Origin of the sequence: Pseudoalteromonas sp. 0303, assembly GCF_013349995.1 — a bacterium.
In the GTDB taxonomy this organism is placed as follows: Bacteria; Pseudomonadota; Gammaproteobacteria; order Enterobacterales; family Alteromonadaceae; genus Pseudoalteromonas.
Window position 1 is genome coordinate 57,672 of sequence record NZ_JABVXF010000010.1, and the last position, 57,671, is coordinate 115,342.

At 41.3% G+C, this 57,671-nt stretch carries 53 protein-coding genes and 1 pseudogene (2 of these 54 cut by a window edge); 22 read left to right on the forward strand and 32 right to left on the reverse strand.

What is annotated here, in order from left to right:
* The 4 genes from HUS62_RS08885 to HUS62_RS08895 form a co-directional block, all read right to left on the reverse strand.
* Positions 1 to 1,374, reverse strand: the 5' portion of a protein-coding gene (locus HUS62_RS08885; protein ID WP_175079214.1) for an HD-GYP domain-containing protein. The gene continues 1,068 nt to the left of window position 1, outside the view; the window shows 1,374 of its 2,442 coding nt (coding positions 1-1,374); the start codon lies at positions 1,372 to 1,374; its stop codon lies off the left edge, out of view.
* 95 nt (positions 1,375 to 1,469) lie between these two features.
* Complete coding sequence (locus HUS62_RS08890) at positions 1,470 to 1,940, reverse strand: GGDEF domain-containing protein (RefSeq protein ID WP_220095003.1); 471 nt, start codon at positions 1,938 to 1,940, stop codon at positions 1,470 to 1,472.
* On the reverse strand, positions 1,865 to 2,629 hold the full coding sequence (locus HUS62_RS22890; protein ID WP_220094998.1) for a hypothetical protein: 765 nt from the start codon (positions 2,627 to 2,629) through the stop codon (positions 1,865 to 1,867). Before HUS62_RS22890 ends, HUS62_RS08890 begins: the two co-directional genes overlap by 76 nt.
* 174 nt (positions 2,630 to 2,803) lie before the next feature.
* Positions 2,804 to 3,454 carry a glutathione S-transferase family protein gene (locus HUS62_RS08895; protein ID WP_175079215.1) on the reverse strand — a complete coding sequence of 217 codons (651 nt, stop codon included), beginning with the start codon at positions 3,452 to 3,454 and terminating at the stop codon, positions 2,804 to 2,806.
* Positions 3,455 to 3,555: 101 nt separating this feature from the next.
* On the opposite strand from HUS62_RS08895, the gene HUS62_RS08900 reads away from it, so the two are divergent.
* On the forward strand, positions 3,556 to 4,395 hold the full coding sequence (locus HUS62_RS08900) for a LysR family transcriptional regulator (protein WP_175079216.1): 840 nt from the start codon (positions 3,556 to 3,558) through the stop codon (positions 4,393 to 4,395).
* A gap of 13 nt (positions 4,396 to 4,408) precedes the next feature.
* Here the strand turns inward: HUS62_RS08900 and HUS62_RS08905 are convergent, their stop codons facing one another.
* Positions 4,409 to 6,409 (reverse strand): winged helix-turn-helix domain-containing protein, encoded by a 2,001-nt coding sequence (locus tag HUS62_RS08905; protein WP_175079217.1) that lies wholly within the window; start codon positions 6,407 to 6,409, stop codon positions 4,409 to 4,411.
* Positions 6,410 to 6,539: 130 nt separating this feature from the next.
* On the opposite strand from HUS62_RS08905, the gene HUS62_RS08910 reads away from it, so the two are divergent.
* The gene (locus HUS62_RS08910; RefSeq protein WP_175079218.1) at positions 6,540 to 8,546 is read left to right on the forward strand and encodes a fused MFS/spermidine synthase; all 2,007 of its coding nucleotides are present in this window, start codon (positions 6,540 to 6,542) and stop codon (positions 8,544 to 8,546) included.
* Positions 8,547 to 8,614: 68 nt separating this feature from the next.
* Here HUS62_RS08910 and aroC read toward each other — a convergent pair whose 3' ends face one another.
* Both aroC and prmB read right to left on the reverse strand, forming a co-directional pair.
* Complete coding sequence (aroC, locus tag HUS62_RS08915; RefSeq protein ID WP_175079219.1) at positions 8,615 to 9,712, reverse strand: chorismate synthase; 1,098 nt, start codon at positions 9,710 to 9,712, stop codon at positions 8,615 to 8,617.
* A gap of 65 nt (positions 9,713 to 9,777) precedes the next feature.
* Positions 9,778 to 10,713 (reverse strand): 50S ribosomal protein L3 N(5)-glutamine methyltransferase, encoded by a 936-nt coding sequence (gene prmB / locus HUS62_RS08920; RefSeq protein ID WP_175079220.1) that lies wholly within the window; start codon positions 10,711 to 10,713, stop codon positions 9,778 to 9,780.
* A gap of 101 nt (positions 10,714 to 10,814) precedes the next feature.
* Between prmB and smrB the strand changes: the two genes are divergently transcribed.
* Both smrB and HUS62_RS08930 read left to right on the forward strand, forming a co-directional pair.
* Positions 10,815 to 11,372: an endonuclease SmrB gene (smrB, locus tag HUS62_RS08925; protein WP_054562116.1), complete on the forward strand. Its 558-nt coding sequence runs from the start codon at positions 10,815 to 10,817 to the stop codon at positions 11,370 to 11,372.
* 24 nt (positions 11,373 to 11,396) lie between these two features.
* Positions 11,397 to 12,317 carry an AEC family transporter gene (locus tag HUS62_RS08930; RefSeq protein ID WP_175079221.1) on the forward strand — a complete coding sequence of 307 codons (921 nt, stop codon included), beginning with the start codon at positions 11,397 to 11,399 and terminating at the stop codon, positions 12,315 to 12,317.
* A 2-nt stretch (positions 12,318 to 12,319) separates the two neighbouring features.
* Here the strand turns inward: HUS62_RS08930 and HUS62_RS08935 are convergent, their stop codons facing one another.
* Genes HUS62_RS08935 through sixA form a run of 4 tightly spaced genes read right to left on the reverse strand, consistent with a single transcriptional unit; the run spans position 12,320 to position 14,387 of the window.
* Positions 12,320 to 13,054, reverse strand: a complete 735-nt coding sequence (locus tag HUS62_RS08935) for an SDR family oxidoreductase (protein ID WP_175079222.1) — start codon at positions 13,052 to 13,054, stop codon at positions 12,320 to 12,322.
* On the reverse strand, positions 13,051 to 13,527 hold the full coding sequence (locus HUS62_RS08940; RefSeq protein ID WP_175079223.1) for an ASCH domain-containing protein: 477 nt from the start codon (positions 13,525 to 13,527) through the stop codon (positions 13,051 to 13,053). Before HUS62_RS08940 ends, HUS62_RS08935 begins: the two co-directional genes overlap by 4 nt.
* Positions 13,511 to 13,861: a RidA family protein gene (locus HUS62_RS08945; protein WP_054562122.1), complete on the reverse strand. Its 351-nt coding sequence runs from the start codon at positions 13,859 to 13,861 to the stop codon at positions 13,511 to 13,513. Before HUS62_RS08945 ends, HUS62_RS08940 begins: the two co-directional genes overlap by 17 nt.
* A gap of 49 nt (positions 13,862 to 13,910) precedes the next feature.
* A complete protein-coding gene (sixA, locus tag HUS62_RS08950) occupies positions 13,911 to 14,387 on the reverse strand; it encodes a phosphohistidine phosphatase SixA (RefSeq protein WP_058586339.1) in 477 nt (158 codons plus the stop codon).
* Between the two features lie 195 nt (positions 14,388 to 14,582).
* Between sixA and HUS62_RS08955 the strand changes: the two genes are divergently transcribed.
* Positions 14,583 to 17,303, forward strand: a complete 2,721-nt coding sequence (locus HUS62_RS08955; RefSeq protein WP_175079224.1) for an insulinase family protein — start codon at positions 14,583 to 14,585, stop codon at positions 17,301 to 17,303.
* Positions 17,304 to 17,479: 176 nt separating this feature from the next.
* The gene (locus tag HUS62_RS08960; RefSeq protein ID WP_404936068.1) at positions 17,480 to 19,594 is read left to right on the forward strand and encodes an EAL domain-containing protein; all 2,115 of its coding nucleotides are present in this window, start codon (positions 17,480 to 17,482) and stop codon (positions 19,592 to 19,594) included.
* Here the strand turns inward: HUS62_RS08960 and HUS62_RS08965 are convergent.
* The gene (locus HUS62_RS08965; RefSeq protein WP_058586342.1) at positions 19,591 to 19,785 is read right to left on the reverse strand and encodes a hypothetical protein; all 195 of its coding nucleotides are present in this window, start codon (positions 19,783 to 19,785) and stop codon (positions 19,591 to 19,593) included. The genes HUS62_RS08960 and HUS62_RS08965 overlap by 4 nt on opposite strands.
* Positions 19,786 to 20,006: 221 nt before the next feature.
* Here HUS62_RS08965 and HUS62_RS08970 point away from each other — a divergent pair, with 221 nt between their 5' ends.
* Entirely contained in the window at positions 20,007 to 20,483 is a 477-nt protein-coding gene (locus tag HUS62_RS08970) for a DUF4234 domain-containing protein (RefSeq protein WP_175079226.1), read from the forward strand.
* Between the two features lie 69 nt (positions 20,484 to 20,552).
* Here the strand turns inward: HUS62_RS08970 and HUS62_RS08975 are convergent, their stop codons facing one another.
* From HUS62_RS08975 to yeiP, 7 genes are all read right to left on the reverse strand, one after another.
* Positions 20,553 to 21,872 (reverse strand): DUF58 domain-containing protein, encoded by a 1,320-nt coding sequence (locus HUS62_RS08975; RefSeq protein ID WP_175079227.1) that lies wholly within the window; start codon positions 21,870 to 21,872, stop codon positions 20,553 to 20,555.
* Entirely contained in the window at positions 21,869 to 22,852 is a 984-nt protein-coding gene (locus HUS62_RS08980) for a MoxR family ATPase (RefSeq protein ID WP_175079228.1), read from the reverse strand. The genes HUS62_RS08975 and HUS62_RS08980 overlap by 4 nt, the downstream gene beginning before the upstream one ends.
* Positions 22,849 to 23,997: a DUF4350 domain-containing protein gene (locus HUS62_RS08985; protein WP_175079229.1), complete on the reverse strand. Its 1,149-nt coding sequence runs from the start codon at positions 23,995 to 23,997 to the stop codon at positions 22,849 to 22,851. Before HUS62_RS08985 ends, HUS62_RS08980 begins: the two co-directional genes overlap by 4 nt.
* The gene (locus tag HUS62_RS08990) at positions 23,987 to 25,447 is read right to left on the reverse strand and encodes a hypothetical protein (RefSeq protein ID WP_175079230.1); all 1,461 of its coding nucleotides are present in this window, start codon (positions 25,445 to 25,447) and stop codon (positions 23,987 to 23,989) included. The genes HUS62_RS08985 and HUS62_RS08990 overlap by 11 nt, the downstream gene beginning before the upstream one ends.
* Complete coding sequence (locus HUS62_RS08995) at positions 25,437 to 26,387, reverse strand: stage II sporulation protein M (RefSeq protein ID WP_175079231.1); 951 nt, start codon at positions 26,385 to 26,387, stop codon at positions 25,437 to 25,439. Before HUS62_RS08995 ends, HUS62_RS08990 begins: the two co-directional genes overlap by 11 nt.
* Complete coding sequence (locus HUS62_RS09000; protein WP_175079232.1) at positions 26,384 to 27,112, reverse strand: RDD family protein; 729 nt, start codon at positions 27,110 to 27,112, stop codon at positions 26,384 to 26,386. Before HUS62_RS09000 ends, HUS62_RS08995 begins: the two co-directional genes overlap by 4 nt.
* A 146-nt stretch (positions 27,113 to 27,258) precedes the next feature.
* On the reverse strand, positions 27,259 to 27,831 hold the full coding sequence (yeiP, locus tag HUS62_RS09005) for an elongation factor P-like protein YeiP (protein ID WP_130052017.1): 573 nt from the start codon (positions 27,829 to 27,831) through the stop codon (positions 27,259 to 27,261).
* A gap of 190 nt (positions 27,832 to 28,021) precedes the next feature.
* Between yeiP and HUS62_RS09010 the strand changes: the two genes are divergently transcribed.
* Positions 28,022 to 28,408 (forward strand): MmcQ/YjbR family DNA-binding protein, encoded by a 387-nt coding sequence (locus HUS62_RS09010; RefSeq protein WP_054553214.1) that lies wholly within the window; start codon positions 28,022 to 28,024, stop codon positions 28,406 to 28,408.
* Positions 28,409 to 28,421: 13 nt separating this feature from the next.
* Here the strand turns inward: HUS62_RS09010 and HUS62_RS09015 are convergent, their stop codons facing one another.
* The 3 genes from HUS62_RS09015 to fadI all read right to left on the reverse strand — a co-directional run bounded on the left by HUS62_RS09015 (position 28,422) and on the right by fadI (position 32,621).
* Positions 28,422 to 28,952, reverse strand: a complete 531-nt coding sequence (locus HUS62_RS09015; RefSeq protein ID WP_175079233.1) for a GNAT family N-acetyltransferase — start codon at positions 28,950 to 28,952, stop codon at positions 28,422 to 28,424.
* Positions 28,953 to 29,085: 133 nt separating this feature from the next.
* A complete protein-coding gene (gene fadJ / locus HUS62_RS09020; RefSeq protein ID WP_175079234.1) occupies positions 29,086 to 31,311 on the reverse strand; it encodes a fatty acid oxidation complex subunit alpha FadJ in 2,226 nt (741 codons plus the stop codon).
* Positions 31,311 to 32,621: an acetyl-CoA C-acyltransferase FadI gene (gene fadI / locus HUS62_RS09025; RefSeq protein WP_054553218.1), complete on the reverse strand. Its 1,311-nt coding sequence runs from the start codon at positions 32,619 to 32,621 to the stop codon at positions 31,311 to 31,313. The genes fadJ and fadI overlap by 1 nt, the downstream gene beginning before the upstream one ends.
* Before the next feature lie 336 nt (positions 32,622 to 32,957).
* On the opposite strand from fadI, the gene HUS62_RS09030 reads away from it, so the two are divergent.
* The 8 genes and pseudogenes from HUS62_RS09030 to HUS62_RS09065 all read left to right on the forward strand — a co-directional run bounded on the left by HUS62_RS09030 (position 32,958) and on the right by HUS62_RS09065 (position 41,203).
* Positions 32,958 to 33,914 (forward strand): MoxR family ATPase, encoded by a 957-nt coding sequence (locus HUS62_RS09030; protein WP_054553219.1) that lies wholly within the window; start codon positions 32,958 to 32,960, stop codon positions 33,912 to 33,914.
* 3 nt (positions 33,915 to 33,917) lie between these two features.
* Positions 33,918 to 34,862, forward strand: coding sequence for a DUF58 domain-containing protein (locus tag HUS62_RS09035; RefSeq protein ID WP_175079235.1), 945 nt, complete (start codon positions 33,918 to 33,920; stop codon positions 34,860 to 34,862).
* Positions 34,863 to 34,864: 2 nt separating this feature from the next.
* The gene (locus HUS62_RS09040; RefSeq protein WP_058586363.1) at positions 34,865 to 35,305 is read left to right on the forward strand and encodes a DUF4381 domain-containing protein; all 441 of its coding nucleotides are present in this window, start codon (positions 34,865 to 34,867) and stop codon (positions 35,303 to 35,305) included.
* Positions 35,298 to 36,284 carry a VWA domain-containing protein gene (locus tag HUS62_RS09045; protein ID WP_175079236.1) on the forward strand — a complete coding sequence of 329 codons (987 nt, stop codon included), beginning with the start codon at positions 35,298 to 35,300 and terminating at the stop codon, positions 36,282 to 36,284. The genes HUS62_RS09040 and HUS62_RS09045 overlap by 8 nt, the downstream gene beginning before the upstream one ends.
* 1 nt (position 36,285) lies before the next feature.
* A complete protein-coding gene (locus tag HUS62_RS09050; RefSeq protein WP_175079237.1) occupies positions 36,286 to 38,163 on the forward strand; it encodes a VWA domain-containing protein in 1,878 nt (625 codons plus the stop codon).
* The gene (locus HUS62_RS09055) at positions 38,157 to 39,830 is read left to right on the forward strand and encodes a BatD family protein (protein WP_175079238.1); all 1,674 of its coding nucleotides are present in this window, start codon (positions 38,157 to 38,159) and stop codon (positions 39,828 to 39,830) included. Before HUS62_RS09050 ends, HUS62_RS09055 begins: the two co-directional genes overlap by 7 nt.
* A 78-nt stretch (positions 39,831 to 39,908) precedes the next feature.
* Positions 39,909 to 40,457 (forward strand): annotated as a pseudogene (locus tag HUS62_RS09060) (sigma-70 family RNA polymerase sigma factor); the annotation flags it as partial.
* Positions 40,457 to 41,203: a DUF3379 family protein gene (locus tag HUS62_RS09065; RefSeq protein WP_175079239.1), complete on the forward strand. Its 747-nt coding sequence runs from the start codon at positions 40,457 to 40,459 to the stop codon at positions 41,201 to 41,203. The pseudogene HUS62_RS09060 and the gene HUS62_RS09065, both read left to right, overlap by 1 nt.
* A gap of 77 nt (positions 41,204 to 41,280) precedes the next feature.
* Here the strand turns inward: HUS62_RS09065 and HUS62_RS09070 are convergent, their stop codons facing one another.
* The 4 genes from HUS62_RS09070 to HUS62_RS09085 all read right to left on the reverse strand — a co-directional run bounded on the left by HUS62_RS09070 (position 41,281) and on the right by HUS62_RS09085 (position 45,225).
* Entirely contained in the window at positions 41,281 to 42,471 is a 1,191-nt protein-coding gene (locus HUS62_RS09070) for an amino acid aminotransferase (RefSeq protein ID WP_175079240.1), read from the reverse strand.
* Between the two features lie 73 nt (positions 42,472 to 42,544).
* A complete protein-coding gene (locus HUS62_RS09075; protein ID WP_055197972.1) occupies positions 42,545 to 43,204 on the reverse strand; it encodes a GAF domain-containing protein in 660 nt (219 codons plus the stop codon).
* A gap of 45 nt (positions 43,205 to 43,249) precedes the next feature.
* Entirely contained in the window at positions 43,250 to 44,920 is a 1,671-nt protein-coding gene (locus HUS62_RS09080; protein WP_175079241.1) for a SpoIIE family protein phosphatase, read from the reverse strand.
* A complete protein-coding gene (locus HUS62_RS09085; RefSeq protein WP_175079242.1) occupies positions 44,920 to 45,225 on the reverse strand; it encodes an STAS domain-containing protein in 306 nt (101 codons plus the stop codon). The genes HUS62_RS09080 and HUS62_RS09085 overlap by 1 nt, the downstream gene beginning before the upstream one ends.
* Before the next feature lie 133 nt (positions 45,226 to 45,358).
* Here HUS62_RS09085 and HUS62_RS09090 point away from each other — a divergent pair, with 133 nt between their 5' ends.
* Positions 45,359 to 45,688 carry a translation initiation factor gene (locus HUS62_RS09090; RefSeq protein ID WP_055020714.1) on the forward strand — a complete coding sequence of 110 codons (330 nt, stop codon included), beginning with the start codon at positions 45,359 to 45,361 and terminating at the stop codon, positions 45,686 to 45,688.
* 29 nt (positions 45,689 to 45,717) lie between these two features.
* Here HUS62_RS09090 and HUS62_RS09095 read toward each other — a convergent pair whose 3' ends face one another.
* Complete coding sequence (locus HUS62_RS09095) at positions 45,718 to 48,717, reverse strand: EAL domain-containing protein (RefSeq protein WP_175079243.1); 3,000 nt, start codon at positions 48,715 to 48,717, stop codon at positions 45,718 to 45,720.
* A gap of 334 nt (positions 48,718 to 49,051) precedes the next feature.
* Between HUS62_RS09095 and HUS62_RS09100 the strand changes: the two genes are divergently transcribed.
* The 3 genes from HUS62_RS09100 to HUS62_RS09110 all read left to right on the forward strand — a co-directional run bounded on the left by HUS62_RS09100 (position 49,052) and on the right by HUS62_RS09110 (position 51,153).
* Positions 49,052 to 50,203 carry a chorismate mutase gene (locus tag HUS62_RS09100; RefSeq protein ID WP_175079244.1) on the forward strand — a complete coding sequence of 384 codons (1,152 nt, stop codon included), beginning with the start codon at positions 49,052 to 49,054 and terminating at the stop codon, positions 50,201 to 50,203.
* Between the two features lie 129 nt (positions 50,204 to 50,332).
* Complete coding sequence (gene dsbB, locus HUS62_RS09105; protein ID WP_175079245.1) at positions 50,333 to 50,851, forward strand: disulfide bond formation protein DsbB; 519 nt, start codon at positions 50,333 to 50,335, stop codon at positions 50,849 to 50,851.
* Positions 50,851 to 51,153, forward strand: a complete 303-nt coding sequence (locus tag HUS62_RS09110; protein WP_055197970.1) for a DUF6170 family protein — start codon at positions 50,851 to 50,853, stop codon at positions 51,151 to 51,153. Before dsbB ends, HUS62_RS09110 begins: the two co-directional genes overlap by 1 nt.
* Before the next feature lie 28 nt (positions 51,154 to 51,181).
* Here HUS62_RS09110 and HUS62_RS09115 read toward each other — a convergent pair whose 3' ends face one another.
* On the reverse strand, positions 51,182 to 51,475 hold the full coding sequence (locus HUS62_RS09115; protein ID WP_175079246.1) for a helix-hairpin-helix domain-containing protein: 294 nt from the start codon (positions 51,473 to 51,475) through the stop codon (positions 51,182 to 51,184).
* Between the two features lie 246 nt (positions 51,476 to 51,721).
* Between HUS62_RS09115 and HUS62_RS09120 the strand changes: the two genes are divergently transcribed.
* The gene (locus HUS62_RS09120; protein ID WP_054553324.1) at positions 51,722 to 52,024 is read left to right on the forward strand and encodes a YebG family protein; all 303 of its coding nucleotides are present in this window, start codon (positions 51,722 to 51,724) and stop codon (positions 52,022 to 52,024) included.
* A 62-nt stretch (positions 52,025 to 52,086) separates the two neighbouring features.
* Here HUS62_RS09120 and putP read toward each other — a convergent pair whose 3' ends face one another.
* Positions 52,087 to 53,598, reverse strand: a complete 1,512-nt coding sequence (putP, locus tag HUS62_RS09125; RefSeq protein WP_054562154.1) for a sodium/proline symporter PutP — start codon at positions 53,596 to 53,598, stop codon at positions 52,087 to 52,089.
* A 372-nt stretch (positions 53,599 to 53,970) separates the two neighbouring features.
* Here putP and HUS62_RS09130 point away from each other — a divergent pair, with 372 nt between their 5' ends.
* Complete coding sequence (locus tag HUS62_RS09130; protein ID WP_175079247.1) at positions 53,971 to 55,194, forward strand: EAL and HDOD domain-containing protein; 1,224 nt, start codon at positions 53,971 to 53,973, stop codon at positions 55,192 to 55,194.
* Positions 55,195 to 55,261: 67 nt separating this feature from the next.
* Here HUS62_RS09130 and HUS62_RS09135 read toward each other — a convergent pair whose 3' ends face one another.
* The 3 genes in view from HUS62_RS09135 to HUS62_RS09145 are tightly spaced (at most 9 nt apart) and all read right to left on the reverse strand, a layout consistent with a single transcriptional unit that may run on beyond the window.
* Positions 55,262 to 55,993, reverse strand: coding sequence for a VacJ family lipoprotein (locus HUS62_RS09135; protein ID WP_175079248.1), 732 nt, complete (start codon positions 55,991 to 55,993; stop codon positions 55,262 to 55,264).
* A 9-nt stretch (positions 55,994 to 56,002) separates the two neighbouring features.
* Positions 56,003 to 57,265 carry a c-type cytochrome biogenesis protein CcmI gene (gene ccmI, locus HUS62_RS09140; RefSeq protein WP_175079249.1) on the reverse strand — a complete coding sequence of 421 codons (1,263 nt, stop codon included), beginning with the start codon at positions 57,263 to 57,265 and terminating at the stop codon, positions 56,003 to 56,005.
* Positions 57,266 to 57,671, reverse strand: the 3' portion of a protein-coding gene (locus HUS62_RS09145; protein WP_054562158.1) for a cytochrome c-type biogenesis protein. Its footprint extends 56 nt past the window's final position; the window shows 406 of its 462 coding nt (coding positions 57-462); its start codon lies off the right edge, out of view — the gene reads right to left on this strand; it ends in the stop codon at positions 57,266 to 57,268. It abuts the gene before it with no gap.

Below are 57,671 nucleotides of genomic sequence, written 5' to 3' on the forward strand. Positions count from 1 at the left end.
AAGCTCTGGCACCCGCTCACAATGCCCTGCCGTGTAGGGGGATTTATCATCAATGGCTTGCGCAATAAGTTCTACAAAGGACTCCATCAGTGCTTTTTGTGAATTTTCATGTTGCTCAATGGAACGACTCATATCGACCATCGAACTGGCTAAATAATGAATTTCTAAAATATGGCTCGAAAGCGTTGAAACCTCGTTGTAGTCACGCTGTTGAATTTTTTTATTCTCACCCACTAATTTAAGTATCGGGTTTACGATTGAAGAGGCAAAAAACCAAGAGACTGGCAGCAGCAAAAGTAAAAATAGGCCCGTGACTAAAATTGAAATACGTATCTTCTCTTTGATCACCGCTAGCACATCATCTTTAGATACCAGTACGGTGAAGTAATCGACTTCATCAGATTGCATATCGCTACTGAGCGGCAGAGGCAACACAAACATGTACTTTTCTATGCCCTTTTCATGGACACTCAGCATTTTACCAAATTGATGCGTTTTATTAGCAAGCCCAGATTTCTGCTCATCCAATTGAACCAACTGAGATAAATCAGCAAAACTATGCTGGTGACCTTGATTTTTACTGCTCGCAATAATTTCGCCATTACCCCGATAAACATACATTTCGCTTTTAACCAAGTGCTGCATTTTAGTCTGTTGTACGGCTAAAAAATGGTCTAAACTTGCACTAGCAATATCAATTGCTAGTACATCACCAGTATCTGCTGACTTTATTGCATAGGTGTAACCTGGCACCTTAAACACGTTAAACAGGTACTGCTCTGTTTTCGTCACCGAAGTACTGGTTGCATCCTGAAACCAAACACGGGTTCGCGGGTCGTAATCCGTCGCTTGCGTCTCTCTTTTACGAACTGTGAGAGACTCATCTAAATACGTGGTTACTTGCTTACGCTCGCTACCCTGCCCTAATATTTGATACACCAACCAATGATCGTCTTCATCAAGTTGGAACGATGGGGGAAGCTTTGCATAGCCTTTTAAATTAATAACCTGTAATAAGTCACCATTAGCATGACCTAAAATGAGTGAATAAAAATCGGGATGGCGCGTTAAAATTTCGAGCAGTACATGCTGTAAAATCTCTTTGTTGTCTTGGCTATTCGAAAAGAGTCGCGTGTCGTGGATCATCACGCTTAAGGTATTGTCGGCACGCTGGTTGATTCGGGTGATATGATCGGCAATTTGCTGGCTAGTTTGTTTAAATTGTTCTGATTTAGTTTGCAGTATCAACTTTTCACTAAAGTAATAATGCAAACTTATCGCCACCACGCCTGTGAGTAAACTTGCAAGGGCAAATACCAGCAAGACACTGGCTCTAATTGAAATTTTATACCCTTTATCATGGCGTGATAGCATTCGCGACTCCTTGCTAGCTAATATAAGAAAATAATATGATTAAAGATTATACCGAAATGAGTACAAGGTACATGTTTTAACTCATAATTAAGTTATTAAAGTTTAATAACTAATTGATTACGTCCTGCATCTTTAGCCTGATAAAGTGCAGCATCAGCTCTTGAGATAACTGATTTTTGCTCCTCTTCTCTCATCACAGTTAAACCAAAACTTGCGCGAATAGGTAAAGATAACTCACCAATTTCGCACATTTCACTATTCAACCGTGAGATCATACTATTAATAATGACCGTTGCATCTGGCACTGAACATAATGGCAACACAATCACAAACTCTTCACCTCCAAAGCGATATACGTCATCAGAAGTACGTAACGACTGCGTTAAAAATGCTGAAAAACGTTGTAATACAACATCACCTACCTCGTGACCATGGGTATCATTCACACGTTTAAAATAATCAATATCAGCCAAAATAACACAGACCTGTTTTAACTCACCTTGTTGCTGCTGAGTGAGCCGTTGGTACTCTTCATAAGCATTATCAAAAGCGCGGCGGTTAGGCAGTTGAGTGAGTCTTTGAGTGCTTGGATTTTCATTTCGTGAGCAAGTTGTGCCAATTGAGTATTGCGTACAAAGAGCTCTCTTCGAATGAGGTGCGTATGTGCCGCCATTATCATACCTGCTAAATTAGCTGCCAAGTGAGCAAGCAGTACCATATAAAATGAGTGGCTGGTAATATCTTTGAAAAAGTAGATAACGAAAATAGCAAAAACACTATAAGTGACACCCAAAGCTACAGAAACTTTAAGTGACAATAAGGTAGAAAAATAAAATGTAATGAGTATTATCACATCAAAAAACATATGCAAAATATAACCACGTTCATATGTGATCACCATAAACTGCATATTCAAAATTAAGAAAACCATAAAAATGGCTATCCCTAACCTTAGCAAAGGGTCCGTTTTAATATAACGAAGACTAAGTGCACTCAGCAGGCAGACAAATACTGTAATAGCTCGACCAATTAACGAGATATCAGGCCAAAAACTCGCTTGGATAATCATCTTGTCGAAAAAGGTCACTAATACCGTAACTATAGCGATAACAAAACATAAAAATTGGGCAATTTTTTTGTCTTGTTCAAATTTTGTCTGCAAAAAAGCTTGTTCAACTTGCACAGAATTGAATTGACAAGCATAGCGCGCTATCGACATATCTTTGTTTAACAATTTTGCTGCAAAAGCGCCCATAAATAAATGCCTACTGCGAAGGTGTGTGGGGGTATTAAATTAAGAGTAACTACTCTAGTATAGTGTGTACGCTCAATAATTAAACTAGTATTTTTGTATAAAAATACGAATAAAATCCCCACAGTAAAGCATGGCCCAAATAAAACTCCATACGAATAAATTCCATTTTTTCAGTTAGTTAATTTCCTCCCCCACTTCATCACAGTCTACAATATCGGTTTCTTTAAAGGCTTCGCTGATCCAGCTTTGCATTACCGGGCAACTAAGTACGTGCTGGCAATAAGCTTGTGCAGCATGCGAGAGCGTAACCTGATACGTTTTAAAGCGCAGCACCACAGGCGCAAACATTGCATCAGCAATAGAAAATTCGCCAAATAACCATGCATTAGGGTAACTTTGCTGCTGAGTAGAAAATATCTCATCGATACGCGCAATGTCTTTTTTTGCTTGACCTGATAACTCAACATGCCTTTTAGCACGAATATTCATTGGCATTTCATTACGAAGTGCAGCAAAACCAGAGTGCATCTCGGCAGCGAGACTGCGCGCTTTTGCTCTTTGGGCTATTTCACTAGGCCAAGCAGCACCATTTAGATAAGCATCATTGATGTATTCACAAATGGCAAGTGAATCCCACACGGTTAACTCACCATCAATAAGGGCCGGCACTTTTGGCACGGGAAACTTAATTTTTAATGCGTCATAAAATTCAGGCGTATCTAAAACCAATTGTTGCTCTTTAAAAGAAACATTGAATTTACTCAGTAAATACCACGCTCGCAATGACCAAGTTGAGTAGTTTTTATTGCCAATAAATAATTGCATTGTACTTCCTTTAGCGTTTAGATTAGGCTCACTATAAAACAGCAATTGGGTAATTACTCGCCAATTGTTTTTATAGTACCTATAAGAAAAGCTGATACATTATGGATATTGATGCCCTTAGAACATTTTGCGCCTTCGTCGATACAGGTAGTTTCACCCGTGCTGCAGCACAAATTTCCAGAACCCAATCTGCGGTAAGTATGCAAATGAAAAAGCTTGAACAAGACATTGCAAGCCCCCTATTTGAAAAGCAAGGTCGTCAACTGGTGCTAACTCATCAAGGCCACCAGCTAGCAAGCTATGCAAAGCAATTGATAGCGCTTCATGATGAAGCGTTTAAGCAATTAAAAGCAGGCACAGGCAACCTGCGCGTACGCATAGGTTGTCCTGACGACTATGCCCACTCTTTACTACCAGAGCTGGTTGGTGCCTTACATCAACAGTTTAATGCCTTAGATATACAGATAAGCTGCGCCCCAAGTTATGAGCTTAGAGCCAAACTAGACCAAGGTATGCTCGATTTAGTTGTTGCCACTCGCTCACCAGACAGCGAAGAAGGTTACTTATTGCAATCAAGCCAAGGCGTATGGGTGAAAAGCCCCGCTTTTGAGATTGAAGATTCAACCCCACTTCCTATTGCCCTGTTTCAACGAGACTGTAAGTTTCACCAAGCCAGTATTGAAGGTCTCTTAAAAACCGAGCGTCGTTTTAATATTATTGCCTGCTGTGGATCAGCAGGTGCATTACATGGCTTAATTGAACAAGGACTGGCAATTGGCAGTATAGCGCGAATAAGCATGCAAAAAGGTTTGGAAGAAATCAGCGATAATTCGTTACCAGTACTGCCTATGATTGATATCGTACTGTTGTACGGTAATCATGCCCACAATCCACTCAATCATGAACAGCTTAAGCAGCTTGTGGAGTTGATTAAGACGTAAAGAACATATCAAGCTACTGAAGTTTTACTAACTTACGAGTTCTATAAGGTTCTGTAAGATATAAAAACTCTTTTAAATCATGAGCACTGTTGATCAACATATGTTGCTTAGGTTGTGTTAACTGCCAACTTTCTGTTTCAGCAGTTGCCAAATCGATACGCTGGAAATTAATTGTATCTGCATGCTCCATTGTTACTGCTAATTGCTGGTTACTAACAGATATACCAATAATGTCATTGCTAGCTGCTTGCCAAACAGTTTCTATATCTCCACGGGTATTAACTCGAAACACTTCATTGCTATTTGAGAAGTAGATCTGATCTTGCTCATCTAAATCCATACCATAACAGCTTAAACGTTTCCGTGAGCCTGTGAATGGTGTCAACGTTAAGCTTGTTAAATCGAATTTTGCTGGATGAAACGTCTGTCCATCCTCTGCTCGATACGAAACTAAAATCGCGTCTTCATTGTGATACATTTCTCTCAAATAAAAAGAGTGATTTCCATGAGGTATTGTTTCATAAGTGCCACTGTTTAAATCAATTTTAAACAGTGTATCTTTACTTGCGGTGTAAACCAGCCGTGCGTCTTGGCTCCAAACAATGCCAAATAACTCATGGTTATCAGGGTTAGCAAAAATGCGCGTTTGCTTGCCACTATCGTATAAAAATAATTGTTTTAATCCAAAACGATGAGACTCAAAAACAAATTTCGTTGAGTCTGGCGAAAACACGGGTAGAAAGTCGATTGATGAGGTATCAACGAGTTTAGTCAATTTGTCAGGGTTGGCCCGTGTTTGGCTGACAATATCTACATCAACATTCACTAGCTCCATCAAAATGGCTTCAGCGTCTGGTGTGTACTGGGCATCACGAATTATTTGATAATTATTAAATGAAATTAACTGCTGCTCACCATCAAGATCTAGATTAACAAGCTGATTTCGTTGGCTAATTAATAGCGCTTGATTGTTCGGGTGCCAACTTAACCCTTGAATACCGTTCTCTATAATGGCAATAGTTTGTATTTCTTTACTGGCAAGCTCGAATACATCAATACGGTATTTGTTTTGCCCCGCTTCAATCCCCATTGCGACTTTACTACCATCTTTCGATAACGCATTAACGAGTAACCAATCTTGCTGTGTAGCTGCTAGTAAATGTGCTTTTTGTTTAGATTCTAAGTTAAGTGAAACGAGTCGAGTATCGTTGTGTAGTTTATCTTTTTCTATGTAATAGAGCTTATCAGCATGCCAATCGATGTGGTGACTGGTTACAACGGTGTCATTAAAAACACTCACCGTCGCTTGTTCTAATGGCTGAAATTTAGATAAATCAATGCTTATCGTGTTTAGATGTTGTTTCTGTTCTGCGCTTTTCACAAACGCAATCGCATTGTCGGAGGTCGACCACCCCAAAGCGTAGTAGCTTGCAGCATCTTCAGTCAGCCTCACCTCTCGCTCAGACGCAAGCTCTTTAATCCAAATCTGTTGACTTCCTTTATTACCTCGAACAAAAGCAAGGTACTTACCACTGTGTGAAAGTGACAAATTAGCTTCATTTAGTTCACTCGAAGTTAGTGGCATTAGCTGGGTAAAGTGAGCAGTATCTTGTTGCTTAGGCACTAGCTGCCACGCAATAGCAATAAAGCTAACTAGTAAAACAAACAGCAACCCAAGATGTTGCGCTTTTAATTTTTTGCTTTGCTCTTGTGTTACTTTCTCAAGGCTATAACCGCGCTTAGGGTGTGTAATTATAAACTGTGGGTTCTTGGCATCTTCTTGGAGTGCTTTTCGTAGCAACGCTATACAACGCTGAACCGAACTGGGGTTATAGGTAGCATTAGGCCACACTTTTGCAAAGATTACTTCTTGGCTTACAACTTCACCTTTATTTAAATAAAGGGTATGTAATACATCCATGACCTTTGGCTCGACTATTTGCTTATAATCTTGCGATGAAATTAAACATCGACTCTCATCAATTACAAACTTGCCGATTCGATAACGCGCCACTTACTTCTCCAATAAATATTTACGAATCAAAGATTAAGGCTTTCTTAAGAGAAACTCAAGGGTTACTCCATTGTCACTTTGCTCTGGCTATTGGATTGTTTTTGCTATCTCAAAATAGGTAATAAAAACAATGTATAAATATTTATCAACGCTCACTATTTTCATCAGTGCTTTTTTAATTTTTCAAATTCAGCCTATGCTTTCAAAGCAACTTCTACCGCAATTTGGTGGTGGTGCCTCTATCTGGTCAGCAAGTTTAGTGTTTTATCAAGTCATGTTACTTATTGGCTATTTCTATGCGCATAGTATGGGTCGCTTTCATATTAAGCTGCAGGTAGTCATCCATATAGTTTTAGTCACCTTTGCCACACTCATTGTTGTGACAGAATTTGCAGCCCCAAATCTCACAAATTGGCCGCCTGCGCTTGCGGTGTTTGTTAATTTATTTATAGAAATTGGTCCAATATTTATTCTACTGAGCGCTACCAGCGTACTTTTACAAAGATGGTATGTGCAAACTGCTTCAGCACAGGTGCCTTACCATTGGTATTCCATCTCAAACTTGGGTTCTTTACTGGCATTAATGAGCTACCCACTCGTTTATGAATTACTATTTTCTTTAGAGCAACAAACTACCTACTGGCTATTTGGACTTATCAGCTACTGCTTGTTATTAGCACTTTTAGTAATCTTTTTACTAAAAAAAGCACCCGATTTATCAAGAGAGTCTATTCAGACTAGGCCTGTCATACTATTAAAAGGTAAAGGTCAATGGCTGTTATTAAGTGCCTTAAGCTCAGTCATGTTGGTATCTACCACGCATATGATCAGCACTAATATTCCCCCCATGCCATTACTTTGGTCGTTACCTCTTGTAATTTACTTGCTCACCTTTAGTTATACGTTTGCCAACAAAGCAAATTATCAGCGTCATGTCTGGGCATATGCGTTTATATTTTCGGCTTTTGCAGGCCTGCTGATGTTTTATTTTGGCAGCTTATTCAATGCCCTAGCCCAGCTTATAATTTACAGCATGATTCTATTAACCGCCGGTATGGTCTGTCATGGTGAGCTGAGAAACAAAGCTCCTGAAAACGAGCAATTTACCGTTTTTTATTTTTATATCGCCCTTGGCGGTGTGTTAGGTTCGCTTTTCAGTACGATCATTGCCCCATTGCTATTTGTCCAGATTGACGAGTATGTACTTACATTAGCGGTTATTTTTAGTTTTGTGTGTTACTACCAAATAAAAGCTAAAACAAAGACAAAACAGCTCAAATTCACTCTCGCAACCAGCTCAGTTACTTGGTTAGCATGCTATTGTTTTTTAGCGGTAAACTTTAACCAATATAACGTTGCGACTAGCCGCAACTTTTATGGCTATTTAGCGGTTAAAGATATAAACACTCAATCAATAAAAGAAAGGCGCTTAATTGACGGCACCACGATTCATGGCTCAGAGCCACTAAATCCAAACCAACAGTTTGAGCAAAGTTATTACCACCAGCATACTGGTGTCGCTAAATCACTTGCCATACTAAAGCAACACAGCGCACTAAACATTGGCGTGATTGGTTTGGGTGCAGGCGTATTAGCTCGGTTTGCAGACCAACAGGATAGTATTCACTTTTTTGAGTTAAACCCTGCTGTATACGAGATGGCAAAGCGTTATTTCTCATATTTAGAAAACAGTGAAGCCAAGCTCACAGTCAGCTTAGGGGATGGTCGTATTGCACTAAAAAATAATGCGAACGAAGTATTTGATGTCTTAATAATTGATGCATTTTCAAGTGATGTAATTCCTGCGCATTTGCTAACCCAAGAAGCAATGTCACTTTATTGGCAGAGGCTCAATGAAAATGGCGTATTGATTGTGCATATATCAAATAATCATATCGACTTACTGCCTGTATTACAGGCACATAGCCAACATTTCAATAAGGCTATGTTAAAGTTTAGCTATCAAGGCGATAGCCCATCAGACATAGGTTCAGACTGGGTGGTGCTAACTGATAATCAGACTTTTTTAAATCGTGTATCTATCAGTGATTTGGCGCCCATTAAACGCTACCCACATAACGAGCTGGCAATGTGGACTGATAGCAAACACAGCCTACTTCCCTTATTAAAATTCTAACAGGCATAAAAAAAGCGCGATGATATTATCGCGCTTATTAACTGCGTTTACTTTATTTAAAGCTGCGCTTAAATCGAACCTTTGATTGGTCCATGTTCGTGGCTTACATGTGGGTTTTGACCACGTTGGCGCAATAAGTGATCCATTAAGGTAATCGCCATCATCGCCTCAGCAATAGGAATTGCACGAATACCTACACATGGGTCATGACGTCCTTTGGTGATCATCTCTACCGCTTCGTTGCTAGTATTAATGCTGTTGCCCGGAATGGTAATGCTTGAGGTTGGCTTAAGTGCGATAGAGGCAATGATATCTTGCCCTGTCGAAATACCCGCAAGTACACCGCCCGCATGATTTGATGTAAACCCGTCAGGAGTTAACTCATCACGGTGCTCAGAGCCTTTTTGCTCAACCACATCAAAGCCGTCACCAATCTCAACGCCTTTTACCGCATTAATGCTCATTAATGAGTGTGCAAGCTCTGCATCTAGGCGATCAAATACTGGCTCACCAAGACCAACAGGCACATTTTTAGCAACCACTTTAACTTTAGCGCCTACCGAATCACCTTGTTTTTTTAGGTCGCGCATGTACTCATCAAGTGCGTCTAGCTTGCTGGTGTCTGGGAAGAAGAATGCATTGTTTTCCACTTCATCCCAATTGTAATCTTCAGCTTTAATTGGCCCGAGTTGGCTCAAACATGCACGCACTTCGATACCATGAAATTGTTTTAGGTATTTTTTTGCGATTGCACCTGCCGCTACACGAATAGCCGTTTCACGGGCTGAAGAGCGACCACCTCCTCGGTAATCACGGATACCGTACTTATGCCAATAGGTATAATCACCATGACCTGGGCGAAATACATCGGCAATTTTGCCGTAATCTTTTGAACGTTGATCGGTGTTTTCAATCAGTAAACCAATACTAGTACCTGTGGTTTTACCTTCGAATACACCAGAAAGAATTTTTACTTCGTCACTTTCGCGGCGCTGTGTTGTATAACGACTTTGCCCCGGCTTACGACGGTCTAAATCAATTTGTAAATCGGCCTCACTAATTTCAAGACCTGCTGGTGTGCCATCAACAACGCCGCCTAATGCAACGCCGTGGCTCTCACCAAAGGTGGACACTTTAAATAGTTGCCCGATGCTATTACCTGCCATTAATTTTCCTCATTCCTAATGACTACTGAGACCGAGCCCTCAGGCTCGGCTTTTAAAATCTGCTGTTAATCTGCGAAATATTTAACAAGCTGTTGTTTGCTGATCACAAACACACCAAGACCACCTTGTTCAAATTCAACCCACTCAAATGGTGCGCCTGGGTACAGCTCTTCCATATGTACCATAGAGTTGCCAACTTCGACAAATAACAAACCGTTATCAGTTAGATGCTCGGCAGCTTCAGCTAAGATGGTACGAGTAACATCAAGACCATCATGACCTGATGCTAAACCAAGCTCTGGCTCGTGATGGAATTCACGGGGTAAATCAGCCATATCTTCAGCATCAACATACGGTGGGTTAGCTACGATCAGGTCATATTTTTGACCCGGAACACCACTAAACACGTCTGACTGAATTGGCAGTACACGGTCATTTAGCATGTAATCGCTAATATTAATATCAGCAACTTCGAGCGCTTCATATGAAATATCAACCGCATCAACCTGTGCATCTTCAAATGCTTGTGCAAGTGCAATAGCGATACATGCAGAGCCGGTACATAAATCAAGAATGCGCGTTACTGAGCTTGGCTCTTCTAACCAAGGTGCAAAGCGATTATTAATTAACTCTGCAAATGGCGAACGTGGAATTAACACGCGCTCATCAACATAAAAAGGCATACCTGCAAACCACGCTGTGTTGGTCAGGTACGGTACTGGCGTACAATCATTAATACGCTCTGCAATTAGTTCAGCTAAGCGATTTTTCTCGGTGCTGGTTAAACGCGCATGCATTAACTCTTTTGGCGCATCGATTGGCAAGCTTAATGCAGGTAATAGTAAGCTAACTGCTTCATCCCACGCATTATCTGTGCCGTGCCCAAAGAAAATACCACTGCTGGCAAATTGACTGGTTGTCCAACGTAACCAATCATGCAACGTTGAAAGTTCTGCAATTGCCTCGTCTAAAATTGCGTCTTCTATCTGGAAATGGTTCATGTATGTTCCTTAACTTTCAAAGTCTGTTCTGACGCGTATTGTACCGTCTTTTCAGTTGGTTTTTACTCGATTTTTAGCGTTTTTTTGTTTAGACTGCCGCCATGAAAAAAGATCCCCACGCCAACAACCACATTAGCACTGACGATATTGACTTATTTCGTCAGAGTATCAGTGGTGCCAAAGCATTTAAACAAGACACTATTCGATTCACCAATAAGCCTAAAGTGTCACAAGCGAAGCAATTTTCCCAGCAAAAAAAGCAACATCAGGCAGAATTTTTCTTTTCTGATGAATATGTACCAGACATCGACACTCATGGCACCGTAAGTTATGTCAAACCAGGTCACGATAGTTTTTTAGCAAAACAACTTCGCCGTGGAGATTACCCACCAGATTTAACCCTTGATTTACATGGCTTAAATAAAGAATTAGCCAAAGATGAGTTGGCGGGTTTAATTCATGAGTGTAAAAAACAGCATTACTATTGCGCTTGTGTTGTGCATGGCATTGGTGAGCGCATACTTAAACACAAGGTACCGCAATATTTAGTTCAACACCCTGATGTGATTGCTATGCACCAAGCGCCTCTTGAATTTGGTGGTAAAGGTGCAGTACTTATTTTAATTAATCTTCCACAAAGTGATGAGTTCAGACGCTAACGTCTTTTTATCATAAGGCCTAAAGTGCATATTTTTTCGATTATCTTTCCACTGATTTTTATCGTATTAAGTGGTTACATCAGCTCGCGAAGCACGTTTTTATCGAAAGAGCATATAGCAGGGTTAAGTAAGTTTACTTTTTATATCAGTGTGCCTGCTTTTCTATTTTTAAATATGGCCCAAGCCGATTTACAAAATAGTGTGTCCATTGCGGGGTTTTTGAGCTTTTACATCCCAGTATTGGCCATTTACGCCCTCGGCTATGTTCTTGACCGCTATCTCATTAGCAAGCAACCTGCGCCGTCGCGTCATGCTGTCTTTGCCCTTGGCAGTAGTTACTCAAATACAGTACTAGTAGGTTTACCTATTATTATTGCTGCACTTGGGCAACAGATGGTCGGCATTGTCTTTATGATCATCACTTTTCATAGCGCACTTTTGTTTACCCTTACCTTTTTGCTCAGTGCTAAGTCGCAGCAAATATTCTCTTGGCGAGCATTTGCTAAAAACATGCTGCTGAATCCAGTCGTGTTAAGCATCAGTAGCGGCTTGGCTGTTAACTTACTTGGCTTTACACTTTTTGATAATTTAGCGAATGGCCTGAGTCTACTTGCCAAACCTGCCATTGCCTGTGCGTTGTTTGTATTAGGGGCGAACCTTGCGTTTTATAAAGTGGCCGACAACTTACAAGCCTCAATCATCGCAACCATCATCAAGCTTGTTTTGTTACCGTGCGGGGTCTACTTTTTTGCAGGCAGCGTATTCAACCTAGAGCAATCATTACTGAACGTGTTAGTACTTTTAAGCGCCTCTCCTTTAGGGGTCAACGCTTATCTAATCGCCAATCAAATTAAGCAACACCAAGCGACATTAGCAAGTAGTGTCGTGCTTTCAACAGTATTAAGTGTAGTGAGCTTTAGCATCTGGTTAAGTATTTTACTTTAGTTTTATAAGCCACCGGATACATCAATAAAACTGCCCGTTGTGAATGAGGCTTGCTCACTTGCCAAAAAGTAAATTGCTGAAGCGACCTCGTCAGCTTCACCACCGCGCCCTAGCGGCAACTTAGATTTTAACCTATCAACTCGGTTTGCTTCACCGCCATCGCGGTGCATATCGGTATAAATAAGACCTGGCCTTACCGCATTAACTCGAATACCTTTACTCGCCAGTTCTTTAGCAAGGCCAATCGTGAAGGTATCAAGTGCTCCTTTGGATACTGCATAATCTAAGTATTCATTTGGCGAGCCTGTGCGTGAAGCACCCGATGAAACATTCACAATACTGCCTTTGTCCATACGCTTTATTGCTTCTCGCGCGCACAGAAAGGCGCCAGTAACATTACAACTTAAAATAGCGTTGATACGCTTAGCATCCATCTCTAATAGCGGCATTTGTGGCATCATCATCGCTGCGTTATTAACTAATACATCTAACCGCGAAACCTTAGCATCTAATTTAGCGAACATAGCGAGCACTTGCTGCTCATCGGCAATATCAGCTTGTAACAAATAGGCATTCACGCCAAGCGCTTTTATCTCATCAGCGACCTGCTCTGCACTTGCGTGATCAGACTTATAATTAATACACACATCATAGCCATGTTTAGCAAACAGTTTTGCTGTTGCTGCACCTATACCGCGGCCGCCTCCGGTAATAAGAACCACAGGACTCGTGCTCATTCTGACTCCTTGTAAACTAACCTAAACTGCTCACACACCAACGGCATCTCAGGGTGACATTGATAGCCGGTACCTGCGAGCTCACGCTGATAATAATCCCAATGTACACGCTGCCAGTACTCAAGGCTTTTGTCGCCCTCGCCTTCTAATACAGCGTAATCGGCGCTTATTTGATTATATGGGGTAATAGTTACAGAAACGGTTTCAATTATGCCGAGTGGCTGTCCCTGCCAATTGGTAAAAATGGCTAAGTCACCCACTTGTGGAAGGGCTTCATTATTGGCTTTAAACCAATAAAGTGAAGGGGTTGTTGCTTGTTTTACGCCATTTAAAACCAGCAATGCGCAGTCATTGGCATCTTGCTCATTGTCGCAAAAATGCCAATGTGGCAGTTCAATCACTTCGCGCCCTGATTGCTCATTAAAGCGAGCAATCATCTGCACGATACGCTGCTCGTTACTTAACGGCTGCAACGACAGAAATCTCAACTAATAATGCATCGCGCGCCATTTTTGCTTCAACACAAGCGCGAGCAGGTGCATGACCCTGTGGTACCCATGCATCCCAAACAGCGTTCATCTGTGCAAAGTATTCCATGCTTTTCAGGTAAATTGTGGCACTTAGCATATGCTCTTTGCTACTACCCGCTTCAATAAGTAGCGCTTCGACCTTGTCTAGCATGGTTTGAGTTTGTTCAGTGATATCTTTTTCAGCATCAGCACAAACTTGGCCGCATAAATATACTGTGCCGTTATGCTTAACGATGCGGCTCATACGCGCACCGGTTTGTAAACGTTCGATTGTCATAGTAAGAACTTAAAAAATTAACAGTGGCGCTAATTTAGCAAATCCACTGTTATATTTCGACGTTATTTGGCGAGTGAATACTGAGGTAGTGACTGCGCTGTTTGTGTTCATCATATTCGATAACAGCAACCGCCCCAGTATTGAAAATTGGCATATGACCAGGGCTTAACTGATCAACTAAATAGCTAACGATGGGCATATGGGCAACGACCAACCAAGTATTGCAGTCTGGATGCATAGCAATCAAGGTTTCTAGGTAATCAGCAGCAATTTGCGGTACACCATCGGGGGTAATATCGCTGCAGGTTTCATTAAATTGTAACGAAATATGTTGCGTCGCATCCAAAGCCGTTTGTTGTGCACGAATGTAAGGACTTACCAACAAAGCATCAGGTTTATGGTGTGTTGCTAACCACTGCCCCATTCTACTGGCTTCTTGGTGACCGGTCTCGGTCAGTTGTCTTGCTGCATCATCTGCTTGCATTGGCGTAGCTTCGCCATGGCGCATGATTAAGATTGTTTTCATAAAAAATCAACCGATTAAAGAATATAAAACAGTAGCCAGTTTGCTTGATTGTTCGCTATATTAGAATATCATCACTAGATACATTAAACATCCGCTTATGATATTCAGGTAGATTTTCGTAGCTCTGTCTTTTTTAGCTTTCCTGAAAATATCATCTGTTGTTAGGACATTAACGCACTCTTTCAGGAGCATCTTTTGAATATCAGCCGCAATGATAACAGAACATATCAACCCCTAACACTGGACAATGGTCTAAAAGTACTTTTAGTGCAAGACTTAGAGTCAACAAAATCAGCGGCTTCTATGGCTATTAATGCAGGCCATTTCGACGATCCCCTTGATAGGCAAGGTCTCGCGCATTTTTTAGAGCATATGCTTTTTTTAGGCACTGACCTGTACCCAGAATCGGGCGGGTTTTCTAATTTTGTATCGCAATCTGGTGGCAACACCAATGCCTGGACTGGCACTGAGCACACTTGTTACTTCTTTGATATTAATAACCAACAGTTTGCTGAAGCACTAGCACAGTTCAGTCGTTTTTTTATCGCACCACTACTAAACCCTAAAGAGACAACAAAAGAACGTAACGCCATAGACGCAGAATTTAAGCTAAAAATAAAAGATGACGGCCGCCGTATTTATCAGGCTCATAAAGAAACGGTTAACCCAGCGCACCCTTTTGCAAAGTTTTCGGTCGGTAACCAGCAAACCCTCGCGGATCGTGAGGGCTGTATCAGTGATGAGCTACGTGCTTTTTTCGATAGCCACTATCAGGCTCAGTGGATGACACTGGTAATATGTAGCAATGAAGATATTGCGACCATGACCACCTGGGTAAAACAGTTATTTAGCGAAATTAAAGGTCAGCCAAAAAGTAAAGAGATCATAGAGCAGCCACTTTACCGTAAACAAGACTTAGGTAAGGTGCTGCATATTGAGCCACATAAACATATGCAAAAGCTCATTATTAGCTTTGCGATGCCAAATATTGATGACTTTTACCGTCACAAAACCGTTAGTTTTATCGCTCACTTACTTGGCTACGAAGGCAAAGGGTCGCTGTACTCTATTCTAAAAGAGCAAGGCTGGATCAATGCCCTCTCAGCAGGTGGTGGCATTAATGGCAGTAACTTCAAAGATTTTAACATCAGTATGGCGTTGACTGATGAAGGTATTGAATACTATGAAGATATCGTCGAAATGGTGTTTGAGTATATCTGCTTGATTAACCAAAACTGCGATAAATTGCCGCGCCTTTATCAAGACAAAAAGAACCTCTTGCAAATTGCCTTTGATAACCAAGAAAAAGCACGTTTAATTGATTGGGTGAGTAACTTAAGCATTAATATGCAGCATTACGATGAAGCCAACTATGTGCAAGGCGATTATTTAATGGAAGGCTTTAACCGCTGCGCTCATGAAATTGCCATGCAATGGCTAACACCTGATAACATGCGCTTGGTACTCATTCATCCAGGTGTTGAGCCTGAGCACACTACAGCTTGGTACAACACCCCATATAAAGTAGAAGACATCTCAGCAAGTTGGTTAGAAGCGCTTAGTGAAATAAACACGCCATTACCACAGATGTGCTTACCAAGTGCTAACCCATACCTCACAAAAGATGTTGAACTATTACCATTAGACGAGCCAAATAAATCACCTGAGCTTTTAGTCACACGAGACGGCTTTGATTTTTGGTTTAAACAAGACGCAACTTTCAGAGTAGCTAAAGGGCATTTTTACTTAGCAATGGACTCAACCTTTGCAATTAAAGATGTTAAACACATGGCCCTTACCCGCTTATTTGCAGACCTGTTTATGGACAGTGTTGCTGAGCAATTTTATCCAGCAGAATTGGCTGGTCTTAGTTATCACTTAACCTCGCACCAAGGTGGCTTAACCCTACATACTGCGGGTCTTTCATCGAGTCAGTTAGAACTGGTTAATGAGTTACTTGAAGCACTCTTTAATGTTGAAATCTGCGCAAAACGCTTTGCAGAGTATAAAAAGCAGCTCGTTAGACACTGGCGAAACAGCAATCAAAACAAACCTGTTAGTGAGCTATTTAGTATTTTGGGTGCGCAAATCATGCCTTGGAACCCAGAGCCTAATGCCTTAGCACAAGCTTTAAAAGATACCAGTTTTCATCAATTTAATTGCTTTAGAAATGAGTTTTTTAAAGCCTTGCACGTTGAGTCTTTTTTACATGGTAACTGGCAACGTAGTGATGCACTCAAGTTCCAAAAGCAAGTGACTGAGCACCTAGCTGACAGCACAACTATTATTGATTTAACGCGACCGCTAAACGATATAACCGAAGTAGATCAACAGCGCTTCACGTTAAATTGTAGCGATCATGCGATGGTGCTGTACTATCAAGCACAAACGGATGACACCACCGAAAAGGTGCAAATGATGGTACTTAATCATTTAATAAACCAAGATTATTTTAATGAGTTAAGAACCAAGCAACAGCTCGGCTACTTAGTTGGTGCGGGCTATGCTCCTTTTAATACCCGTGCTGGTATTGCTTTTTATGTGCAGTCACCGATGCATAGTGCTGATGAGATACTTCAGCGTCACCAGCAATTTATTAATAATTATGTGGCACAAGTAAACAACATTTCTGAGCAGCAATGGCTCGATACTAAAGCAGGTCTTGTTACACACATTGCTGAGAAAGATAAAAATTTACGCTTACGCTCACAGCGCCTATGGTTAGCTATTGGTAATCGCGATACTGAATTTAATATGCAACAACAGCTTTTAGAGGCACTTGATAAGTTAAGCCTTACTCAAATGCAGCAGTATATTACCGAAACGTTCAGTGAAAACAGGCCAAGAATAGAACTTTTAAGTGAGCCAAAGGCTAAAAAACAGCCAAAAGCAAGCCTTTCTTCGCATTCTCTTTGACTCTAACGCGAGCTTAGATTAGATTAATTGGTGCGAATTACGGTAATGCATTAATGATAAAAATAATAAAAATGATTTCTGCTTTTTTAACAATAAGTATGGCTGGGATTTTTTCAGCATCCGCCAGCCCCATAGAGCTTGAACAGAGCACATTGCTGCTTATTCCAAGTGCTATTATGATGCTGTTATTGCCGTACCTATTATTTATAATTTTCAAATTAAAGCGCTCTCGAAAACAACTGCGTATTTCAGAACATCGCTTAAAAAGTACCGTAGAAGGCAGTGGCGATACCCTCTGGGATTGGAATATTAAAACCGGAGAAGTGCTGCGAATTAATGATAAATACACCTCAGATACAAACAGTAGCAGCGGCTTTCCCCCTAACCGCGAATTGATTCACCCACACGACTTACAACACGTTGAAACAGCCCTAAAAAAACACTTTGCCGAACACACCGCCTTTTTTGAAGCAAGTTACCGGATTAAAGACAGCCTCGGTCGTTGGCATTGGGTACTAGATCGCGGCAAAATCATCGAAAAAGACGCAAACCTCAACCCTTTGCGTATGACAGGCACTGTAAGAGATATTTCTCAGCTTAAATCAACAGAAGCCCGTTTAAACCTATTCGCTAAATGCGTTGAGTCGCTAACTGACGCCATCGCCATTTTCGATAAAAACTTTAAGCTGGTTGACTTAAACCCAAGCTTCTTAACGCTATTTGGTGGTACTCGAGAGCAATATTTAAAGAAAGATTTTACCTTAAATGGCTATGACCAAAGCTATGTGGATGAAATTAAAGCCACTGTAAAAGCCACGGAGCATTGGCAGCAAGAGGTTAAACTTCGCAATGCGAAAAGGCAACTGCTACCAATTGAAATTTCAATTGATGAAATCAAAAATGAGCACAACCAAATATGTAACTATGTCGTTGTGTTTTCAGATCAAACTGAGCGTAAAAAAGCCGAATCGCAATTACATAATTTATCGAACCGCGACCGCACAACAGGTTTACCTAACCGAAACTTATTTTTCACCAATCTGAAAAAACTCGCTAAGCAAGATAACCATCACGCTTTATTAGTGTTTGACCTAGATAACTTTAAAAAGATTAATGACTCTCTGGGTCACCAACTTGGTGATAGCTTGCTATCTAAGCTTGCGATGCGTTTGAATAAGTTAACCCGTGAAAAAGATGTGTTTTATCGCCTAGGCGGTGATGAGTTTGCACTGGTAATGTCGGGTACCAACGATATTCATACCATCACTCGCATGGCAAAACTCTTTTTAGCCGCAATCGCCACCCCTTTTAATATGGCAGGTCACGAACTAGTGATCACCTCAAGTGTCGGTATCGTGCTGTTCCCTGAAGATGGCAATACCCCAGAGCTATTACTTAAAAATGCCGATACAGCCATGTATCACGCTAAGAAAAAAGGCAATAGCTATCTGTTTTTCAACGACACTATGAACCGTGAAGCAGTTAAACGCTTACAAATCGAAAACTTAATGCGTTACGGCCTAAAAGAAGATCATTTTGAAGTGTATTACCAACCGAAGATGAATATTCGTACAGGTAAACTCGATGGTATGGAAGCTCTTGTGCGCTTTATTACCCCGAAAAAAGGTGTGATCAGCCCAGGAGTGTTTATTCCTATCGCTGAAGAAACTGGGCAAATTATCGAAATTGGTGAAGTTGTTTTAAACAAAGCGTGCCGCGATGTAAAGGCATGGATAGATCAAGGCTTATTCAACGGTCGTGTTGCTGTGAACTTATCGGCTAAGCAGTTTAGCTTACCTGATTTAACCACTCGTATTGATGTGATTTTGCAAAAGAATGAACTGCCCTCTTACTTCCTTGAGCTAGAGATCACCGAAGGCACGGTAATGGACGACCCTAACGAAGCAATTGCAGTCATGCGTTCACTTAGTGCTCGTGGTATTCACCTTGCAATGGATGACTTTGGCACGGGTTATTCATCTTTAGCCTATCTTAAACAGTTCCCGCTTAATACCTTAAAAGTTGATAAAGCCTTTATTGATGATATGCAATCAGAACGTGGCCGTAATATGGTTGACTCAATTGTGACCATTGCCCATAACCTTGATTTGCATGTGGTTGCTGAAGGGGTGGAACAAGCCGAACAGGTTGTAATGTTAGAACAGTTAAAGTGCCAGACGGTTCAAGGCTACTATTACTCTAAGCCACTGTCTCAGCCTGAATTTACTGCCTTCCTACAAAAACAACTCGATAAATCTGCGCCGAGCCTGTTAAAAACTGCAGAAGTTTAAGGTCGCCAGCCACAAGATTGGCGGCCAACATGGCGCACAAATGCACGGCGGTAATGCACGTTAAATAGACACCAAGCGACAGGCCCAAGCACTCCACCTAACAGCATCCAACGCTTTACCGGCATCCCTTTAGATAGAGACTCTAAATACATCACCAGAATAAATACACAGCTCAAAAATACAAATAACACACAGCACCTCATTAAAATCAGCGGCAGTGTACATAATTTCAGCAAGCTTTAAAACTTCACTCATGCTATTTCCTCTATAAGGCTTATTTATACTGACCTTTATGGTAATTAACCTTACTTGCTAGGCTGTTGAAATGATGTACAAAAACCAAGCTAACTGCTATTATCGGTACGTGCTATCAGCACAAAGGAATATACAAAAATAATCATGAGGAATCGTTATGTCTGAAGAATCAGCTAACATCTATGAAGCACCAGAAGCTGAGCTTACTCAGCAAAATAATGGTGGTAATAAACCTATTTTAAACTTTGACCGCTTCTCTGCTTGGGGCGTGTTCTTTTTATGTCTTTTCACATTTGGTATCTACGCCGTATACTGGCTAGTAAGCCGAACCAATAAAGCCAATGCATTAGCAAAAAACCAGGTAAGCCAAGGCTTAGTTTATGGCTATGTTGCTTTGTACATTGTGAATATTGCGTTGTCTTTTACAGGAATTTCACCTGAAATTGGTGGTATTATGTCACTGATTTCTTTTGTTGTTGCCATTGTACTAATTTTCTCTCTTCGTACATCGATTAAAGAGTTAATTAATGAAGGCAGTAATGAGCCAGTTCATTTAGGTGGTATTTTAACTTTTTTCTTTAACGTTATTTATTTCCAATACAAAATTAATGAAGCTATTGATAATCAAAAATAATCGTTTCGTTATTTAATAAAAAAGGCATTGAATTCAATGCCTTTTTTATTGCCAGTTGCTATTAGGTTATTACAATGCACCGGAGTGCTTCACATTTAAATAAGTGTTAAGCACATGCGGTAGTAGTTGCTCAGGGTTACAGTCTATGGCTATCACCCCTTGCTTTTTTAGCTTCGCCATATTGGCTTTATGTGAATTTAACAGCGCTAATGCTGCACAATAGCTGGTTGCATCTTCGTACTTTTCAATAGGCTCATCGAGCACCTCATTTACTGCACGATTATTAATATTAATAAGTGCCACTAAGTGGTGTTTTTGTAATAGCTTAATTGCAGGCATTAACTCATCAATGCTTTGCTCATCAAGGGTAGTAACTAATAACACTAAAGAACGTTTACTGCGTTTAGCGATTAATTGGTTTACAGCCACTAAATAGTCACTGCTGCTCTTATCTGGGTATAGATCATAAAAGTGATTCATCACCCGTGATACATTCTGCGCACCTTTTACATCAGGTAACCAGCGCAGATTTTGGTTAAAGCTTTGCATGCTAAACCAATCACCTTGCTTTAAAACTGTGTGTGACAGCAGTAGCAATGCATTTAAAGCATGATCAAAGTGGCTGCCTTCATTAGCTTCAATGGCCATTTTTTTAGAAGCGTCTAGCATCACTATGACATGTTGGTTTTGCTCTTCTTGATACTCACGAGAAATGAGTTTTCGACGCTTACTGGTCGCCTGCCAGTCTATCTGCCTAACACTATCACCTTGGCGATACTCGCGTAATTGCTGAAATTCGATACCATCACCGCGCTTTTTAGTGAGCTTTAAGCCTGAAATAGGCTTATTCACTACGCCATTTAAATGCTGCTTTGAAGTAACACGGCTAAAGTCGGGATACACTTTTAATTGAATTGCTTGCTCAGCTAACCAGTTTGTTTGCCAAAGACCAAATGGCGACCCTACCCTAAGTTCAATGGCACTGATCTGCGCATCACCTCGTTTGTGAGCGCGTAAGCTAAAGCTCTGCTTAGCTTGTTGCATTGCATCTATAAACACCGTTTGCTGTGGCTTTTTCAGCTCAATTGCATTACTTAAATGAACACTGACATCTAGCATGGTCGCATGCTTCGCTTTATTTTTAATCACTACCTGTAATGCTTGGCGTCGATACAAAGCCATGTTGAGACTCGTTTGTGCACTTACTTCAAGTAAAGGCTCTGACTTCGCTGCCATGTAATCTACAAATGCGAGCAATAAAGGCACTAATAACAAGGCCGTTAGCACTAAGCTGTCAACTGATGCAATGGCACAGACAAGCAACAATAACAGCAGTAAAGCTGTTAATTGTATAAAGCGTTTTGCAGGTCTATGCTTGATGCGTTTCATGAGCGCGGCGCTTCAACACTGGCTAAAATGGCACTGATCACTTCATCAAATGACACCCCTTCCAGCTCCAAATCAGCCGATAAAATTAATCGGTGTCTTAAAATATTCACTGACACTGACTTCACGTCATCTGGGGTTACAAAGTCACGGCCATTCATTAATGCCATTACTTTTGCGGCTTTAATGATATTAATTGAGGCACGTAACCCTGCGCCGTGCAGCACGCCTTGCCACGTTCGTGAACTACGCACGATATCGACGGCATAATTCAGTATTTGTTCGTCCACTAAGATATCTGCACAAAGCTGTTTAATTTCCGCAATACGCTTAGCATCCAAGACTGCTGGCAGCTGCTCTACTTTGGTTTCATTAGAGACAATTTGTGTATTCAGTTTTAAAAGCTCAACTTCCGATTCATGAGAAGGAAAACCAAGCTCCACTTTCATCATAAAACGGTCTAATTCAGCCTCAGGCAGTGGGTACGTCCCTTCTTGATCTAATGGGTTTTGAGTGGCTAATACCATAAACGGTGAATCAATAGATAATGACTCGCCATCAATGGTGATTTGTTGCTCTTGCATCACCTCAAGAAGAGCTGATTGCGTTTTAGCTGGTGCACGGTTGATTTCATCAGCTAGCAAAATATTAGTAAATGCAGGGCCTTTTTTGATATTAAATTCACCTGATTTCATATCATACAAACTATGACCAACAACATCTGAAGGCATTAAATCCGGTGTAAACTGCACTCGCGAAAAGTCTACATTTAAGCTTTTTGCTAAGGCTCTAACCAGTAGCGTTTTACCAAGCCCTGGAACCCCTTCAAGTAACACATGACCACCCGCAAAGAGCACCGTAAGCACATCTTCAACAATGGCATCTTGACCAACTAACACACGCGAAATGTTATGCTTTACTTGTTTTACTGCATCAGCTGCCTCAACTAAGCTCATGCGATTAGTGTCTAATTCCGTGCTCATAAGGCATTCCTTAATTGTTTAAATCGTTTTATATATTCTATTCGTTGTTCTTTGGACTCAGGCAACTTGCTAGCAAGCAACTCAGCCACCTGTTGTTTTTCAAAATGAGTTAAATTAGCGATGATCTGCGCCTGCTTTTCAGCACTAAGCATCTTAAAGTTAGGCACTCGCGACTCTACTTTGGCGTAAAAATCTTTCTTGAGTGCAGTAAATAACACGGCTTCGTGACCATGCTCTGAATAAAAGTTTGCTACTGCTCGAATATGCTGATTAAAGCTGGTTTTTATATCGAAGTCAGGAGCATAAGAGCGGCCGATACGACTACTGATATGCCACACTGCAAGCACAATTAATAACAGCAACGTCACCACAAATTGCCAGCTCCAGTGCCATAATTTGGCAAACCAATTTGGGTAAGTTAGATAAGGTACATAGGTTACTTTTTCAGCCCCTTTACTTAACCAAAGTAATAAACTGCCATGATCCAGATGGCGAAGTCGGTAATTGGTAAAAGGTAACAGCGATGGCATCACAATGACCCGACCTTGACCAAATGCAAAGTCACACATCAAGGTATCGCCGTTATCATTATTGGTACTCACACCGGGGCAGTTTTCAATAAAAAAGGCACGGCTTAGCTCAAGGTCAAGCTGAGTGTTTTCATCAATTGATAAAGTACTATTTTTATTCCCTTCTTTGAGCATCGCAAAGTCATATTCAAACACATCTTCTTGGCTTTCTACATTGATGCCAAGCTGACTAAAAAATACGGTGCTATCAATTGCCAGCTCATCACGTTGCCTGTTTAATACATAAATTAAACGCCCGCCTTCAGCGACCCAATCAGCAAGCTGTACATCTAATTGGTAGGAGTCAGCAAGCACCGCCTCATCCAAAATTAAGATACTTTGTGGGTCTATGTTTAACTCATCACTTTGTGCTTGCTCTGCCAAGCGTTTGTTTTTATTCCAATCGATACCATTGGCTTTAAGTAGCCGCTTAGCCATCGTAAAGTTATCTTTTGCCACATCACTATGAAAGCCAATTTCTATTTCTTTTTTCTGCCAATCTAAAGAAGCAATACCAGCAATAACAAATAAGCTAAAAACCACTAGCACCGCTATGAGCACAACCTTAAGCTTCATGGGCTTGCTCCTTAGTCTCTGCTGTCATTGCCGTAATTTGCTCTGTCAGCTCGATAAAGTCGATATCAGGGGTTTTATGGCCCCAAGCAACCGTGACCCACGCAGAAAATAAGCGGGCAAAAATTGCTTGTCCTTGATTTGGCACCCTAGCATCTATTGCACGTTTACATTCGCGCTCAGTCATCGAGCGGTGCAAGCGCACTTCATGTTGTTGCTGCGCCCAACTCAGCGCATGATGAAGCAAATACGCCAGCGCCAAGCGGTGCTCACCTTGCTCAAAACATTGCTTTGCAGCGGCAATTAAATCTGCTGGTAGATCCTTACTTTTAATTTCTGCAAATAAAGTTGGGATAACAGGCTCTTCATTCACTTTACTGCGCTCAGGCAAGCTTAAGTTGGCAAAAAAACCGCGTTTTTGCATCAGGTAATAAACTAGCCAAATAACTAATAAACCGACCAATACCCAAACTAACACGCCAAACACTTCGCCAATGGCAGTAAACACATCGATAAGCCAAGACCAATCACTATCTGATGAGCTATCTTTTGCTTCGATATTTGGCACCCACGTGGTCTCAGTTTCAATGACATTAGGCTCATTATAAAGAGCCGTAACTTGCTCTTTTACCGCTTGCTTATCGATTTGCTCTGCATAGCTTGTTGATGGTTGCAGTGTAAACGTTGTAAGTATAAGTAGTGCTACAGCACTGACTACGCCTGCAAGACGGGTGCGAATATTTTTAAATGCCAGCTCGATATCCCAGCCTTCTAGTTCAACTCGACGGTGTAAATAAGCAAGGAAACCACCTGTTACAAATAACGGTGCGACTAACGAGATACTGATGATATAAATAAAGTTAAACGCTATCTCAACCCAGATTGGCGCTTCGAATATTTGGTACATGGCTTCTTGTGCAGAGAATGAATGGGGCACAAGTGCAATTGTCAGTGCCGATATTCCCATCAATAAGATAAACTCAAAATGTACACAGAACAGCATCCACAATGTCTGCTTAGGCTTAGTTGAAGCAAACAACACCTGCTTACGCTTAGTTTTGCGCTCACCTGATAGTCGTTCAAGTTGTTCTACAGGGGCTAAAAATGCTCTGTTTGGGCTGAGCCTAAAAACGGTTAAATGCGCTAATATATCAGCGATTTTTAACTGCTTGAGTGACTTTAAGCTACTCATTATGTTGACTGGCTGATTGAAAACCGCTTTTGACATGTAATCGAGTAAAGGTCGCTCAAATACAGGTTTAAGCCACCAAACAACAAAGCCACCTATGCCCCAACTTAATAAAAAGCCGACAATCAAAAATACGGGTACTGCCATCATCAAATACAAAGAGACCAATGCCACAGCATGCTGCTTAACTAGCAACACTGTTAAATCAAAGGTTTCGTAAGCACTGCGCTTGCGAGGATTGAAGCTAAGTCGATTAAGCTCCATAACGCATTCCCCTGTATAAGCGAAAAACGACATAAGCCCAACAACCGCTGCCAACTAAATATTTAACTTCGTTAGCAATATCACGGGGTGACCAAAATGCTTCGATAAAAGCGGCAATGACTAACATTAAAAATGCGCCAACAATCAATGGAAGCGCTTTTTGTGCAGCCTGTTTCATCGCATATGCGCGAGTATACTGCCCAGGATTTAACAAGCCATAACCTATTTGACACCCGGCCGCTGAGGCAATGATGATAGCGGTTAACTCAAATGAGCCATGGGTTATTACAAACGAAAAAAACGGCCCTTCAAATCCAACATTCACAATGTGAGCTGCAACAGCACCAAAATAAAAACTATTGAACAATAGAAAAAAAGCAGCGCCAACACAGAACAATACGCCACCTGCAAACATCTGAAATGCGATACCAATGTTATTGTAGATATAGACCCCGAACATCATCAGATCTTGCGATGCGCCGCGCTCCGCCGATTGAACGCTACCACTAGGGTTATACATTTGTTCGATATTAAGGACAGTGCCTTGCCCTAAAAATGTATACGCAGCATCAGGGTCTATTGTCACCCAAATAAAAGCAATTAAGGCCAATCCCCAAAATGCCAATAAGTTAATACCAAGCATTAAACGATTTTCATACAGTGCACGCGGGAATGCCGTGCGGGCCACATGCCATATTTCGGAAAATTGATTGCTTCGAGATAAATAAAGGCGCTTTTGTCCTAACTGTACCAGCCTATTTATTTGCTCAATCAACACCGGGCTGTATTGACGACTTTGCGCAATGGCTAAATCATTACAGACTTTGCGATACAAGTTAGGTAAATTAACAGGTAAAGACTCCGCACTACTTTGCTCGCAAAGTGCTTCAAACTCATCCCAACTGACACTATTTGATTTTACAAATTGAGTTTGCTTCATTGCTTACCCTCCTGCTGCGGGTAATCGTTATCGTGTTGAACTTGGCCTGCAAAGTGGCGTGCGTAACTAACAAGCTGCGCCTCCATCTCATGCTCTTCAGCAGAAAACGGTGCAGCTAAAATCGCTGCCAACTCACGGCGCCTTGCATCAGATAACTCATCATGACGCTCTGCAAATGCAAGCACCGCTAATTGCTCTTCGGTGGTTAAGCTAATGGTAGGAATATGCACTTCACCTTGAGATAATTCAGGGCGCGCTGCTAACTCATCGTCGTAAATGACCATAGTGCCTGCTGCCCAATCACCAATGCGTTTAAAACGGTTGTTGAACAACATAACTACAAGGCCCAAGAAATAGCCTATCGGTAGCATGTCGGCAGGCCGTAGTAAGTTACGCACTACAATTTGCGAAAAGCTTGCTGGTAAGCCATTGTCTTGCACAACACGAATTTTTAGGCGCTTTTTACCTGGCGTTTGGCCACTTTCCATTTCAAACAGGATGTTATAACCCCAAGAAATTAAAAAGTAAGCAATTAATATAAGTCCTTGCCCTGCATCACCAAAAAAGGCCAATACAGTACCTACAGCAAGTAAGACCAAACTACGGATAATAAAATCGATAATGTAGGCATAGCTTCGGGCAACAACGCCAGCGGGAGTAATGGCGATATCAACGCCTTCGGGGAGTTTGATGTATTCTCTGTTTTCCAATCCGTGGTTCAACATTAATCTACTACTGGTATTTATTATTGTTTTCGTAAGCCAATAATAATGCGCGTTTTTCGTTCCTTTTTCAATGAATTTTGTTATGAGCGCGTTACAAACAAAACAAAAAAACCGGCTACAAGCCGGTTTTCAAAGGGGTTACAGAATTATTTTTCTGCGCGACCCATAAATTTATGCTCAACGGTATTAATACGAATACGGTCGCCTGTCGAAATATGCTCAGGAACTTGAATCGTTAAACCCGTTGTTAAACGTGCAGGCTTTGAACGTGCACTTGCTGAAGCGCCCTTGATTGATGGGTCAGTTTCTTCAACTACAAGCTCAACACTCGATGGTAAATCTAAGCCAACCGGTGCACCATCAATCACAATCACGTGAAGACCTTGAGTTTCTTCATTAACGAATAAAATCTCTTCGCTGATAGCTTCTTTATTTAGGTTATATGGCGTGTAGTCTTCGTTATCCATGAAAACATACTCCTCACCGTCAATGTAAGAAAACATGGCTTCACGACGAATGAGATCAGCAAGCTTTAGCATGTCGCTGTCTTTAAATGTTTCATCAACTTTACCACCTGTTACCACATCGTATAAACGCATGCGATATAAACTGCCACCAGCACGACCTTGTGGTACAGAACGTTGAATATCTTTAACTACTAAAACACGGCCGTTATGCTCGATAGCGGCGCCTTTTTTAACTTCACTTGCCTTAGGCATGGGTGTATTCCTATCGTTTTTTGATGACAGAAATTTACCACGTAATGGCTTTTGTTCAATAAAAATTTACAGTTTTGACTCGCAGCCGTTATTTATTCGATTTTTCAGCAAATTATGACAATAGTTGTCTCAAAACTACAAAAAAGCTGCTATCTTTATAACTACGAAAAATGACTTCAAGGATTGGATCATGAATCAACACACAGTACACGAGTATTTAATGAAAAAGCCATTGGTGATGATCACCCAACCATTTGGCCAAGATGTCGACGTTTACAAGGTGAATCATAAAATGTTTGCCACCCTTGCCGAGGGCAAAGAAGGCCAAACAGACGATGAGGGAAACCTTGTATGGTGGCTAAATCTGAAATGCGATCCAGATGAAGCCCAAGCACTGCGTGATATTTTCCCGTCGGTGATCCCGGGTTATCACATGAACAAACGTTTATGGAATACGGTTATTTTAGACGGCACCGTACCACAAGGAGAGATTGAACGAATGATTGATAATTCGTTTGATTTAGTGGTTGCGAATATGCCAGAAAAAGACAGAAAAGCGATTGAGCTTCATCTGTAAAATTGCGCACTGATCACGCTCTGTGATCGGTGCAACTTAAATGAAAATGATGATCGGTATACAAAACACCGCCAATAGCATACGCATCTAGCTGCTTATCGACTAACTGAAAACCACATTTCTCAAGTACTTTTTCTGAACCGATATTACCCTCGGTGACAACCGCTTTAAATTCACGCACGGCATGTTCTGATTTGGCGTAATCAAGCACTGCTTGCAAAGACTCTGTGGCATAGCCACGACCATGAAAATTAGGCAACAGCAAATAACCGACTTCTTGACTATCTGGCACTGTTGATGAAGTAAACCCAGTTACACCCACCTCTTTACCCGTACTGGTTTCAACAATAACTAAACAAAGTGGTGAATTCGAATTTGGCTGCCAAGGCTTTAAGCGTTCATTAAACTTAGCTCGCAGCTGCGCCTCTGAGGGCTTATCGAAGCATTTAGCTATCACTTCGGCATCATTATGCAAAGTATAAAACAATGGCCAGTCATCGGCATTTAATAGCCGTAATGTTAATCGCGCAGTGGTGAGAGTCATGGTGATTAATCGCTTTGTAAATAAGTCTAGTTATAACAAACCGACTTCACGAGTTAAATACCACTTATGGCCAATATAGAAGAAAAAAGCCCCGCTCAATGAGCAGGGCTTTTAAATTAACTAATTTAAAGAATTAGCTTTTAGTCGTTTCTGTATCAGCATCTTCTGACGCTTGCTCGTCTTCAACCACTTCTTTGGTTACTTCAACCGGATCGACAGGCGTAGCTTCAACTACTGCCGGCTCTTCGCTTTCTGCTTGGTAAAAACGACCACCTTTTTCAGCCATTGCTTTTAACGTATCGCAAGGTGTGAAAATTGGGTTGTAGTTAGCAAAAGTCGCCATTTCTGAGCTTACTTGTGCTGCACCCAGTTTATCCATATAGCTAAATGGACCGCCTAAGAATGGTGGGAAACCGATACCAAAAATAGCACCAATGTCACCGTCACGTGGGCTTGCAATAATGCCATCATCTAAACAGCGCACCGCTTCGTTCAGCATTTGCGCAACACAACGTTTAGCAATTTCGCTCTTGTTTAAACGAGGTGATGGCGTAACACCCAGTAGCTCGTAAACTGACTCATCCACTTTTTTATCCTTCTTATCATAAAGATAAAAACCACGGCCAGTCTTACGACCTAAACGCTTAGAATCGATTAAGCGATTAAAGGCGTCAGGTGCTTTAAAGCGCTCGCCCAATTCTTTTTCAAGGATTGGCGCAATTTTAGAACCGATATCAATCCCTACTTCATCAAGAAGCGCTAAAGGCCCTACCGGGAAGCCAAACTCGACCAATGCTTGGTCAATCTTTTCAATTGGCTCACCTGCAAGCAGTAAATTAGCCGCTTCATTAACATAAGGCGCTAAGATACGGTTTACATAGAAACCAGCCATGTCTTTAACCACAATCGGGGTTTTACCTTGCTTACGGGCAAAGTTAACAACGCGTGCGATAGTTTCTTCAGACGTACCGGCGTGGGGAATGATCTCAACAAGTGGCATTTTCTCAACAGGTGAGAAGTAATGCAGACCAATTACATTTTCTGGGCGTGCTGCATCAGCAGCGATTTGTGCAATCGGTAATGATGAGGTATTACTTGCAAAAATAGTGTTGTCTTGGCACTCACGTTCTACATCAGCCACCATACCTTGCTTTAAAGCAAGATCTTCAAACACGGCTTCGATAACGATATCAATGTGTTTAAAGCCGCTGTAATCGGTGGTACCGGTAATGCGGTTCATGGTTTGTTGTAAATCAGCTTTAGATAAAATACGACGCTTTTGCTTTTTATCTAAAATCTTATAGCTGTAGTTCATTGCATTGCTGATACCCTTTTCAGCCACATCTTTAATGCGCACTGGAACACCCGCTTTTACAGCACTAACATGAGCAATACCCGCGCCCATGAGGCCGCCACCTAATACTGCCGCTTTAGCGATTGCTGGTGCATCATCATTACGCCACTCTTTTTTCATTTCAGTGGTTGCAAAGAAAATACCGCGCAATGCTTTTGACTCATCACTCATTACCAGCGTGGCAAAGCCTTCAGCTTCAGTTTTGTATGCTTTTAACTGATCAAGCTCAACACTTGCACGAACCGCTTTAATAATGGCTAAAGGTGCTGGGTAGTGACCACCTGTTTTCTTCAGCACGTTTTCTTGTGCTTTTTTGAAAATAATATTGCGACCAAATGGGTTTGACTCAAGTAATTGACTTAAACGGTCTAGCTTAGGTTTAGTAGCCTTCGCCTTACCTTTCAGAGCAAACTCTTTAGCAACATCTAGCAATACGCTATGTGGTACACAGTCATTTACTAAGCCTGTTTTCTTCGCTTGCTTAGCACGCACTTGCTTACCTGTAAGCATCCACTCAAGTGCTTTTTGCAAGCCAACTAATTTTGGTAAACGTTGAGTACCGCCACCACCAGGTAGTAGGCCTAACTGTACTTCTGGCAAACCAAGCTTAGTAATATCGCTGTCTGAACACACGCGATAATCACATGTTAAAGCAAACTCTAAACCACCGCCTAACGCTGCACCATGAATAGCACTTACTGTTGGGAAAGGCAGCTTTTTCATATCAAAAAATGCTTGCTGACACATTTCGCTTAACGCTAATGCATCTTCACGGCTATTGGCGCTATCAAGCATTTTAATATCAGCACCGGCGATAAAGTTATCGCTTTTACCACTGATAAATACCATGCCTTTTACTGCTTGCGCTTGTGCGTCTTTAAGTAAGGTTTTTAAATCTTCTGCAAAACTGCTGCGCAGGGTGTTCATTTTCTCACCCGGCACATCAATGGTGACAACGGCTACGCCGTCATCTGCCACTGATAAACTAAATACTGAATCTGTCATTACGCACTCTCCAATACAAAGGCTGCGCCTAAGCCACCCGCTGCACACGCAGTCGTAAGCGCTAAGCCGCCACCGCGACGATTAAGTTCATGTAAGCTTTGCGTGATCAAGCGCGCACCTGTTGCCGCAAATGGGTGACCGTATGCAAGTGAGCCACCTAATACATTGAACTTGTCCATGTTTATTTCGCCGATCGCCTTGCTGCGACCTAGCTTTTCTTGTGCAAATTTATCTGACGCAAACATTTTCATATTAGCCAATGTTTGCGCTGCAAATGCTTCATGCATTTCGATTAAATCTAAATCAGCTAATGTGATACCTGCTCTATCTAGAGCAATTGGCGTTGAGTGCGCCGGACCCATTAGCATATCTTCATGTACACCAATTGCAGAGAAAGCAAAACTGCGTACATAACCTAGAATGTCGTAACCCAATGCTTTGGCTTTACTCTCGCTCATCATTAATACCGCAGCGGCACCATCAGTTAATGGCGTTGCGTTAGCTGCAGTCACTGATCCGTGTTGACGGTCAAATACTGGTTTTAATTTCGCGTAGCCTTCAACCGTTGAGTTATGACGAATGTTATTGTCTTGCTCAATAAAGCTCTTATAAGGTGCTACATGGGCAGTCATTACTTCATCTTTAAGTTTACCATCAGCCCACGCCTGACTTGCAAGGGTGTGAGAACGATGAGCTAAAGCATCTTGATCTTCACGGCTGATGCTATGCGTTTTTGCCATTTGTTCTGCTGTTTGACCCATAGATAAACCAGTAGAGTACTCAGCGACCGCTGGCGGTACTGGAAGTAAATCTTTTAAACGTAGTTTAGAGAAAATCTTTAATCGCTGGCCAAGCGTACGTGCTTTGTTTAAATCAACAAGGCTACCCGCTAATTTTTTACTAACACCAATTGGTAATACAGACGATGAGTCAGCACCACCGGCGATACCTACTTGCACTGAGCCAGCCATAATTGACTCGGCTACATTAGCAATGGCTTGGAAACTTGTCGCACACGCACGCGAAACAGAGTAAGCATCAACAGAAACAGGCATACCCGTACCTAATACGATTTCACGGGCAATATTTGGCGCTTCTGGCATTTGCACTACTTGTCCAAATACAAGTTGGTCAATTTCAGATTTATCAAAGTTAAGTCGTTCAAGCATTTCGTTGACAACTAACTTACCCATATCAAGGGCTGGTACATGATGGAATGCTGTGGCTTGCTTTGCGAATGGCGTTCGCAAGCCGCTAACGATAGCGATACGATCGCCTTTTGCTGTTTTAAGTATATTTTGCTCAGACATTTATGCTCTCCCGCTGACAGGTCTGACCTGTTTGTTTTTCCTGATTCTAAAACAACCCGTGTACGAATGCCAATAGTAAGTTTTCAACCATAGGCTTTTTTCGGCCTATTTACAAAAAAACACCGTATTTATATGGTAGGCTAAAAATCCTTAAAAAATAACGAACTATTTGAGGATTTTGTGTCTAACACTTGTGTTATAACTTTTGAATCCTTATAACTTGTTAATAGCGCCCCACCACGGTACCGCGCAAAGAATTTATCGGTACTGAACATAACGTATTGGCGCATAACAAAAACAATTTTTGACTCACGCTTTTAGGACAGTCTTTTTATTATGGCAGTTAACGCATTTTCACAATTAAAATCATACCTAGACACGCAAATTATCGGCCAACCACAATTAACTCAAGCACTGTTAATCGCAATTTTGGCAGATGGCCACTTATTAGTTGAAGGCCCTCCGGGTCTTGCGAAAACGCGTGCAGTTAATGCCTTAGCGAAAGGCGTTGAAGGCAGTTTCCAACGTGTACAATTTACCCCAGACTTATTACCTGCGGATGTGACTGGCACTGATATTTATCGCCAGCAAACCAGTGAGTTCGTATTTGAAAAGGGCCCGTTATTTCATAACCTAATTTTGGCTGATGAAATTAACCGTGCCCCAGCTAAAGTGCAATCAGCTCTACTAGAAGCTATGGCTGAACGCCAAGTAACGGTTGGTAAAAACACGTATCCGCTGTCTGATCTATTTATGGTTATGGCAACCCAAAACCCGCTAGAGCAAGAAGGCACTTACCCACTGCCAGAAGCTCAGCTTGACCGCTTTTTACTACATTTAAGCATTGATTACCCGGGTGCTGAACACGAATTAGATATCCTACGCCTAACCCGTGGCGAGGCCATTTCTGATAAACAAGCAACGACACAACAAATTAGTCAAAGTGAACTATTTGCTGCCCGTAAAGCGATATTAGGTTTGTACTTAGCTGAGCCGCTTGAGAAATACTTAGTACAGTTAATTGTTGCCACTCGTGAAGCTGCAGAGCTTGATGAGCAACTTGGTCGCTGGATTGAATATGGCGCAAGCCCACGTGCAACGATTGCCCTTGATAAGTGTGCTCGCGCGCATGCTTGGCTAGAAGGCCGTGACTTTGTTGCCCCAGATGATATTCAAGCTGTGCTGCACAATGTATTGCGTCACCGTATTATCTTAAGTTACGAAGCGCAGGCCGATGGCATCAGTAAAGACGATGTGATCAGCCGTATTTTAGAATTGGTGGCAGTACCATAAGCTATGTCGAGCCAATTTGATCCAGCGGCGTGGTTAGCAGCGAGTCATAGTCAAGGCGTTAATTTATCACTCAAAGAGTTGATGTATTACAAAGCCAAAGCTCGTTTGCTAGAACTTGCGCCCAAAGTAAAAATCAAAAACAGCTTGGCTGGGCAATACCTTGCGCCTCACAAAGGGCGTGGTATGGAGTTTGCCGAGGTGCGCCATTACCAAGCCGGTGATGACATACGCTCTATCGACTGGCGTGTTACTGCACGTACTGGCGAAACCCACACTAAGTTGTTTCAAGAAGAAAAAGAACGCCCTGTTTTTGTCTTTACCGACTTTTCTAACTCGATGCTGTTTGGCTCAAAGTTACTGTTAAAGTCGGTGCAAGCAGCGCACATTAGCGCACTGGTTGCTTGGTCGGCGTGTCAACGAGGTGATCGCATTGGTGGCTTGGTGTTTAACCAGCAAGGTCATCACGAATTAAAACCAACTTCTCGAGAGAAAGCAGTGTTAAAGCTTTGTCACAACTTATGTGATATTCACAGCCAAGCTCTGACTAATATCGATCAAACAGCCACCAGCTTATTCAGCGAAAACCTTAAACGTCTTAATCATTTAGCAAAACCAGGGAGCTTGGTTTATATCGTGTCTGATTTTAGCGCCCTTGATGAAGCAAGTTTCAAACAACTTGAAATGCTGAGCAGGCACTGTGAATTGATTGGCTGCCATATTAGCGACCCATTTGAACATCAGTTACCTGCTTTTAAACAAACAGTAACTGTGTCGGCAAATGGCCAAGAACTTGCTTTACCACTAATGGATAAGCAATTTCGCGAGCGCTTTGCCAAGTCAGCTGAAGAGTCGTTTTCTAACAGATTAAAACGCTTACAAAAATCTGGGCTTAGTTTAATTTCATTCAGTGCAGCCACTCCTCTTGAGCTGCAATTAGTGAGAAAGTAACAATGCAAAAAAATCCGCTAGATGGCTTACATGATGTCATTGCACCGACCGAGGTTGCATGGTGGCCACTTGCTCCAATTTGGTGGCTGATCATTGCCTTAGTTGGTTCGTTATTAATTATCGGCTTAGTGCTTTTATATAAAAACCAGCAATTTAAGAAAGCCAAAAAACAAGCCATTAAGTTAAGTAAAACCCTTAGTGATGATGACGCGCAAGAGCTACACATTATTTTAAAACGCTTAACTCGCCATTATTACAGCAGTCAGCTTGCTTCTCAGCCTTTGGCAAAGTGGTCTGAAAGTTTATCGAAACTGAGTGGCGATAACTTTAGTTACGACGAGTTGATGCCGCTTTATCAGCAGCAAAGTAATAATGCTGAACTTGCAGCTAAATTACGCAGTGCTATTAGCAACTTTAAACTCAAGGAGCCAATTAATGTTTGAGTTTAGTTGGCCATGGTGTTTTGTGCTTTTACCTCTGCCTTGGTTATTAAGCCGCTTTATGCCGTTAAAGCAGCAAGGGCAGTTACGTTTACGTATCCCGGGCTTTGCTAAACTGGGTTTAAATAATCAAGCAGTGCAGCAACATAGCAGAAAAGTCTCATTGCTCGAGTGGCTAGTATGGGTTCTATTGGTTGTCGCTATTGCAAACCCAACTTGGCTTGATGAACCTATCACGCTGCCTAATGAAGGCCGCGATATTATGCTGGCGGTGGATTTATCTGGCTCGATGACAGAGCAAGATATGGCCTATCAGAATCAATATGTCGATAGGCTTACCATGGTAAAAGCCGTACTCAGTGACTTTATTGAACAGCGTCAAGGTGACCGACTAGGTCTTATCTTATTTGGTGATACCGCATTTTTACAAACGCCTCTTACTCGTGATGTTAAAACCGTGAGCCAAATGCTCAGCGAAGCGCAAATTGGTCTAGTAGGTAGAGCAACAGCCATTGGTGATGCATTAGGTTTATCTGTAAAGCGTTTTGCTAATAAAGATGAAAGTAACCGTATCGTTGTACTATTAACCGATGGCCAAAACACCGCAGGTAACCTTGATCCAGAAGATGCCCTGCTGTTAGCCCGCGAAGAAGGCATTAAGGTATATACCATAGGTGTTGGCTCTGATAATCCACGTGGATTTAGCCTGTTTAATATGGGTGGAATGAGTGGCGGTAACTTAGATGAAAATTTACTAAAACGCATTGCCGAGCAAACTGGCGGCTTATACTTTAGAGCAAAAGATATGGCAGGTTTGCAGCAAATTTATCAAGAGCTCGATAAGCTAGAGCCTATTAGTAACGATGAGCAAACGTTCCGCCCACAAATTTCATTGTTTTATATTCCACTGCTTGTGGCGCTAGGCTTAATAAGCTTAGCAATGCTCGTCAATTTTATTCGCCAATTTAAGCAGGAGAGCTAGTATGGATTTTGAATTTATTCGCCCTGCCCTACTTTGGTTATTAATTCCCGCGCTGATTATTTTTAGTGTGCTGTTGGTACGCAACAAAAAAAGCGCTCCCGCTGATTTAATTGCGCCCCATTTGGCGCAGTTTGTAATGAGCGACAATCATAAAAAGCAAAGCCAACCGCTTTGGCTAGTTGCCGTCTTTACTCTGTTAGCCATCGTGTTTACAGCAGGTCCAAGCTTTGAGAAGAAACAAGTCCCGGTGTTTCAAGCAAAGAATGCGCGGGTCATTGTGATGGACATGTCGTACTCCATGTTCAGTACCGACATCGCACCAAGCCGGTTAGTGCAAGCTCGCTTTAAAGCACTTGATATGATTGAGCTTTTCAAAGAAGGTGATACGGCATTAGTGGCTTATGCAGGCTCTGCATTCACAATTTCGCCGCTAACCAATGACGCTAGCACTTTGGCTAACCTTATCCCAAGTCTAAGCCCTGATATCATGCCGAGCAAAGGTTCGAATGTTATTGAAGGCCTAGAAAAAGCCGACGATTTACTAAAACAAGCAGGCTATTTAGATGGTGATATTATTTTAGTCACCGATGGGGTTGATAGCTTAGATCAAGAAGATATTAGCCGCTTTACTGCTCAGTCTAATTATCGCTTAAATGTCTATGGCGTCGGCACAGAGCAAGGTGCGCCGATTAAGTTACCAGAAGGTGGCTTTTTAAAAGATATGCAAGGGCAGATTGTGATTCCGACGCTAAATATCAGCCGCTTAAGTTCGCTTGCGCGCAACAGCGGTGGCAAATTCGCACTGTATCAAACCAGTAATCAGGATATTCAAACATTTGCCCCCACTGCCAATGCTGAAATACTCAAAGATGAGAAACAAAGCCAAGCATTATGGCGAGTTGATGCAGGTATTTACGGCCTAGTTATTTTATTGCCGTTAGCGCTATTTTTAATTCGCCGTAGTAGCCTAGTACTTGGCTTTTTGTTTGTTATGCTATTACCTCAGCAACAAGTTTACGCCGCTGAATTACCTGATGTGTTTAAGAATCAAGACCAACGGGCTCTCGATGCCTATCAGCAAAATCAATTTGAACAAGCCGCCCAAGCACAAAACACGCAATTAAAAGGCGCAGCTCTTTATCAGCAAGGTAATTACCAAGCGGCCGTGGATGCATTTAGTGAAGATAAATCTGCGACGGGTTTTTACAACTACGGAAATGCGCTTGCAAAAGCTGGCAAATTTGATGAAGCGATGGCTGCATACGAACAAGCTTTGAAACTTAAGAAAGACTTCCCTGAGGCGCTTTCTAATCAAAAAATTGTGGAAGAAGCTAAAAAGCAGCAAGAGCAACAACAGCAGCAACAAGATCAACAGCAAAACAATGATCAACAAAACTCTGATGGCCAGCAAGATAACCAGCAAAAGCAACAGGGTGAAAATTCACAGCAAGGCGAAAACTCTGAGCAGAGTGAGCAGCAAGATGGCCAACAACCTTCAGACCAAGGTGAGCAATCAGATCAAAAAGGTGAGCAAAGCGAGTCTAATAGTGACCAACAAAACAAACCTGAAATGCAATCTGAAGCAGACAAGTCGTCACAATCAGGTGAACAACAGCCAGAGCAAGCTCCCGAGCAACAAGATGCTCAGCCACAGCCATCACAAAGCGACGAACAAGCTAAACAGCAAGCAGAGCAACAGGCTATGCAAGCACAAGCTGCTGAACTGACCAATGAAGAGAAAGAAAAAGCTCAGCAACTTAACCAGCTGCTGCGTAAAGTTCCCGATGATCCAGCGATCTTATTAAGAAATAAAATGCAATTAGAAGCACAAAAACGAAACTATCAACGTCGTCCACGAGGAGCCGAAAAATCATGGTAATGCGATTATTATGTTGTTTATTGCTAATCGCGGCAGCGCCGCTTTGGGCTGCCACCCAGCTACAGGCAAGTGTTGATAAAAACCCTGTCCTTGCCGGTGAGTTTTTTGTTTTAACCATCTCAGCAGACGACTCTATTAACAGCGAACAACCAGACACTTCGGTGCTATTAAAAGACTTTGTTGTTGGGCCGACCAGTGTTAGCTCGCGCACTAATATTATTAATGGTGAAATCAGTAAGCAAACTAACTGGTCTGTAAAGCTGATGACCCGCAAAGAAGGCACTTATACCATCCCTGCCTTTACTGTAGCTGGTGTCAGTTCAAGACCCATTGAGCTAACGGTAGCTAAGCGCAGTCAAACCTCAGAGCAAAATAAAGAAGCATTCATTAAAACAAGCATCAAGCCAACTAGCTTATACGTGCAAGAAGCCGGTGTTTATACGGTTAAATTGTATTTAGACAACAACAAAGAATTGCTTGATGGCAACTTAACTACGCCAGAAATGGAAAACGCTGAGCTAACCCCAATTAACAAGCAATCTGAAGACTATGAGTTAATTGATGGCAAACGCTATTTAGTGATCACCCGTGAGTACTTAGTGCAGCCACAAAAAAGTGGCGTAAATACTATTACGGCACCTGTGTTCAACGGCCGTATTCGTCAAAACTATCGCCAAATGGCTGTGTCAGCGATGGGCGAAGATGTTGATGTTGAAATCAAGCCAATTCCAGATAACTACACAGGTGCATGGCTACCAAGTGAACTGGTTAACCTTGATGAGCAATGGCAACCAAAAGACGACACCGTTGAAGTTGGCACGCCAATCACTCGAACTATCACCTTAACCGCATTGGGGGTTACTAAAGAGCAACTTCCTGATATCGATATGCCGCAGGTGCAAGGTTTTAGAAGTTACCCTGATGAAAAAGAGAGTAATCATCTGGTACGTGATGGCCGCGTTATTTCACAGCAAACTGCTTCTTATGCTTTATTACCGCAAACACCGGGCACTTACACATTGCCTGAAATAAAGCTGCCTTGGTTTAATACTAAAATCAATCGTATTAGCTATGCGACCATACCTGCACGCACACTAACGGTAGTACCAAGTACAAATCCACTCACACCAACAGCTCCTGCTATCGTAGAGCCGCAAACCGCAAGCTCTAATGAGCTGAGTGATACGCCAACTAATGAGCTGAGTGATACGCCAACTAATGTACAAACCGTTACGCAAGTCACGGCCCCTGTGTGGCTTATTATCGTGGCAATTGTCGGCTATGGGCTTTGGTTAATCACCTTAGTGCTTTACATTAAAAAGCGCCCTCAACAGTCGACAGCGGAGCCATTACCTACCAGTGATTCATCAGTATCGTTGAATGAGCTTAAGCAGTTTGCAAAGCAAAACAACAGCTCAGGGTTTTATAACGCATTGAACCTTTATGCAAAAAAGCAGACAGGTAAAAATGCAGCTTCCATCGAGTGTTTACTAGCATCGCTGAAAAATACACAACTTAATGATGAAATTGCTAAATTACGCACTAAACTTTATAGTTCAGCAGATGAACAGGTTGATTTAAGTTTAATCGTCAGCTTACTAAGCCAAGCAACAAACCAAACGAAATCGACAAGTAATGATACTGAATTAAAAAATCTTTACGATTAACTATTAACCTAATAGGTTGAATATAAACGGCTAATCTTGAATTAGCCGTTTTTTTAAGAAAAAAATAATAATCTCAGAAAGTTTTTTTCTGATAGGCAGGTCTTAGTTACTATGACAGAAAAACAAAAGCGATATGAAGCGCTGGTTCATGTCTACCACAGTGAGCTTTTTCGCTTTGCGTATTGGTTGTGTCGTGATCAGAACATTGCTGAAGACTTAGTGCAGGAAACCTTCCTGAGGGCTTGGCGTGCCTTGGATTCACTGCAAGATCAACAAGCAGTCAAACCTTGGCTGTTAACTATTTTGCGTCGTGAGAATGCACGCCGCTTTGAACGTAAACAATTTGATTACGCCGATGTTGAAAACGACACCCTTGTGGATGAACAAAGTACAACCCTTGATGCTGAAATGGAACAAACAGTGATTCAACGACAAATAGGAAAGTTATCACAAGAGTATCGAGAGCCATTGCTATTACAAGTAGTAATGGGTTGCTCTGGCGATGAAATCGCCCAGATCCTCGATTTAAATAAAAATACTGTCATGACACGACTTTTCCGTGCCAGAAACCAGCTTAAAGAGGCTTTAAGCAGTGATGATGATCAACTTAGAGGAGCATCAAATTAATGGATGAACTCGAGTTTCGCCGCCGCATCCTCGCCGAGCCAAGCACTATTGATAAGGAACTTGAAGCGTTTGCCGAGCAGGACACAGATAAACAGGCGTTTATCGATGATGTACGTGCCTTTGAGGATGAACTAAGCAAAACGCTAAACATCCCCGTGCCTGAAAATTTAGCAAAGCGAATTATTGATAATACCTATGCTGAAGAAGAGAACGCTGAAAAGCCGCTAGACACCATTATTGAGGCTAAGTCGCGCTTTGCCTTTAATCGCTTGTATTTAGCCGCTGCAGCGTCGTTTTTAGTGGCAATTAGTGTGTTCTTTGTCACTAACAAACAACATACGTTATACAGCGTGGGTGAGCATGCCTTTGCGCACCTATACCATGAGATAGGCTCGCTAGATAAACATGAAGCGATAGACCTTGCCTATGTGAACGAAAAGTTTGCCACCATTGGCGGACACTTAGATGAGCTACCAGGTAAAGTAACCTATTTAATGTTTTGTGACTTTCAAGGCAAAAAAGGCCTGCACTTGGTATTTGAATCTGATTTTGGCCCGATGACGGTATTCATTGTCCCTTCTGACGAGCAACCATTTGGCACCGGCTCTGATGATTTCAATGATGAGCGTTTCGCTGGCCACATCAACCGTGGTGAGCGAGCGGATACTATCTTAATAGCGAGTATTGGCGCTCCACTTGATAGCTACAACAGTATGATCAATGACGCCATTCGCTGGCTGCATTAATACCTACTCGTAGTAACACATATTACAGGCATAAAAAAACCGCAGTCACTGCGGTTTTTTTATCGCTATAAAGCAGGTTACTTACAGACGTCTGCTACTGCATTTGCAAAGTAATCAATGTTTGCATCACTGATACCAGCAACGTTTACACGGCTAGAACCCACAATGTAGATAGAGTACTCTTTTTGTAAGCGCTCGATTTGCTCTTTATTAATACCTAGGAATGAGAACATACCATTTTGACGGTCAATAAATGAGAAGTCTTGCTCAATGCCTTTCGCTGCTAAGCTTTCTTTGATTAAAGTACGTAAGCCATTAATGCGATTACGCATTTCATCAAGCTCGTCATGCCACATTTGCGTCAGCTCAGTGCTGCCTAAAATCGTGCTAACAATATCAGCACCATGTGCAGGCGGCATTGAATAGATGCTACGTACAACGCTTAGTAATACAGAGTTAGAAATATCAGCAGTCGCTGCATCTTTAGCAATGATTGAACATGCACCGATACGCTCGCGGTATAAACCGAAATTTTTCGAACAAGAAGAACAGATGATTAACTCATCTACCGCTGCTGCTAATTTACGAAGACCCGCTGCGTCTTCTTCAAGGCTTGAACCAAAACCTTGGTAAGCAATATCAACCAGTGGCGTGAAACCAACTTCAACAGCAAGATCAGCAACGGTACTCCATTGCTCAGCATTTAAATCCATACCGCTTGGGTTGTGACAACATGCGTGGAATAACACAACATCACCTTTAGGCACTTGCTTAAGGGTATTAATCATGTCATCAAATAAAAGGTCTTTATTTTCGTAATCATAGTAAGGGTATTCTTTTACTGTTAAGCCCGCCGCTTCAAATAAGCTGATGTGGTTTGCCCACGTTGGCGTAGTTACCCATACCGTCGCATCTTTGTTGCAACGCTTGATGAATTCAGCTGCAACACGTAATGCACCTGTACCACCTGGTGCTTGTGCAGTGCGAACACGGTTAGCTAAAAGTGCTGGATGCTCACCCAGTAATAAGTTTTCCATTTTTTGACAGTAATCTAGGTTACCTGCCAAGCCAATGTACGATTTACTGGTTTCGTTTTCTAAACGAAACGCTTCCGCTTTTTTAACCGCTTTTAATACCGGCGTATCGCCTTGCTCATCCTTATAAACACCTACACCCAAATCGATTTTCTTTGGGTTTGTATCTTGTTTAAAGGCCGCCATTAGGCCAAGAATAGGATCTGTTGGTAATGGTTTTAATTCTGAGAACATTGACTATCTCTTTTTATAGGGGTTAGCGTTGCCACTAGCTTAACATAAAAACCCAGCCTGATTACTAGTTAAATTAGACCAAGAGTTGAGGAATTTTAATACAACAAGCCACAAGTAATGCAAGGGTTTGCTGATCAAAGAAATCATTATTAAATGCTTCTGCATCTATAATACCTAAGCATTCATTTTTGTCTGATAATAATGGTAAACAAGTCTCAGCTTTCACCTTAGGATCGCAAGTATAATACTCACCACCTTGTGCGAGGTAATCGGCTACGTTATTGATCACACGCCCTTGCTTAGAAAGTGCAACTTGAACATTGTTACTACCTTTAGCAAATGCTTCAGTTAGCGGGAATAATGGACGGCTCGGTGCACCATGATAAACCAGCTTTAATAACTGAGAACCTTCATTAGTCTCTGTCGCTTGATAAATACCAAACCAATCAACTTGAGTTTGGGCAACAACAAAATCGATAATTTGTTGAAGCTTAGCCAGTTTTTCAGTATTGGTAGCATCATCGGCAACATAATCATTTAATTTGAATGGTTCATCTTGTAAGTAGCCAAACAAGCTACACGCACCACCCTCGCCTAGCTCAGGAATTTGATACTCCCAACGCACTGCTGGTAAAGCTGACTCTGCAAGATAATGTTCAAGGTTTGATAATTGCTCAGCAACCAAATTTTCTGGTAATTTAAGCTGAGCTGTCGATAAGTAGTTAGAAATCATTTAGCCATCCAAACATCTATAATGCCAGAATGATAACATGCGATTTTAGTGTGAGCTAGTACTGCTTGCTGTTAATTGATAATAAATTTCGACTTGGTTGCCTGCACTATTGAAGGTCACTTTTGAGGCTACTTCCCCAAGTAAGCACAAGCCTCTGCCATGCTCTCTTACAAGGCTTTGTTGGTTTGCCAGATCTTTACTAAAACCATTTCCTGAGTCGCAAATAGTAAAATATAAAGCAAGTTCTTCCGGGCAATAACGAATATCAATAATGATTAAGGCATCAGTTAAACCTGCAAGTGCCTCTTCACGTTGTTGATAATAAATTAAAAAGCCATCATCCTGATTTTTGACCTCTGAGTCGAGACCTAACACCCCATGATCTAAAGCGTTGTTATACGCCTCTGAGAGTATCAAAAAGATATTCGCGCGATGTGCATTTAACCCTGCTACTTTGCTTATTACATCAACAACTTCCAGCACCGGATCGGTACTTTTGATTTGTTTTGAATTTAAGCTCAATGAAAAATTAAAGGGTAACGCAGATAGCGGCTCTGATTTTTGCTCAGGCTCGCGCATTGGTAAGCAATTTAATAATACGAGGCTCAAGTCGTCTTGTTGTTTACTACCACGGGCAAATTTATTGACTCGTTCAAGTACTTGCTCAGTAGAAATAGCAGGTTTTGAGGCTAGCACTTTTTTAAAACGATGCTCACCAAAGTACTCGTCATGTGGGCTAGTCGTTTCAATAATACCATCGGTTGCCATGACAATACGGCATGTGTCTTCTACTTCAATATGAATAAGTGCACGTTCGAATTCATCTTCTTCTAAAATACCCAGTGCCATGTGCTGAGATTCAAGGGTACGAATGACCTCACCGCTTTGATTGATAATATAGGTATCGGGTAAGCCACCTAACCATGCCGAGATACTTTTTCCGGTACTGCTAAGCTCTATGATGGTTGCAGCACAAAACATGTGACCTGGTAATAACTTACCCAATACGGAATTAATTTCTGCGGCAATATCACTCACCGACATGCCCTTACTCACCATAGTATAAAATACTCTTGAAGCAGGCAGTGCACCGACTGCAGCAGCTAAACCATGACCAGTAAAGTCACCAAGCATGCAATATAAGCTACCTAATGGGCTTTGTGCGACCAAAAACATATCGCCATTAAACATAGCCGCAGGCGATAAATGAAAATCTAAATGCTTAGGAAAAGATTGTTGGTTCTCTAGCGCATTATTAAAAATATGTTCGACAATTTCATGTTCGCGTTCGACTTGATTTTGATGATATTCAAGTTGTAGATTTTGCTCTCGTGCCTTTTGACTTAAATTTCTGATCCGGCTGTGCGCTTTAATTTTCGCGTTAAGAATCACTTCTTGAAACGGCTTATGTAAAAAGTCATCGCCGCCAACCGCTAAGCAACGCTCAAAACTCGCTTCGTCTTCTAAAGAGGTAATAAAAATAATCGGCAAATAGACTTGGCTAAAGCGCTCTTTGATGATAGCAGCGGTTTCAAAGCCGTCCATCACAGGCATAATGACATCGAGTAACACAATATCAATGGTGTGTTCTTCGAGCAGGTTTAAAGCAACAAGACCGTTTTCAGCGCTATAAACACGGTAGCCCTGCTGCTCTAACATCACGGTTAATAAGCGACGATTTAAGGCAAGATCGTCTACAACCAGAATATTAAGCATCAATCAATATCGAACTTTTTATCAAAACGTGATATTTGCAGGATTTTTTTCAGTTGCGGTTGGCAGTTACTGATTTGAATTGTTTCAACTTTGCCTGTTAGGTTTTTTTTCATGTTCAGCAACATACCTAACGCTGAGCTGTCCATGTAATCTGTTTCTCTGAGATCTATAACCACTTTATCGATATTGTCGTTGAGATCGGCGTACGCCTGACGAAAAGATTGCACCAAATTAAAATCAAATTTTCCTTTGATTTGTATGGTTAATATAGCGCCATCAGCAGAAGTGCTGCGCGTTAAACTCATAATAAACTCCTAATAAACAAATCTTTCCTGATACTTAACTAAATATAACCGCTTAAAACAAATAAGCCAAAAATTAAAACACTTAGGATGAAATTTGTTATCATTTAGCCAAGCTTTTATAACGAGATCTACCATGAGCGAAAATAATCTAGTTTATTCAACTGCTACGGGTCGCATTGAGCAACCTAAAGAAAGCAAACCAAGCCAAGGTAAAATTTTTAAAGACGGCTTTTTACGCATTGAACGTCAAACTAAAGGGCGCAAAGGTAAAGGCGTGATGTTAGTTGTTGGTATCGACAGCGAGCAGCATGATTTAAAAAAATTAGCCAAAACTATTAAAAGTAAAATGGGCCAAGGTGGTGCAGTAAAAGACGGTATCATCGAAGTTCAAGGTGATGACAGAGATAAGCTAAAAGCGATTCTCGAAGGACTAAAATTTAAAGTTAAAATTGCAGGGGGCTAATCACCCCCTTATTTTTTGATTTCTGTATTTTATGAATTCAATGAGTTGAGCTGTTCATAAAGTGTTGGCAACTCTTCTTCTGGGATAGGCTTACTATAGTAGTAACCTTGCACAATATAACAATTGTTGTTTTGTAAAAACTCAATCTGTTCAATGGTTTCCACCCCTTCAGCAACAACATTAAGCTTCAACTTTTGCGCCATTGCAATGATCGCAGCGGTTATTTCCATATCATTACTATCTTGTGGAATATCTTTTACAAACGAGCGATCAACCTTCAAAATATCGACAGGGAAACGTTTAAGGTAACTCAGTGAAGAGTAGCCTGTACCAAAGTCATCGATTGAAATTGACACGCCCAAAGCTTTTAGCTGATGCAGTTGTAGAATAGCTGCTTCAACATGCCCCATCAGCATACTTTCTGTTAGCTCAAGGTGTAAGCGTTTAGGCTCAACTCCTGTTTGTTTGATGATCTTATCCAGTGTCGACACTAAATTCGCATCTTTAAACTGACGTGCCGATAAATTAATTGAAATATTATTCTTTAAATCTTGGCTAGCTAAACGCGCTGCAAATTCACACGCCTCTTGCAGTATCCACGCACCTAACTCAACAATTAAGCCCGTTGCCTCAGCAATAGGAATAAACTTGGTCGGTGGGATCATCCCTTCTCTAGGGTGGAACCAGCGAATAAGTGCTTCGTAGCCAACTACTTGGTTATTTCTACAATCAACTTGTGGTTGATAATAAACTCTAAACTGCCCTTCGCGAATACCAGTACGAAGCTCATTTTCAATAAATAAGCGTTCGTTTGCTGCCGCATTAAGCTCTTGGCTATAGAAATGGAAAGTATTACGCCCTTTCGCTTTTGCTTCATACATAGCAAGGTCGGCATGTTTAAGTAACTGATCTTCTTCTTGACTATCAAACGGTGCCATCGTAATACCAATACTGGCACTGATGATAACTTCATTGTTACCTAACTTAATAGGCTCATTAAGCGTGCGCTGAATCGTATTAGCCACTTCCATAGCGTGTGTTTGGTGCTCAATACCACTTAATAATACCGCGAATTCATCACCACCTAAACGCGCTATTGTATCTTCGGTACGCAAACGCTTTTTCAAACGGTTAGCCACTTCTACTAATAACTGATCCCCTGCATCATGCCCTAGCGTATCGTTGATACGTTTAAATTCATCTAAGTCAAAATAGAATAAGGCAAATGCATAGTGACCACGTTCAGCCAGTGCCATAGACTTGCGCAGCTGCATTCTAAAGAAAGTACGGTTAGCAAGCCCCGTTAATGTATCAAAATAAGCCAATTGTTCCATCTTTCGCTGGCTTTCTTTTACAAACGAAATATCTTGAGCTGATGCCACGTAACTGGTGATCTCACCCCCATCTTCACGAATTGGTGAAATACTTAACGAAACCCAAACTGATTGGCGTTCATTCCCTTGTAATAGGGTATCCCCGCGCCAATAATTACGGCTACGCAAATCGATATCAATATCATCGACTAAAATCGCCATTTCTTGTGAAATGATATTCAACAGTGGCGAGCCAATAAAGTGACGCTCCTCAAAACCGGTCATTTCAACCATTTTCGGATTCACGTATTTGACTTCAAAGTCTTGATTGGTGATCACCACACCGGTACCCGAGAAAGCCACAGCCTTAGATAAACGATTCGCGGCTTTTTCAGCTATTTCTTTTTCGCTAATGCGCTGGTTTAGACCATCAATCAACTTACGAATTTCAATGGCCATGTCTCTAAACGAGCCATTGAGCGTACCAATTTCATCTTTATTGGCCTTTGGAAACTCAGTTTGTAATTGCCCTTTGCCAAAACTAACTACCGCATTAACTAACGAGTGAATGCGACGCAGTACTAGTTGATAAAGTGCTTGATGCAATAACAAGGCAACTAAAATAGCGTACAAGATAAACAAGCCGAAGAATTTTACTTTTAACTCTTCAAGTGCTGAAAGTGCCGACGAACGTTTTTTATAAATTCCAATATACCAATTTAGATTCTCGACTTTACGAATATTGATAATATGTGTTTCACCATCTTGTACAAATGAATTTGCCGACTCAGGTAGCTTTAAACGAATGGTTTCAGACACTAGTTTTTGCAGATCAGGGTTTACAAAATCTTCGGTCAGTAATTTTTTACCTTCACGACCATATTGCTCAAGCGTGGTTTTATCTAAATCAGGGTGAGCTAACAGCTGACCTTTTGCATCAAACACTAACAGATGCTGCTCACGGTCACCGATAGGCAACTGTGCCAATAAGGTTTCAAGCGCGATATCACTGCCTGTTACTCCAAAAAATTCGTTTTCGAAGTAAATAGGCACAAGTACACTCACCACCCACTTATGCCAAATAGTGTCGTAATACACTTTTGACCATACAGCTTCTCTGCTTGGGTTAGTTGCAGCTTGAGCGTAATTGAAGGTTTCGTTTTTGGTGAAGTCAAAGTCACCCGGTACATTAAGCGCCCAGTTTGGTGGCGCGATTCGAATAAAGTTATCTTTGGTAACTAAGTAAAAATTAAAGAAGTCTTGGATTAAGGTCGGTGAAACGATTTTCCATAGCGATTCAGAATCGTTTATAAGCTGTTTATAAAATTCAGAATAATTATCTTGAGGGATAAACGCAGCCGATAAGCCATTTTCTGAGGTACTACGGATACTACCATCGACAGCAAACTTGATATCTGCACTCCGTTTACTTTGTAAATGCGATTCATTTTGAAGTAGTTGACTACTAACAACGTTATTCGCCTGCTCAGCGATGTTGATTTTAGTTTTGATCAGGCGGTTGAATTGACGACTCAAGCGTTCACTAGAGTGCTTTAAAAGTTCGTGCTCTTCAAACACAAGCTGTTTTTCTTCAGATTTAAGCATCAAAGCCGCAGCACATATACCTGCAATCAAACAAATCGCAGAGATCAGCAGCGACAATTTCATACTTAATGAATTTACACCAAAACGTGATGGCGGTCGTCGATACACCACAGGACTACCTTATTAATAATTGTTATTATTTATTGTGCAAAAACAAATATACCAGATTCATTTTTATATTTATAAATTTTTTATAAATATAAATGAATTTTCTGAGTAAACACCTATCTTTTCTAAATTAGCTGCGATAGGCAGTTGACTTTACATACAAGTGTTTTTACATTAACCCAATGAAACAAATTATTTCTCGCACTTACTTTTCGTTTTTTAGCTTCTTTAGATAGAGGAGGCTTAACTGTTTGCGAGATAAATTCACCGAATAGCTAAAGCCTCCCACTTGGGAGGCTTTTTTGTTTGTGCACTGTTTTGGAATGAGGAAACCAACATGAGCATTGATACATTAAATGCGTTACGACACGATATTAATGAAATAGATTCCGACTTATTGGTGTTACTAGCTAAAAGGCGCCGTATTAGCCACAGCGTAGTTGAATATAAAATTGCCAATAACAAACCAATTCGTGATGAAGCCCGCGAACAAGCATTACTCGAAAAGCTCATTAATTATGGTAAGTCGCTCGGTCTAGATGCGTACTACATTAATAATGTGTTCCAAACCATTCTTGAAGATTCTGTTTTGAATCAACAAGCCATGCTACAAAAGAATCTAAACCCTGAAGCAATGAGCGAAAGTCATCGTGTTGCATATTTAGGTGGTCAAGGCTCTTATAGCCAATTAGCCTGCCATAAGTATTTCAGCCGCCGCCCAGGTAAAGTGATTGAGATGGGCTGCTCGAGCTTTGATCAAATCACCGGCAAAGTTGAAAGTGGCCAAGCTGATTTTGGCCTACTGCCAATTGAGAACACCAGTTCAGGTAGTATCAATGAAGTGTTCGATTTATTACAACATGCACAAGTATCAATTGTAGGTGAGGTCACTCATAGCGTTGAACATTGTTTATTAGCTATGCCGGGTACTGAGCTTTCTCACATTAATAAAATCTTTGCTCACCCGCAGCCTTTTGCTCAATGTAGCCGTTTCATTCAGGGTTTAGGTGATATTCAGCATGAAACCTGTGATTCAACCTTCCACGCATTGCAATCAGCGGTTGAAACTGCAAACAGCGCCGCTATCGGCTCAGCACAAGCAGGTAAAAACGTCGGTTTAGAGGTAATTAAGTCTGGCCTTGCAAACCAAAGTGAAAACCACAGCCGCTTCATTGTTGTCGCGCGTAAACCATTACAAGTATCAAAGCAAATTCCAACAAAAACCAGTTTAATTATGGCGACCAAACAACAAGCGGGTTCATTGGCTGATGCCTTGATGATTTTTAAACAACATCAAATTAACCTGGTAAAATTGGAATCTCGCCCAGTACCAGGAAACCCATGGGAAGAGGTGTTTTATGTTGACCTTGAAGCAAACCTTGATGACTTACATGTTAAGCAAGCGCTTGAAGAACTAAAAGAACACACCCAATACACCCGTGTATTAGGCTGTTATCAAAGTGAGTCTTTGCAAGCTGTTAGTGTGTAATAGCCAACCTAGGTATGATTAATAAATAGGAGCTGGTTGGCTCCTTTTTCGTATAATTTCATCTTAGATACTTGCACCCACTGCCCTGTCTGAGCATAATCTTGAAAACAATTTGAAATTGGAACTTTCATGAATTGGTTAGCAGAATTAGCAACTAAAAGAACACCTTGGTTATTATTAGCCGTTATTTCCCTCGCATTTGAAATCACTGCGTTATTTTTTCAATACAACATGGGCCTTGAGCCATGCATCATGTGTATATATCAACGTACCGCTGTTTTAGGCTTACTTGCAGCGGGTGTGATGGGTGCAATTAACCCACAAAATATGGTTGTTCGCTTAGTCGCATTTGCCACTTGGGGTGTCTCTGCAATTTGGGGTTACTTTATTGCCAAAGAACACATTGCAATGCAAAACAATACTGACCCTTTTGCATTTAGCTGTGCATTTGAACCTAACTTCCCAAGTTTTATGCCTTTGCATGAATGGATCCCTAGCTTCTTTGCCGCTACTGGTGATTGCGGAAATATCGATTGGCAGTTTGCTTCTATGAGTATGCCAGCATGGATGGAAGTGATTTTTGCAGCATTTTCAGTGGTATTTGTGGCTGTTCTAGTTAGCCGATTAGTGAGCAAAAAGTCGCTATAATGATTTATTTTTTTACTAGCCAAATCCCTGCTTTAAAAAGCTTTAAAGTAAGGCAACGCCAGCAAATTATTGCCCTTGCTTTGGCTCATTTAAGCCCAAGCAAAAAGATCATTTTATCAGTATGTAAGCTTGCCTTTTTAGCACCATTATTTTTAGGCTTGGCCTACTTTGAAGGCTGGATGCTTATTCCTTGGTTATTGTTAGCGGGCTTAAGTTACCCACTCATCACAACACCTATCGAAAACATGTTCGCATTAGCGCATTTAGACAAAGCTATCGATGAATTTAAACAGGGCGAATAACGCCCTGTTTAGGTGTATAGCCCGCTATTTATAGTGTAATTTTCCCCTCAAGTTTAGCAAATAGCTTATCGCCAATTCCTTTTACTTCTTTTAATTGCTCTACCGACTTAAACGGACCTTGCTTTTTACGGTGCTCAACAATCGCTTTAGCTTTTGACTCTCCAATACCCGGTAATTGAGTAAGTTGATCTATGCTGGCTTTGTTTATACTGAGCTTTTGCATTTTAACTTGTATTGCTTCGGTTGGTTTAACGGCGAATGCCGATGTAGCAGGTAGTAACGCAATGCTTGTGGCAAGTAAAATACTTGATAGTAATTTCATAATTTCCTCCATGATGTCCATCTTGGACAGGTAGTTAGCTATTACCCAACACTCACTCCATCGCTTGTGTTTAACTTTGGGTAACAATTTAAATAAAGCTAATGTCCCTATTATTGTCAAATTTGCTGAATAAAATTTTTCTCAAGTTACTTGCAAAGTAAGCCCCAAAGCATTACTGTATATAAAAACAGTAATCAAAGTAGCGGTATTACGCTGCAAATGCCACGCTTAAATGCAGGAGAAATCATGGCTGTTGTTGTTAAATATGTTGTAGAAAGAAACGGAGTCGAGCGCATGACGTTTACTACTAAGAAAGAAGCTGATGCGTATGACAAAATGCTCGACATTGCTGAGTCATTAGAACTAATGCTTGAAAAAGTTGATGTACCATTAAGCGAGCAACAAATTGAGTCACTGGCGCTTGAAATGGCAAAAGAAAAAGACCAATTTATGGCGGTACTTAAAGGTGCAAAAGACGCCCCAGCTAAGCCTAAAAAAGCAAAGTCAGACGACAACGTTGCTGATATAAAAGAAAAAGCGGCAAGCTAAACGCAAATTTAGATCATAAAAAAGGGCAACAGATGTTGCCCTTTTTTGTGTTTAATCAAAAACTACAGTGACGACTCAACTTCATCAAATAAGTCTGTAATTTCTTTTTTCGGCTCAGCAGTTGTAAGGCTAACAACAACAATAGCAATTGTTGATAAAATAAAGCCTGGGACAATCTCATAAATGATTGCACTTAATGCTTGGCCATCAATTGTAATTGGCGCGTAAATCCAAAACAGCACTGTTGCAGCACCAACAACCATACCACTAATAGCGCCTTGTAAGTTCATACGCTTCCAGTAAAGGCTCAGTAATACGAGTGGACCAAATGCAGCACCAAAACCAGCCCATGCATTACTCACTAAATCTAAGATAGAGCTATCGCGGTCATAGGCTAGGTAAATAGCAAATAGAGCAACCAAAATAACACTAATACGACCTACTAAAACCAGCTCTTTTTGAGATGCACTACGGTTTAAGTAAATCTTATAAAAATCTTCGGTTAGTGAGCTTGAACAAACTAATAACTGTGATGAAATAGTACTCATAATCGCCGCTAAAATAGCTGCCAATAAGAAGCCGGCAATTAAAGGGTGGAAGATAAGCTCAGACAACACTAGGAAAATCGTTTCTTTATCATCAATTGGCATTTGGTTTTCAAGCATATAAGCAGCACCAAATAGACCTGTTAGCACAGCACCAATAGCTGAAAGCGTCATCCACGACATACCCACACGGCGCATAGTCGGCATATCTTTCACAGAGCGCACAGACATAAAACGCACAATAATATGTGGTTGACCAAAATAACCAAGGCCCCATGCCATTGCAGAAATAATCGCTATCGTTGAACCACCTGCAAACCAATCCATCATATTAAGTGCATGAATTTCTGATTCTTTTGGTGAGCTTAATAATAAGTCATAGCGTGCATTTGCAAGTGTATCCATAACTGGCTGATCAAGCATGGTAAACGTTGCAATTGGCACAGCCAGCAACGAGATAAACATGATACAGCCTTGTACAAAGTCAGTCAGGCTCACTGCTAAGAAGCCACCAAACAAGGTATATAACACGACAACACCGGTTGTGATGTACAGACCCATTTCGTAGCTCATATTAAATGAGTTTTCGAACAACTTGCCGCCTGCAACAACACCTGATGAGGTATACAAGGTGAAGAAAACAATGATTACAATCGCAGAGATCACACGCAGAATATTTTTATTATCATCAAAGCGGTTCGCGAAGTAATCTGGAATGGTGATTGAGTCATTCGCCTTTTCTGTGTAAACACGTAAACGAGGCGCGACTAGGAAGTAGTTAGCCCAAGCACCGAGTACTAGACCTATGGCAATCCAAACCTTGCTTAAACCAAACAAATACATTGCACCCGGTAGGCCCATTAGCAGCCAACCACTCATGTCTGATGCGCCAGCTGAAAGCGCAGCAACACTTGGTGATAAATTACGACCACCTAGCATATAGCCTGATACATCGTCGGTAGATTGCTTATAAGCATACAGCCCAATCCCCAGCATGACGATGAAGTACATTGCTAACGAAATTATCATTCCTGTTTCCAAATTAGCCTCCAAAAGTTGTTTAATGTTGGCTTTTAATCCGAATAATGACTCGCAAGTTATTTAATTTTAAGACATTATTGGGGTAAAAACCGATATCACCCATGACTATAACATGCTTCCCCCCTACAACTCCAATCAAGCAGTTCAATGGCAGGGTTTACAATTTCAACCTTTTCATAACAAAAATATGATATTTAATCGCAAGTTATAGAATTCAATTGCAAATTATCCTAGTCTTAAGATCAGAATAAAATCAGTATTTATCCTCATAATACTCGCATTTAATTAATGCTATTTCAGGCACAATGACATATATTGCTGATGGATAAATGAATTAACCGAAGTGGACATGCCAGGACTATGTATTTTTACGCTGCACGCCAACCTATTTTAGATAAGGAAAAGAAACTTGTCGGCTACGAACTCCTGTTTAGGGATGGCGTAGATAACGTGTTTCCTGACATTGATGGCGATGAAGCAACATCACGGCTCATTGAAGGTAGTCAGTTTAATTTTGGTTTAGAAGATTTAACGGATAACAAACCAGCTTACATTAATTTCACTTTAGAGACGCTCCAAAAAGGTTACCCTCTGTTATTGGGCAAAGAGCAAGTCGTTGTCGAAATTCTTGAAACTATTCAACCTGGCAAGCGATTACTTGCACTGGTTAAAGATTTAAAAGATCGTGGCTATACTCTAGCCCTTGATGATTACATACATCAACCTGTGTGGCGTCATTTTTATCCGTTTATCGATATGATCAAAATTGATTTTTTAACCGCAGACAAAGAGTCAATTGAAGCAGTTATTGAGGCAATAAAACCTCACCCGCACATCAAGTTACTTGCTGAGAAGGTCGAGACTTACGAGAAATACCAGCTTGCTCTAGAAATGGGCTTTAGTTACTTTCAAGGCTTCTTCTTTTCAAAACCTGAGATGGTTCAAAGCAAAACCTTACCGCCCTCAGAGATGGCCCTTGCCGAGCTATTGTATGAAACGTCAAGCATGGATTTAAACCTCAAAAAAATCACTGAGGTATTCGAGCGTGATGTTAACTTATCTTACAAACTGCTTCGCTACTCGAATTCAGCTGCTTTTAAACGCCGCGCCGAAATAAGCACGATTAAACAAGCACTTATTGTTTTAGGTAGTGAAGAAATTAAACGTTTCTTGTCGTTGTTATTTGCAGCTCAAGTATCTGCAGATAAACCTGCTGAACTGATCCGCCTGTCGCTAACCCGAGCACGGTTTGCTGAATTACTGGCAATTAGTCATGGTAAGTTACGCGATACAGGTATGGCTTTCTTAACAGGCATGATGTCATTAATGGATGCTATCTTAGATGAAGATATGCCAAGCGTAATGGGCAAACTGCCATTAACGAATGAAATAAAAGGTGCCCTTCTTCATGGTGAAGGTTTGCTGGCAACCTATTTATCACTTGTTAAGTTTTATGAACAGGCAGATTGGGACAACGCAAAAGAGATTCAGCAACAGTTAGGGCTCAAACCTGAAGAAGTACCTGATGCTTATCACGATGCTCTAAGTTGGTCTAATGAGCAGATGAGTGTGTTTGGGGACTGATGAATACCAATCTCTTCGTTCTATAAAAAATGCCAGCAATTGCTGGCATTTTTTGATTTGAATAAGCTTAAAGATTCTCTAAAAAGTCTTCGTCAAAATCATCCGTTTCTTTTTCAACTGGCGGATTACCATCATGTAGCTCATATAATTGACGCTGGAAGTAAATATCCTTCACGAAAATATATGGGTCTAACGACTCGTTTAACAAGCTCTCTTGTGGCATTAATGAAGCACGGGCCTCAACCGCTTTCAGCGCGAAGACTAATATTGTCTGCGGTGTTGTTAACGTGATCTCGGGTAAAACAAAGTTATCGACCACATCACCAGTTAAGTTTCGTGCAGTACTTGGTCCCATACCTGGGATCATCAAGTATGCGCCATCACCAACACCCCATACACCTAGAGTTTGACCAAAGTCTTCATCGACAATTTCTAAACCCAGCGATGAAGCTACATCAAAAAAGCCGAACAGACCTACCGTAGAGTTCACTAAAAAGCGTGCTAGGCTAATACCCATATTACCAGGTTTACCTTGCAGGCCAGCATTGACCATATCCGTTGGTGCAGTGATGTTATCGGTAAAATTAACAATGCTGCGTCTTACTGGTGTTGGCGTTACTGTAACGTAGCCAACGGCTGCTGGGCGAAGAATATAAGCATCAAGCACGTCCATATTAAAATCATACATAGGACGGTTGAACGACTGTAATGGGTCTCGCTCATCCGCTTTTTCTTCAGGTATTTGTGCGCATCCTGCAAGCACTACAAAAAAGATAAAAAATATACTGTGCCTAAACATCGGCTATCCTTAAGGTATTAACTCATTAATTAGCAACGAATATTCTTTTACGTTTGCACGCTCTAAAACATCTGACTTGCCTTCCAACTCGCCGCTAGAAGTTACCACAGTTGCATCTTTTGATAAACGCGCAGTTAAAATAATTTTATCGACACTTGATAGATTCAAGCCTTCAACCATGGCATTGCTATCACTCAACGTCACAGTTAACGGAAAGCTGTATTCGGTCATTTTTACCACAGCTAATGGCATTTGTGGACCACTGGCTGCTTTTGCAAAAACAAATAAGGTGCCGTTTTGTGGCTGCGAATCTGCAAGTGCTGAGTCTAAATCAACTGTGATGCTAATTTCACTGTTTGAAGCTTCTGCAGGTTTTGTATTTGTAACTTGCTGCTCATTATTTAAATGAGCATCAATTTCAGCAATTCGCTCTGCAATCATGCTATAACGCGGGTCGTTTTGCTGCATACTTGCAAGCAGTACTTCAAACGCAGTTTTTGCTTGCAGCCAATCTTTACGCTCATAAGCAATTAGGGCTAGCAATGAGATAGCATCAATATTGGTCGGCTCTGCTTTTAACACTCGCGATAACATAGTCGCCGCACGAGACATATTCGCATCACTGCCTTCCATTAGCAGAACTTGCGAGTAGCTGATCAGCACTTGCTTGTTATCTGGGTTCATTTTAAGAACCTTATCAAATGACTGCATTGCCATATCAAATTCATTTAATGACATAGCAACACGACCTAGCAGCATCCACGCCACTTCATCATCACCACTTTGATCAAGCTTGGTACGCAATGCTAAAGCAAATGCTTGCAGCTCATTCGGTGTTAACGGCTCACCATCTTGCATTACGGCACGTTCACCATACGACTTAAGGTTTGCCATCGCGTCATGCCAGCCTTTAATTTGCTGCTGACTACCCGTGTAGCCATAAAAGATAGCCGTTAAAACAATTAAAAAGCCAGCGCCAGTAAGCGCAAAAATACGGTTGTTACCTTTACTATTTAGCGCTTTTTCTGGAGACAATTCATTGAGTAAACGACGCTTTTGTTCGATAACTGACTCATCGTGCATTTGTGCATCAATACGCTGGTTATCTAAGTCAGCTTTAAGCTCGTCTAAACGTTGATGATAAATTCGGATTAACTCCGAGTTTGCATTGTGATCAAGGCGTTGAATACGTTCGCGTTTAAAAAACGGAACGACAACAAATAGCAATGCAACCAGTGTGAGTAAAACAAAAGAAGCCCACATTAATGCCATCTAGCTTTGCTCCTGACGTTGATTTTGTTCAATTAACTTTGCAAGCAGCGCCTCGTCTTGCTCTGTCCATGTTTGTTTTACAGATGCCTTACGTTGGCGTAAAACAATAAAGCCAAAGCCAAGTACCACAATTAATACTGGCAATACCCATAACACTAAGGTTGCTGGTGTTACTGGTGGATCGTAATGTACGAAGTAACCGTAACGGTCAATCATATAATCGATGACTTCATCTTTGCTTTTGCCGTCTTTTACCAGCGTTAATACTTTGTCACGTAAGTCTTTGGCTACAACAGCGTCTGAATCGGCAATGTTCTGGTTTTGACATTTAGGGCAACGCAGCTCTTTGGTTAGTTCACTAAAGCGAACAGCTTGCTCTTTATCATCAAATTGATACTTGTCTTGC

Excerpts from the sequence above, each read along its gene's own strand:
- HUS62_RS22890 (WP_220094998.1), bottom strand. The coding sequence starts at position 2,629 with ATGGGCGCTTTTGCAGCAAAATTGTTAAACAAAGATATGTCGATAGCG.
- HUS62_RS08895 (WP_175079215.1), bottom strand. The coding sequence starts at position 3,454 with ATGCAATTATTTATTGGCAATAAAAACTACTCAACTTGGTCATTGCGA.
- HUS62_RS08900 (WP_175079216.1), top strand. The coding sequence starts at position 3,556 with ATGGATATTGATGCCCTTAGAACATTTTGCGCCTTCGTCGATACAGGT.
- HUS62_RS08910 (WP_175079218.1), top strand. The coding sequence starts at position 6,540 with ATGTATAAATATTTATCAACGCTCACTATTTTCATCAGTGCTTTTTTA.
- aroC (WP_175079219.1), bottom strand. The coding sequence starts at position 9,712 with ATGGCAGGTAATAGCATCGGGCAACTATTTAAAGTGTCCACCTTTGGT.
- prmB (WP_175079220.1), bottom strand. The coding sequence starts at position 10,713 with ATGAACCATTTCCAGATAGAAGACGCAATTTTAGACGAGGCAATTGCA.
- smrB (WP_054562116.1), top strand. The coding sequence starts at position 10,815 with ATGAAAAAAGATCCCCACGCCAACAACCACATTAGCACTGACGATATT.
- HUS62_RS08935 (WP_175079222.1), bottom strand. The coding sequence starts at position 13,054 with ATGAGCACGAGTCCTGTGGTTCTTATTACCGGAGGCGGCCGCGGTATA.
- HUS62_RS08945 (WP_054562122.1), bottom strand. The coding sequence starts at position 13,861 with ATGACAATCGAACGTTTACAAACCGGTGCGCGTATGAGCCGCATCGTT.
- sixA (WP_058586339.1), bottom strand. The coding sequence starts at position 14,387 with ATGAAAACAATCTTAATCATGCGCCATGGCGAAGCTACGCCAATGCAA.
- HUS62_RS08960 (WP_404936068.1), top strand. The coding sequence starts at position 17,480 with ATGATGCTGTTATTGCCGTACCTATTATTTATAATTTTCAAATTAAAG.
- HUS62_RS08970 (WP_175079226.1), top strand. The coding sequence starts at position 20,007 with ATGTCTGAAGAATCAGCTAACATCTATGAAGCACCAGAAGCTGAGCTT.
- HUS62_RS08975 (WP_175079227.1), bottom strand. The coding sequence starts at position 21,872 with ATGAAACGCATCAAGCATAGACCTGCAAAACGCTTTATACAATTAACA.
- HUS62_RS08980 (WP_175079228.1), bottom strand. The coding sequence starts at position 22,852 with ATGAGCACGGAATTAGACACTAATCGCATGAGCTTAGTTGAGGCAGCT.
- HUS62_RS08985 (WP_175079229.1), bottom strand. The coding sequence starts at position 23,997 with ATGAAGCTTAAGGTTGTGCTCATAGCGGTGCTAGTGGTTTTTAGCTTA.
- HUS62_RS08990 (WP_175079230.1), bottom strand. The coding sequence starts at position 25,447 with ATGGAGCTTAATCGACTTAGCTTCAATCCTCGCAAGCGCAGTGCTTAC.
- HUS62_RS08995 (WP_175079231.1), bottom strand. The coding sequence starts at position 26,387 with ATGAAGCAAACTCAATTTGTAAAATCAAATAGTGTCAGTTGGGATGAG.
- HUS62_RS09000 (WP_175079232.1), bottom strand. The coding sequence starts at position 27,112 with ATGTTGAACCACGGATTGGAAAACAGAGAATACATCAAACTCCCCGAA.
- yeiP (WP_130052017.1), bottom strand. The coding sequence starts at position 27,831 with ATGCCTAAGGCAAGTGAAGTTAAAAAAGGCGCCGCTATCGAGCATAAC.
- HUS62_RS09010 (WP_054553214.1), top strand. The coding sequence starts at position 28,022 with ATGAATCAACACACAGTACACGAGTATTTAATGAAAAAGCCATTGGTG.
- HUS62_RS09015 (WP_175079233.1), bottom strand. The coding sequence starts at position 28,952 with ATGACTCTCACCACTGCGCGATTAACATTACGGCTATTAAATGCCGAT.
- fadJ (WP_175079234.1), bottom strand. The coding sequence starts at position 31,311 with ATGACAGATTCAGTATTTAGTTTATCAGTGGCAGATGACGGCGTAGCC.
- fadI (WP_054553218.1), bottom strand. The coding sequence starts at position 32,621 with ATGTCTGAGCAAAATATACTTAAAACAGCAAAAGGCGATCGTATCGCT.
- HUS62_RS09030 (WP_054553219.1), top strand. The coding sequence starts at position 32,958 with ATGGCAGTTAACGCATTTTCACAATTAAAATCATACCTAGACACGCAA.
- HUS62_RS09035 (WP_175079235.1), top strand. The coding sequence starts at position 33,918 with ATGTCGAGCCAATTTGATCCAGCGGCGTGGTTAGCAGCGAGTCATAGT.
- HUS62_RS09040 (WP_058586363.1), top strand. The coding sequence starts at position 34,865 with ATGCAAAAAAATCCGCTAGATGGCTTACATGATGTCATTGCACCGACC.
- HUS62_RS09045 (WP_175079236.1), top strand. The coding sequence starts at position 35,298 with ATGTTTGAGTTTAGTTGGCCATGGTGTTTTGTGCTTTTACCTCTGCCT.
- HUS62_RS09050 (WP_175079237.1), top strand. The coding sequence starts at position 36,286 with ATGGATTTTGAATTTATTCGCCCTGCCCTACTTTGGTTATTAATTCCC.
- HUS62_RS09055 (WP_175079238.1), top strand. The coding sequence starts at position 38,157 with ATGGTAATGCGATTATTATGTTGTTTATTGCTAATCGCGGCAGCGCCG.
- HUS62_RS09065 (WP_175079239.1), top strand. The coding sequence starts at position 40,457 with ATGGATGAACTCGAGTTTCGCCGCCGCATCCTCGCCGAGCCAAGCACT.
- HUS62_RS09070 (WP_175079240.1), bottom strand. The coding sequence starts at position 42,471 with ATGTTCTCAGAATTAAAACCATTACCAACAGATCCTATTCTTGGCCTA.
- HUS62_RS09075 (WP_055197972.1), bottom strand. The coding sequence starts at position 43,204 with ATGATTTCTAACTACTTATCGACAGCTCAGCTTAAATTACCAGAAAAT.
- HUS62_RS09080 (WP_175079241.1), bottom strand. The coding sequence starts at position 44,920 with ATGCTTAATATTCTGGTTGTAGACGATCTTGCCTTAAATCGTCGCTTA.
- HUS62_RS09085 (WP_175079242.1), bottom strand. The coding sequence starts at position 45,225 with ATGAGTTTAACGCGCAGCACTTCTGCTGATGGCGCTATATTAACCATA.
- HUS62_RS09090 (WP_055020714.1), top strand. The coding sequence starts at position 45,359 with ATGAGCGAAAATAATCTAGTTTATTCAACTGCTACGGGTCGCATTGAG.
- HUS62_RS09100 (WP_175079244.1), top strand. The coding sequence starts at position 49,052 with ATGAGCATTGATACATTAAATGCGTTACGACACGATATTAATGAAATA.
- dsbB (WP_175079245.1), top strand. The coding sequence starts at position 50,333 with ATGAATTGGTTAGCAGAATTAGCAACTAAAAGAACACCTTGGTTATTA.
- HUS62_RS09110 (WP_055197970.1), top strand. The coding sequence starts at position 50,851 with ATGATTTATTTTTTTACTAGCCAAATCCCTGCTTTAAAAAGCTTTAAA.
- HUS62_RS09115 (WP_175079246.1), bottom strand. The coding sequence starts at position 51,475 with ATGAAATTACTATCAAGTATTTTACTTGCCACAAGCATTGCGTTACTA.
- HUS62_RS09120 (WP_054553324.1), top strand. The coding sequence starts at position 51,722 with ATGGCTGTTGTTGTTAAATATGTTGTAGAAAGAAACGGAGTCGAGCGC.
- putP (WP_054562154.1), bottom strand. The coding sequence starts at position 53,598 with ATGATAATTTCGTTAGCAATGTACTTCATCGTCATGCTGGGGATTGGG.
- HUS62_RS09130 (WP_175079247.1), top strand. The coding sequence starts at position 53,971 with ATGTATTTTTACGCTGCACGCCAACCTATTTTAGATAAGGAAAAGAAA.
- HUS62_RS09135 (WP_175079248.1), bottom strand. The coding sequence starts at position 55,993 with ATGTTTAGGCACAGTATATTTTTTATCTTTTTTGTAGTGCTTGCAGGA.
- ccmI (WP_175079249.1), bottom strand. The coding sequence starts at position 57,265 with ATGGCATTAATGTGGGCTTCTTTTGTTTTACTCACACTGGTTGCATTG.